The following is a 56,332-nucleotide window of genomic DNA, read 5'->3' as shown; positions in this document are numbered from 1 at the left end:
TCGAACACGATGCCGGCCGAGGCGGGCGGGGTCGGGTAGGCCTTCGCCAGCGCCGCGTAATCCTCGTTCGCGTCCGGCGCCCGCGCCGCCACGTAGACCAGCGCCGAGACCTTCGGGTCGATCCCGGCTTCGGTCACGATCATGCCGGAGAACGAGTGGCCGACGAGGACGGTCGGTCCCTCCTGGCGGGCCAGCACGCGCTGCGCCGAGGCCACCGCTTCCGCGAGGGTGGTCAGCGGGTTCTGCACGGAGTTGACGGAGAGGCCGGCCGCCTGCAGGTGCGGGATCACCTCCGACCAGCACGACCCGTCGGCGAACAGCCCGTGGACCAGCACGACGTTGCGCGCCCGCGGGAGGTCCTGGGCGGTGGCCGGTCCGGGCAGCAGCGCGGCGGCCGCGCCGGCGGCAAGGGTGCGGGTCAGCGTTCTGCGCGTCATCATGGGGGCGCCTCCATCCGGACTCGTCGATGCGGGACGTACCGTCCCTGTTCGCCGTCGGCGCGGGAAGGATACAGCCTCGGGCCGCCCAGGGCGCATCTCGGCGCGCGCCTCGACTCGACCCGGCGGCGGCCGGGACCGCGCGCGGACGGGCACATCCGGGCGCAAGCATCCCGGGATGTTACCCAGATATGCTGCGCGATGCTGGACGAGGGCGGCCTTTCAGCCTCTCATGGCGGCACGAATTGAGTAAAAATCGGGAGAGGAAACCGAGATGCTGCGACGCGTGCTGCGTCGGCTGACGGCTGCGGCCTCGCTGACAGTGCTGACATTCGCCGTTCCGGCCTTCGCCGAGGAGCCGCTGCGCTTCGAGGTCGATCCGGCCTGGCCGCAGCGCCTGCCGAACGACTGGATCATGGGTCAGGCGGCGGGCGTCGCGGTCGACGCGCAGGACAATGTCTGGGTGATCCAGCGGCCGCGCACCCTCACCGACGACGAGAAGGCCGCGAGCCTCGATCCGCCTCGCACCCGCTGCTGCAAGCCGGCGCCGCCGGTCCTCGTCTTCGACCAGGCCGGGCGCCTGGTGAAGTCCTGGGGCGGCCCGGGCGAGGGCTATCAGTGGCCCCAGAACGAGCACGGCATCCACATCGACCACAAGGGCTTCGTCTGGCTCGCCGGCAACGGCGACACCGACGGCCAGATCCTGAAGTTCACCCCGGACGGCAAGTTCGTGCTGCAGATCGGCAAGCAGGGGCCGCAGACCGACAGCCGGGACACGAGCCGCCTCGGCAAGCCGGCCGGCATGATGGTCGACCCGGAGACGAACGAGCTCTACGTGGCCGATGGCTACTACAACCACCGCGTCATCGTGTTCGACGCGGAGACCGGCGCGTTCAAGCGGATGTGGGGCGCCTACGGCAAGCCGCCGACCGACGACAAGCTCGGCCCCTACGATCCGGCGGCGGCCCCGTCCCAGCAATTCGCCAACCCGGTGCACTGCGTGCAGATCGCCCGCGACGGCCTCGTCTACGTGTGTGACCGGACCAACGACCGGATCCAGGTGTTCCGGAAGGACGGCACCTTCGTCAAGGAGATGTTCGTCGAGAAGAACACCCGGGCCAACGGCTCGGTCTGGGAACTCGCCCTGTGGCCGGACGAGCGCCAGACCTACCTGCTCAACGCCGACGGGGCCAACAACGAGGTCCGCACCCTGAGCCGCGACACCGGCGAGGTCCTCGGCCGCTTCGGCCGCAACGGCCGGATGGCCGGCGACTTCCACTGGGTCCACAACCTCGCGATCGACTCCAAGGGCAACGTCTTCACCACCGAGGTCGACACCGGGAAGCGGGCGCAGAAGTTCCTGTTCCGGGGCGACATGGTGCTGCGCAAGCGCGCCGCCCTGCCGGAGGGCGGCGCGCGATGATCGCGGCGGCAGATCCGGCCACGCCGATCACCGGCGCGGGCTGCGCGTGCTGCCTGCCCCGGCGCGGCTTCCTGGGCCGCCTCGCGGGGCTGGGGGCGGCGGCGCTGACGGCCGGCGCCGCGCGGGCCGAGCCGTCGCGCTACACGGGTCTGGTGATCGACTGCCACGGGCACTACACCACCGAGCCGGCCGCCATGCTGGACTGGCGCAAGCGCCAGATCGGCGCGCTCAACGACCCGGGCCAGTCCCCCAAGCCGTCGGACCTGCAAGTCAGCGACGACGCGGTGCGCGCCAGCGTGAGCGGGCGGCAGCTCAAGCTCCAGTCCGAGCGCGGCATCTCCCTGGCGCTGTTCTCGCCGCGGGCCGGCGGGATGGGCCACCATATCGGCACGGCCCGCACCAGCCTCGACTGGTCGATCGTGTCGAACGACATGATCCACCGTGTGACGAGCCTGATGCCGCAGAACTTCGTCGGCGTCTGCCAGCTGCCGCAATCGCCGGGTGTCTCGCCCAAGAACTGCACGGCCGAGCTCGAGCGCTGCGTCAAGGAGCTCGGCTTCGTCGGCTGCAACGTCAACCCGGACCCGTCCGGGGGCTACTGGACCGATCCGCCGCTCTCCGACCGGTTCTGGTACCCGCTCTGGGAGAAGATGGTCGAGCTCGACGTGCCCGGCATGGTGCATGTCAGCGCCTCGGCCAATCCCAACTTCCACGCGACCGGGGCGCACTACATCAACGGCGACACCACCGCCTTCATGCAGTTCGTGACCTCGGACCTGTTCAAGGACTTTCCGACGCTGCGCCTGATCATCCCGCACGGCGGGGGTGCCGTGCCCTATCACTGGGGACGCTACCGGGGGCTGGCCCAGGACATGAAGCGGCCGCCGCTGTCCGAGCTGATGCGCAACGTCTTCTTCGACACCTGCGTCTACCATCAGCCCGGCATCGACCTGCTGCTCAAGGTCGTCCCGCGCGAGAACGTGCTGTTCGCCTCAGAGATGGTCGGCGCGGTGAACGGGGTCGATCCCGAGACCGGCCACGCCTACGACGACACCAAGCGCTACGTCGAGGCCGCGGCGATCCCGGACGCGGACCGGGCCAAGATCTACGCCGGGAACGCGCTGCGCGTGTATCCGCGACTCGCGGCGCGGCTCCGGTCGGCCGGCGTGACGCCGTAGGGCCGCCGAGGGCCCCGGAGGAGTCGCAGAGGCGGGGCTGACCCGATCGCGGATCCGCCGGCGCGCGCCTGCCGGTGACCGGGCGAATGTGTCTTAGATCGACGGCGCCGCCGCGCGAACGATGTTGGTCCCAGGGCCGGACCGGCGGGTGAAGCGGGGATGTCGTTCATGAGGGTCACGATCTGCGCCGTCGCGCTCTGCCTTGTCGCGGGCCTGGGCCACGCTCAGGAGGCCGGACAGACGGTCGCCGGCGAGGGCGATTGGGTGCTCAGGAAATCGGCGGCCCCGTCGAGCGGCGACGTCGCCTGCGTTCTGGCGCCGAAGGCGCGGTCGCGCATCCAGATCGTCGGCGACCGCATCGAGATCACCGGCCTGCCAAAGAATTCCATCTTCAATTATCAGTATCGGATCGACGAGGGACCTGTTTCAAACGCGATGTTTCCCACAACGCAGATGCAGGACGCCGGAGTGATCACGCTGAATGGGGACGTATTGAAAGATATTCTGGCCGGTCGACGCTTCAGCATCCGCCTGCTGGACCGATGGCACGAGGCCATCACGGAGGAGATCAGCCTCTCCGGGCTGCGCGGCCTGATCGACAAGCGGGCCGAGGCCTGCAGGTAGCCGGGGCCTCACGCAGCGCGCCGGAGCCCCCTCCCCCGTGCGGGCGGATCGCGCGCGGCGGATCTCGGGGACCGGCGGCCTCGCGACCGGTCCGCCCCGGCGGCGCGAGGCCCGGGCGGCGCGACCTCAGAGCCCGGATCGCTCCGGGCCGCGCGCCTGCTCGCGCTCGTAGGCCGCGAACAGCTCCGGGAGGCGCGCGACGAGGAAGTCGCCGAAGGCGGGATGGAGCGTCTCGTCGATGATCAGGCCCACGGTCGTCGGGGTCCGCTCGATGCGCGCCAAGCGGCGCCCGTCCTCCGCCAGCCCCGCCTCCGGCCCCGCGCGGACCACCGGTGGCGCCGGGGCTGGGACCGGCGCCACGGCCGCGTACACGCGCACGAACCGCTGGTCGGAGGACAGGGTCGCGAAGGCGTCCGCGGCGACGATCTCATCGACCCGCGCCCGCATCTCCGGGCTGGCGAGGCGATCCGCGAGGCTCATCCACCGGCGGCGTCCCGCCTTCGGGGCGGGACCGATGGCGGCGATCACAGAATCGGGCAGGGCGCGCCGCGCCGCGATCAGGCGCGACAGCTCGGTCTTGTCGACGAGCAGGGCGGCCATGATCACGTCGCGCCCGTGCCCGAGCCGCTCCAGCGTCAGGGCGAAGGCGGCCCGCTCGATGAAGCTGAGATCGGCCCGCGCGTTGTTCTCCTGACCCTGGGCGACGACGAGTTCGGCATCCGTGAGCGTCCGCACCAGCGCGCGGACCGGCCGCCCCAGCGCGGCCGCGGCCCGCAGCCGCCGGTGGCCGAACGCGACCTGATAGCGCCCGCTGACGGTGGGATGGGGCCGCACCAGGATCGGGGTCTGCTGCCCCTGCGCCCGGATGACGGCGACGAAGGCGTCCTCGCCGGGGCCGTCGATCACCGGCAGCCGGTCGGGGGCCGGCGACGGGTCGACGAGGCCCGGATCGAGATCGACCGCGACGCTGCCGGACCTGAGCTGGTCCTCCGCGGCGCGCGCCGAGACGACTTCGGAGGTCAGGCGCTCCAGGGACCGGCTCATCGCGCCGACTGCGCCGCGGCCGGTGAAGCTGGGAACGGCCGGGGCCGGGCCCCGCTCCGATCGCGCGGCCGCCGCGTCGTCGCGGGGCGAGTTGACCGCGGTCAACTCGGTCTGGTCGGCCGGATCGAGCAGGCCGGCGAGGAGGTTCTTGCGGGCCATCGGATCAGCGTCCCCATGCCGTGCGGATCAGCGCCTCGATCTCGCCGTTGACCGCGTCCAGGCTCTCCATCGCGCGGTCGTAGGTCGCGCGCGTGAACTGGTCGCGACTGACCTCGAACAGGGTCTGCTTGGTGATGCCGGCATCCGAGACCGCCGTGCTCTTCAGCATCGCGTTGGTGAGCACGCGCTCCCCGAACAGCGTCCGCATGAACGCGACCATCTGGGTCTGCGGACCGTCGGTCGGCTCGTAGCGCGTGACGAGGTAGCGCATCCAGTCGTAGTTCATGTCGCCGCCGGCCTTGGCGACGACCCCGAGCATCTCGGAGGTCATCAGCAGGAACTGGCACATCGACATCACGTCGAGCATCTGCGGATGCACGGTGACGAGCACGCTGGTCGCCGCGCACAGGGCCGAGAGCGTCAGGTAGCCGAGTTGCGGCGGGCAATCGACCACGACCACGTCGTAGCGGTCGGCGACCGGCGCCAGGGCCTGGGCGAAGCGCGTGAAGAACAGCGAATCGCCGTCGCTGCTCCGCTGGAGGAGGGCGCGCGGTGTCTCGTGCTCGAATTCCATCAGCTCGAGATTGCCCGGCACGAGGTCGAGGCCCGGAAAGTAGGTCTTCTGGATGACGTCGGTCAGGGGACGGCGCGCCGCGTCGTACCGGATCGCGGCGTAGAGGGTCTCGTTGTCCCGCACGTCGAATTCGGGCTGGATCCCGTGCAGGGCCGACAGGCTCGCCTGCGGGTCGAGGTCGACGGCGAGGACGCGGTAGCCCTGCAGCGCCATGTGCTGCGCGAGATGGGCCGCCGTGGTGGTCTTGCCCGAGCCGCCCTTGAAATTCACCACCGCGATGACCTGGAGATGCTCCTCGGCCCGCCGCTCCTTCCGGTACCGCCGGCCAGTCTTGGCCCCTTCGTCCAGCATGCCGCGCAGCGCCTGGATGTCGGCGCTCGAGTAGGATCGCCGCCCGGACGGCCCGATCTCGGGGGCGGGCCCCTTGCCGTCGAGCGAGAGGCGCCGCAGGTAGCCGTCGTCGACCCCGATCAGCTTGGCGGCCTCGCCGGACGAGAATCGCCGCAGCTGCTTGCGCGCCTCGGGCGGGAACAGCCGCTGCCGGTGCGACTGCAGTTTGGCCGACAGCGCCTGCGCGTCGCCGGCGATCAGATCGTGCATCGCCATGGAGGTTGACCCCGAAGAGGGTAGGGCGGCGAGCGCCGCGGGGCTGGCCACGGTTCCGAACTCCTGTCACGGTTTTCTCGGCCGCAAACGCCGCCGCACCGTGACAAGATCACAGTCAACCTTAACAGAATGTTGACGCTCGCGCCGCCCCGCTTCCGAGCGGGCGAGCGTGTTGACCGCGGTCAACTCCCGCGACGCGGACGGGACCGCTTGGGCCGTCGGCTGACGCTCGACGGCGCTGGCGCCACAGGGCGAAGAGCATCGGCCAGGCCGAGAACCGACCGGAGCGGGACTTCCGCGTCAGGTCGCGGAGATAGGCGCCGGGCGCGCCGATCGACTCGGCGCGCTGGAGGATCGCCGACAGCGCCGACAGCGCGTGGTCCCGCCCCATCGCGGCCAGGGCCGCCTCCCAGACGTCCGGACCGATTCCCAGCGCCGGACGAACGACCTCCGCCGCGCCGGCCAGATCGGACCAGCTCCGGATACCGTCGCGGGCGTAGAGCACGACGTCGGGACAGGCCTCGAGCACCATCGGCAGAGGCAGGGGCGAGGGGAGGGAAGAGGGGATCGGCGAGGGGAGGGGACGCGGCTGGCCGGGCGCGGGAGCGACGTCGGATCGCGCGGCTCCGGCCGGGCCTCGCCGGGGGCACCGTTCAGAATCGTCAGCAGGATCTGGATCTGAATTCTGATGGTGGCGCTCACCGTGAGACGCAGTGCCGACCATTTCCGGCGCATTCGCCAAACTTGGCAGCCACTTGTCCACCTCCCGGCGCAGCGCGCGCAGCGGTTCGGCGGCGGCGTGCAGGTGGGGCTCGCCGGCGGTCCGACCCGGCATGCCGCCGCAGGCCGCGAACCGGTCCGCGAGCGCCGCCCAGGGCCCGGACCATCCGGATTCGGCGGCCAGGGCGAGGATCTTCGACAGGTCGCGGCGGTGCAGGGCGATCTCCTCGCGCAGGAGCAGGCGCCGGCGCGCGGCCGCCCGCACCGCCCGGGCAAGAACGGCGAATTCCCCCGCGCGCGCCACGAGCGGCGTCAGGTCGAACCCGAAGGCGCGCGATCGCGCCGGCACCGTCGCGGCGCGCGTAGCGCTTGCCGTTCGGGCTGTCCCGCCGGATCACCAGGCCGGCCGCGACGAGCTGGGCCAGCGCGCGCCGCAGCGTCGCCGGGGACGGCCCGTGCGACCGCAGCGACAATTCGCGGTTCGACGGGAAGACCACGAGCGGCGAGCCGGGCGACAGCGCCGTCTCGGGATGGAACGTGAGCAGCGCGCTCAGCACCGCGAGGGCGCGGTCCGAGACGGCGAGGTGATCCTTCGCCTCGGTCACGTCGCGGAAGATGCGCCATTTGTGCCCGACCGCGTCGTCGGGGCAGGCCTTGGCCGCCGCCTGCGCGGCCATCATGCCGAGCGAGAGCGGTCGCCGCCCGAAGGGCGTCGTGGGTTCGTGTCCGGGAAGCATTGTCCTCGCCCGCGATGAGGCAAGAGAGCAGCGCCCGCCGAGGCGATGGCCGCGTCGCGTGGTTGACAGCGATGTCCGGGAGTGATTCTCTGAGGTTGTCCAGACGACAGAGAGGGCTTCCGGGGCGAACGTCTCGGGGGCCTTTTCTTTTGCCGGGTTGCTCCGTCTAGAGGGGTGGGGGTGGGCCGCCGTCAGGCGCGCGCGGCACCGGCCGGCGTCAGCAGGTCCGCGCTCTCGCAGGGGCCCATCTGATCCGGGACCCGCGCAGCCTTGCGCGCCCGCGGCGCGGCACGGGCGCGACGGGTCGGCCCCCCCGCGACGGCGACGAAGGCGCGCCGCAGCTCCGCCGGGTCCGAGTGCCGCAGCACCAGACCCTCGGCCGTCATCGCGACGTTGGCTTCCGGGTACGCGTCGAGGGTGCGCTTGATCGATTCCGAGAAGGCCTGCTTGAAGCGGGAGGCGAATTCCGAGGATCCGAACTGCGCCATCAGATCGCGCCAGGTCAGCAATTCGCTCTCCCCGCGCGAGAGCAGCGGCAGCCGGTAGCAGAGGTACACGAGGATATCGATCGCCATGGCGTTGTGGGCGACCTGGCGCAGCCTGGCGGTCGGCACCGGGATCGAGTGCCGTGTGAAGCGGTCGTAGGCGTTCTGGCTGAGCATCAGCGCTTCCGGCCAGCGCATGGCGCTGTGTCCCCCGGCGGCCCAGACCTCGAGGTCGTCATCCTTGAACGCGCCCCCCTCGATCAGGCTCTCGCGCTTGAACACGTGGCCGCCCTCGTCGCCGTTCAGGACCATCGTGAAGATGGGGAAGCTCAGCCGGACGAGCTGGTCCTTGGTCGGCCCGATCGAGCCCCGCTCGCCGCCCGTGACCGGCAAACCGACGGCCTTCAACCACTCGGTGATCCGCCCCATCTCCATCCAGCGGTCGCCGGCGCTCCGGCGCGGATCGCGGGCCTCCGTGGCCAGCCACATGGAGAGGAGGCGCGCCTTGGGTCCGAACGGGACGCCCACCTCGATCTGGCGCCCGTTGGGCAGGACGAACCGGGCCGGCTCGACGGTCAGCGAGAAGCGACCGTCGCGCCGGTTCCACGGCTCCATCGTGTTCTTGGGCCGGCGCAGCGGCAGGCCGGCGATGCAGAAGCCCTTGTGGAGGAACGACACATCCATGCGGCCGTCGAGCGCGGGGCCGAGCCTGGTCGTCGGCCGGTCGGCTCCGGCCTCGGGGCGCCGCAGGCTCTGCTCCCACAGGCTCAACTGGCGGGTCTCTGCCGCGTTCATGCCGGTCTCGCTCTCCTCGTGCCGACCACAGGGCAATTTGGAGGCTATCAGTCGCGAGTCGCCGACCGGGCGCAATCATCGGGTTTCCAAATCTCAGCGCGCCGACCGGGATTCTTTACAAAACTCAGCGTCGGCGACCCACGGCCGCCCAGCGGTCGAGCCGCGACGGCGTCCCGGCACGGCTGCGACCGCCGTTGGCGCCGGTCGCGTCGGCGCGAGTGCGAAAAATCAGCGCTCGCCGACCGTCCGCTGGCAAAAGTCAGCGTGGCGCACGCCGTCGATGACGGGTGAGGGCGCTTGGCGACCTTCCAAACCCCGGCAGGCGCGTCCACCTGCGCTGATTTTTGTAAGTCCCGCGCCGTCGGACACCGCAGGGGCCGCGCTGAGTTTTCTCAGGAGCGGACCCGGGGGCGCTGATTTTTGTAAGCGGTCGCGTCGGCAGGCCCGGCACCAGCGCGTTGGGTGGCCACTGACCGGCGACGCGTCTCGGGCGCGCTCGGACGCCACTGGACAGAGACGCGAGGCGGCCGATCAGCCGCACAAAGGGTGGCGACCCGGCCTGCTCGGGACCTCGCCGACGCGCTTCCAGCGGCGGACCGTAACCCGCGCGCCCGTGAGGCGGCGTGGACCGATCGGCAGGGACGACTCAGATGCGAGCCGCGCACCGCAGGATCAGGATGGTGGTGCGGCGACGCGTCGGATGGTGGCGTCGCTGACCGGCAAGGTCCCGTGGTCCGGAGACGGTCGGGCATCCGGTCGCGGCCCGCGACGACGCGGTCGGTGACCGCCCGACACATCGGAGCGCTACGGAGCGGGACCGGGAGGGGAGGGCGCCTTCGGGCCGCTCGCGCGACGGGCGTCGGCACCGGGCCGGTCATGGACGCCCCGTGCGCCCCTGCGCGGGCCGCGCGTCCCGCTCACCTATCGCCTGCGAAGTTCCAGAACGTGCCGCGTCGCGGGCGGCAAGTTGTCGCTCAAGGACAGGACGCGCGCATCCGAGGTGAACCGAATCTTCCTGTCGTTGTTTACGCTCGCCACCGAGGAGCGTTGACGACGTGACACCCCGATACGGTGTGTGACGCGGCGATCCGGGCCGTCTTGCCTTCCCGGAGCGCGGTCGCGCGCCGCGATCTCTGTCGACGACCGAAGATCCGATTTGTCAGGAGGAGATCCATGAAGGGATTCACGAAAATTGTGTCGTACGCGGCGGCCGCGGCGGCGGTCTGCATGCTCGCGGTTGTGGTGGTCCAATCGGCGGGGCTCCTCGCCGGGTGATGGGCCCCACGCGGTGATCCAAGTTCAAAGTTCGTACAGGGTCAGGAGCGATAGTCTAAATCTGTCTCATCGACGATGATGCCGGTATCGGGACCGTGGAGGAACAAGCGGCTTGGCGATTCTTCCCGGCATCGTCCGAGCCGAACACCGACTCAGACCGGGGTCGGAAGACGGGCGATGACCTTGATCTCGAAGTCGAAGCCCGCGAGCCAGGTCACGCCGACGGCAGTCCAGTTCGGATAGGGCGGTTCGCCGATCATTACGTCGCGTACCGCCATCACTGTGTCGAACTGCGTTTCAGGGTCGGTGTGGAAGGTTGTCACGTCCACCACGTCGTCGAAACTGCAGCCGGCCGCCGCGAGAACGGAGTTCAGCCTGTCGAAGGCACGGCGAACCTGCGCACCGAAATCCGGTTCAGGCGAGCCATCCTCGCGGCTGCCGACTTGGCCGGAGACGAAAAGCAGGTCGCCGGACCGGATCGCGGCCGAGTAGCGGTGCTTGTCGTAGAGGGCTTGCCGTCCGGGCGGAAAGACTGCATCGCGCTTCGACATATCGCGTGTCCTCTGCGAAGGGTGCCGACGGCTTCCATCGACCTCGCGGCGCCATTCACATACGCCGCGTATGCGGACCATCATGGCATACGCGGCGTATGTCAACACATGCGGGCCTATGTGAAGGATCGAGGCATCCTGTGGCATCGGGACGGCGCGCGCTGAAGATGGAGGAAACCCGCGCGAGGCTGATCCGCGCGGCGCGTGCAGCCTTTGCCGAGAAGGGCTACGCAGCGGCGTCGATGGATGAGCTGACGGAAGCGGCCGGCCTGACGCGCGGCGCGCTCTATCACAACTTCGGCGACAAGAAGGGCCTGCTTCAGGCCGTCATCGCGCAGCTCGACGCCGAGATGGTCGCTAAGGCGCGGGTCGCGCGCGAGAGGGCGCCAACGCCCTGGCTCGGCTTCCTCGACGAGGGCGTCGCCTACATCGAGTTGGCCCTCGAGCCGGAGATCCAGCGCATCGTGCTCCTCGACGGACCGGCAGTGCTGGGCGATCCGTCGCGATGGCCGGGCCAGACCGCCTGCCTGCGCACGACGACCGAGACGATCCAGGCCCTCGTGGAGGCCGGGACGGTCAAGCCTGTCGATGCCGAGGCCGCGGCGCGCCTGATCAACGGCGCGGCGCTCAACGCCGCGCTCTGGGTCGCCGCGTCCGACGATCCACCGGCCGTCCTCGGCAGGGCCACCGAGGCCTTCCGGTGCTTGGCGAACGGCCTCCTGAAGTAGGCCGTCCCGCCGGTCTGGACGCGTCATCCTCGGGCGCGCGACGCGTTCGTCGGGGGACACCTTGCAGGGTGGCCCGCGCGCGAACAGCGAGAGAGGAGACGACAACGACGTCTGCTCCGGACCCATGTCGCTCGAAAGCCGACCAGCCGGAAGCCATCCGTCTGAGACGTTCAGGCGGGCGTCGCGCGATGACGGAAACTGGCCGTAAGTGGAACAGCCGCTTCTGAGACGGTCGGCCGGAAAAGCAGATGGGGTGGATGGCTCCCGCTCCGACTGACGGCATCTCGGTGCCAAGATGTGGTCGCTGTCGAAGCAGCAGCCACGCTCATGCAGGAGCCATCCCCATGGAGATCACCACCGTCGGCATCGATCTGGCCAAAAGCATCTTTCAGGTTCACGCCGTCGATGCAGCTGGGCACGTCGTCGTTCGGAAGGCGCTGCGGCGGGCGCAGGTCACGCCGTTCTTCGCCAAGCTGCCACGGTGCCTGATCGGCATGGAGGCGTGCGGCACAGCGCACCACTGGGCCCGGGAACTCATAAAGCTCGGCCATGACGTGCGGCTGATGCCGCCGGCTTACGTGAAGCCGTACGTCAAGCGCGGCAAGACCGATGCGAACGATGCCGCTGCCATCTGTGAGGCGGTGACGCGCCCGAGCATGCGCTTCGTGCCCGTGAAGGCGACCGAGCAGCAGGCGGCGCTGGCGCTGCACCGGACGCGCGACCTGCTGGTCAAGCAACGCACGCAGCTGGTGAACATGATCCGAGGCCTGCTCGCCGAGTTTGGGATCGAGATGGCGCGGGGCCTGCGGCACGCGCTCGAACTGGCGGCCCGGCTCTCGGCCGGAGACGCGGCCGAGGTGCCGCCGTTAGCCCAGCGCGTGGTGACCGGGTTGGCCGATCAGATCGGTGCCTTGCAGATCCAACTCACCCGACTGGAGAAGGAGTTGCTCACCTGGCATCGAGACAGCGACCTGTCGCAGCGGCTTGCGACGATCCCGGGTGTCGGCATCGTGTCGGCAACCGCGCTGGCCGCCTCGGTGAGCGAGCCCGAGCGCTTCCGTTCCGGTCGGCAGTTCGCTGCCTCGTTGGGCCTGACACCGCTGCAGAACTGCAGTGGCGGCAAGGAGCGCCTGGGCCGGATCTCACGCATGGGCGACCGCTACCTGCGCCGGCTGCTCGTGGTCGGCATGACGTCTCTGATCCGGCGCGCGAAGACGACACCGACCTCGGTCGACCCGCGGCTGCCGGCGCTGCTGCAGCGTAAGCCAGTGCGCGTGGTGACTGTGGCGGCGGCCAATCGCACGGCGCGGGTCGCCTGGGCGATCATGACCCGCGGCGGCACCTACCGCGCACCGGCGGCCACGGCCGCCTGACAGCACGTAGAGGAGACGTTTCCAGGTTGCGAGGACGATGAGAGTTGATGGCGAACCGGTCAGACCGGGAGCCGGGACACCCCGCCGGCTGTCCAGGGCGTCATAGCCCGCAAAGCAGAGTGGGACCCAGCTCACGGATACCATCAGGGCCAGCAGTCAACATGAACGACTGCATCAACAGGCCGGACACAAGACTGCACCCGACCAACGCGTCAGAAGCTCAATTCGCCACTTGCAATGCGGGAGCCATCCACACAGGACGGCCTCCTACCGACCCAACCCGGTCGGAACGGCATGGGAGAGACACTGCTGCAAAAGCGGGCGCTGCTACCATCGCAAGAAGCTCTTCCGCGCTCAGTCTGCTTGCCGAATATGCTCAAGCGCAGCGACCAATTCGCTCGGCTGAGAAAAGAACGGCGAGTGATCGCTCTCCAACGTGACGGTGTGCGAAACTGGAGTGGCTCGTTGCATGGCTTGCTGCTGAGCAATCGGGATCGCCTGATCTTTCGCGCACGTGATGTAGGCTCGTCGGACCGACCCGAAGTGAGGCTCAGTAACGTGGATCGGCGTCGACCAAATCTTGGTTGTCTCGGGAACAAGGCGTTCGCACGCGAACTGCACTAGAAGTTCAGGCGTTTCGTTGTAGAAAAATGTTTTGACGCCTTCGCGGCTGACTGTACAATTTCCGTCATCATCAAATATTATTGCCTTACTAAACGCCTCGGCATTGGCCGATTTCTCTACGATATCATTCAACGTCTGGCCATCCTTGAGAAGAAAAGCGCATAGATAAACGAGTAAGGCGATTTTATGAGGTATGCGTTCGGCCACTTCACTGATGATGAGGCCGGCGCGGCTGTGCCCGACGAGAATGACCGGTTCGTTCTGGGCGGCGGTAATCGCGGCAACCTGATCCGCCCAAGCTTGGAGCGGCTGTTTTGCCGCCGAGTGCTGATCGGAGATCACGTCGCACAGATCGGGTGTCAGAACGCGATGTCCGGCTCGCTCAAGCAGCGGCACGACCTGCGACCAACACCAACTACCGTGCCACGATCCAGCAACGAGTATGTAGATAGCCATTCGACACCCTTTCTGGCGTACGTCGGTGTCTCTTGGTCATGCCTCGTTACAGTATGATTTCAGGTGGGGTTCGATACGTAGTGCGCGTTTGGGGTCCCATTGGACGTCGGCGTTCAGATCGAGCTTCCTGAACCTCAGACGGCTCATGTGGGTCGAAAGCGGTTCCGGCGGCGATGTCGGCTACAAGACGTTGTCGTCCGAAAATACACCGTCTCGAAACAGCCCATCTGAGATGTTTGAATGAGCGCTTCGTGGTGGCAAATGTGGTCGAAAGCCGCCGGTCTGCTTCTGCGCCGACCTATTAGAAAATCGGACGAGCTGCCAAAATTCAAATCAGACAAATTCATTTATCAGAACTTCGCAATGAAGCAGACGTTCGGGGATAATCATTCTGCAAGGGGTGTTTGACCGCGGGTGGCCAACGCTACGCATTCGCCGTATTCAAATCCCCACGCGCATTACGCCGGATAGCCTGTGGCGGCTGCCCGAACGCTCGAAGGAACGCGCGACGCATCCGATTGCGGTCTGCGAAGCCAGTTTGGTCGGCGACGGCGTCGATGGGATGCCGGCTGCGCTCCATCAAAACGCGCGCGGCCTCGACCCGGAGGTTCTCGACCGCCTTGGCCGGCGACTGGCCGGTCTCGGCATGGAACACACGGCTGAACTGGCGCGGGCTCAGGTGGGCGGCTTGCGCCAACTCCTCGACCGAGAGCGGGCGGTGGAGGTTCTGTTTGGCATAGGTCAGGGCCGCCTGGATGCGGTCCGACTTCGCGTCGAGGTCGAGCAGGGTCGAGAACTGCGACTGGCCACCGGCCCGGCGATGGTAGAGCACGAGCTTCTTAGCGATCTCCTTCGTCACCGCGTGGCCGAGATCCGCCTCGATCAGAGCAAGCGCGAGGTCGATGCCAGCGCTCATGCCCGCCGACGTCCAGATCGGGCCATCGTTGATGAAAATGCGGTCCGTGTCGGCCGAGCAATCCGGAAACTGGGACTGTAGCTCCCGCGCGTGCATCCAGTGCGTCGTGACCCGCCGTCCGTCGAGCAGGCCGGCCTCGCCGAGGACGAAGGCCCCTGTGCAGATGGCGGCAACGCGCCGGGCGTTTTCGGCCGCGCGCTGAACGAGCGCGACGAGCCCGGGCGTCGACGGTTGCACGAAGGTGCCGCCGCCGATGATGAGCGTGTCGAAGGGCGTTTCGCCGAATGCCTCCGTCTCCACGTTCATGCCGGCCGAGGTGCCGACCGGACCGCCATGCTCGGAGATGAAGTGGATGTCGTAGGTTGCCGCGTCCGCCGCGAGATTGGCGACCTCGAAGGCCGGCACGGCCGCCAGCGCCATCATCGAGTACCCCGGATAGACGACGAAGCCGACGCGCTGCATGCCCGCCTCTATGACCTAAATCGACGCAACTATGACATTTGCGCCGCTCAAGGGCAACGGTAGCTTTCTCCCATCGAGCGCCGCCAACCCGTGGCGCGAAGAAAGAGGAGAGCGACGATGACCACTCAATCCACGAAGGGCCTCGCTGTCGTGACCGGTGCATCTGCCGGCATCGGCGCGGTTTACGCCGACCGCCTCACCAGACGGGGGTATGACCTGCTGCTAGTCGCTCGAAACGATGAGCGCCTGCAGGCGCTGGCCGACCGCCTGACCCGCGAGACGGGGCGCAAGGTTGAGCCGTTCAAGGCCGATCTGGGACGCAAAGACGATCTCGCGCGCCTGGAGGCTCGCCTGCGCGAGGACGCGAGCATCACCATGCTCGTGAACAACGCGGGCATCGGCTCCGTCGCCTCGACCCTTCAGGCCGACGTGGAAACGATGGACGCGATGATCCAGCTCAACATCACCGCGCTGACCCGCCTGACCTATGCGGTCGCTCCTGCTTTCGTGGCGCGCGGATCAGGGACAATCATCAATATCTCGTCCGTCGTCGGCATCGCGGTCGAGATGCTGAACGGCGTCTACAGCGCCTCGAAATCCTACGTCCTCAGCTTCGGCCACGCGCTGCAGAAGGACCTCGCGGACAAGGGCGTGCGCGTCCAGACCGTGCTGCCCGGCGCGACGGCTACAGAGTTCTGGGATGTCGCCGGTTACGCGGCACAGAAGACATCGGCGATCACCATGTCGGCGGCCGATCTGGTCGACGCGGCTTTGGCCGGTCTCGATCAGGGCGAGCTTGTCACCATCCCAGGACTGCAGGATGAGTCCGATTGGACGCGCTGGGAGGAGGATCGCCGGGCCATGGCCGCCAAGTTCGGCAACGCCAAGCCGTCGGCGCGCTACGGGCTTGCGACGTCGAACGCGGCCTGAGCCTGGAGGCCATCCATGCCGTACCTCCAGCTCGACGTGACCGGCCCGCATTCCGTGGCCTCCAAGAAGCGCCTCGCGGCGCAGATGAGCCAGACCTATGCGGAGATGATGTCGGTCGACATCAGGCGGATCAGCGTCGCCATCCGCGAACTCGGCGAGGGCGGCGTGTGGCGGATACCGGAGGCCGGCGGCGCGCCGGTGCCGGTGTCCGTGATGATGCTGGACATCCGCAAGGGACGCTCGGCCGAGTTGCGGATGGAAGTCGCCAAGGCGCTGTGCGCCCACTGCATCGAGATCCTCGGGTTGCACAAGGATCGCCTCAACGTGGAGTTCACGCAGCATTCCGGCGACGAGATGTATCACCCGACCCTCGGGGGCTACAGCCCCGAGTGGTCTCCGGACGAGCGATGATCCGTGTCGCAAACGGTTCTGGCCGAGAGCGGCAGGTCCGCTCTCGGATAGCCCGGGTATCGAAGTGGACACTTCGCGGTTCACTCGACGATGCGTCCCTCCGTCGGGGGGCGGTGTAATGCGCATGCTCTCGGCTGCAGCTGCGCGCAATACGGTTGAAGGCCGGTCGGCTCGCCGCGCTGGAGCGCTCGCATTCAACAGTTACGTGAGATCTATCTGCAGACGGAGATTGTGGCCGCCCGCCTCTGCCCACAGCGGTCGCCGGCCGCAACGGATGTATCCTTCCTGCACCGGCGACGAACAGGGACGGCACATCCTGCACCTGTCGAACCGGAACGGAGATGGCCGCCATGATGACTCGGAGACTGTTCAGCCAAACGCTCTTCGCCGGCGCCGCCGCCGCGCTGCTTCCCGGGACGGCGCCGGCCCAGGATCTGCCGCGTGCGCGCAGCGTCGTCCTGGTCCACGGACTGTTCGCCGACGGGTCGTGCTGGTCCGAGGTGATCCCGCGGCTGCAGGAGAAGGGCCTGAACGTCACCTCCGTGCAGAACCCGCTGACCACCTTCGAGGAGGCCGTCGCGTCCGCACGGCGGGTTCTGGCCCGGCAGGAGGGACCGATCGTCCTCGTGGGCCACTCGTTCTCCGGCATGATCGTGACCGAGGCCGGGATCGACCCGAAGGTGTCCGCCCTCGTCTACGTCGCGGCCCGGGCGCCCGATGCCGGCGAGGATTACACTGCGCTGGCCAAGACCTATCCGACGCCGCCGGCCTCGGCCGGAATTGTGTTCGACGGCGACGAGGGGCGCCTGAGCGAGGCGGCCTTCCTGAGAGACTTCGCGGGCGACCTACCGGCGGACCGAGCCAAGGTTCTGTTCGCGGTCCAGCAGCCGTTCCACAAGGCGTTGTTGGCCGGGAGGACAACCCAGGCGGCGTGGCGATCGAAGCCGAGCTTCTACGCCGTGTCGACCGAGGACCGGACCATCAACCCGGACCTCGAACGGTTCATGGCCAAGCGCATGAGCGCGAAGACCGTGGAACTCGCGGCGAGCCACCTGTCCCTAATTTCGCAGGCACCATACGTCGCGGACCTCATCCTTGAGGCTGCCGGCCAACCCCAAGGACGTCGCTGACCGGACAGTCCCACGCATGCTGATCCGAGCCACGGCTGCCCCGGGCTGCAGGCAAGGACCGGCGCATGTCCTATCGCAAGAAGGACATCATCATGGGGAGCGCGCGACCAGACGGTCTGCCGGAACCGTTCACGCGGCCCAAATCCGTCAATCGATCAACCGCAACGAGAGCGCACGGGCCACCGCATGCGTTCTATTGACGACGTTCAGGCGCTTCATGGCCTGGTCGAAATGGAAGTTGACGGTTCGCTCCCGCAGATCGAGGATCAGGGCGATCTCCGCGGACGTCTTCCCGCGGCTGGCCCAGGTCAACACTTCCCGTTCCCGGCCGGTCAGATGGCCGAACGCGTCTTGGCCCTGCCCGCCTCGACCCGCGCGGAGACGATGCTCCACCACGACAGCCAGCATCTCGAAGTCGACCGGCTTGGTGAGGTAGTCATCCGCGCCCTTCCGGCGCGCGGCGATCTCGCTGCCGCGATCGTCGAGCGCCGTGAGGAACACGAAAGGGATCCGCGCGAGGTGCGGGGCAGCCGCAGCCAGTTGCTCGAGCAAGTCCAGGCCGTTCATCCCCGGCATGCGCACGTCGCACAGGACCAGGTCCGGAGGTGACATTTGGATGGCCGACAAACCCGCCTCCCCGTCCGAGGCGCGTTCCACCGTGTAGCCGAGGTCGACCAGGGCTTCCGCGACCAGGCTCGCCGTTTCCTCGTCGTCCTCAACGCAGAGTATCCTAGGCATGCTCCGGCTCCGGGGATGACAGCGCCCCGTCTCGCGGCAGCGCCAGCATAGCACGGGTTCCGCGGCCCTCTTCGCTCTCGATGATGAGGCGGCCGCCATGGCGGCGTGCGATCTCCTCCACGAGGCTCAGCCCGATCCCCGTGCCCGGTATCGTGCCGACGTTGCTCGCCCGGTAGTAGCGCTCCCGGATGCGTCCGATCTCGCCGCGCGGGATGCCCACGCCCTCGTCCTCGACGACGATCTCGACGCCGGCGCCGGACGGGTATGCCCGCAGTCGGACGGGGTCGCTGTCCGACGCATACTTGAACCCGTTCGAGAGAAGATTGCTGACGGCCAGATGCAAAAGGTCGGGATCGCCGACGATCTCCAGCGATGCATCCGACATGTCTTCGACCAACTCACCACTCATCCCGATCTCGCGATAGTACCGGCACAACGACCGCAGCATCGCGGCGAGATCGAAGCGGCGCATGCGCGGGCGGAGGTTTCCGCCGGTATCCTCCAGCGCCCGCGATAGGCCCGACATCAGGCTCGCGATCCGGAACACGGCGGACCGGATGCGGTGTGCCCGATCGGCGATGTCGCCCGGCTTGGCCCGGTCCTTGGTCGCGATCAGCCGCTGCGCGTTCCCGTCGATCGCCATCAGCGGCGTGCGGAATTCATGCGAGACCGTCGTTATGAAGTTGCGCTGCTCAACGGCGAGCGCCCGCTCCTTCTGCAGGGCGGTGCTTAGCGCCCCGGATTGTATGGCTAGGCGCTTGCGCGACTCAAGAAGCTCGGTGGTATTGCTCCGGAACACCGCAAGCGCTCGCGCCATCGCCCCGATCTCGTCTGGCCGCTTCTCGTCGGGGAGCGCGAAGTCGGTCTCGTAATCCGCGAGACGCCGCATGCGATCGGCGAGCCGCAGGAGCGGCTGCGAGATGGCGCGCCAGACGTAGACCGTGATGGCGAAGAACAGGGCCAGGGTCCCGAGCATCAGGTCGGAGACCCAGTCCTGAGCTTCCGCGATGGCCGCGGCTGCTCGGCCGCGGTCGGCCTCCGCGCGCGCCTCTGTAGCGAGCGTTAGCCTGAAGGCGGCGTCGCGGGCCGCGTCGAAGGTGATCTTCGACTCGCCGTTGAACAGCAGGATTCCTTGGTCGGCCTCGCCGTCCCGGCTCAGCGCGGCCACGCGCTCCGCCACGGCTGCGTGCGCGCGCCACAGGTCTTGCAGCCGCACGAGCTCGCTCCGGTCCTCGCCTCGCCGGAGCAGCGCCGCATAGCGTGTCATCACTTCCGCGAGATGGGCGGACACGCGCTGCAGCGACGCCAGGCGATCGGGGCGGTCCGCGAGATCCGGGCCGAGAAGGATTTCGGCCTCCGCGGTGCGCGCGTCCGAGATCCCGTGGTTCAGACTCCCGAGGACCCGGATGCGCTCTAGCCAGCGGTGGTGCATCTCGCGGGAGAGCGCGTCGGCATGTTCGAGCCGATCCAGGCTGAGGAGGCGGGCGCCCTCCGTCGCGGCCATGAAGAGGAGCACCATGAGACCCAGCTTCGCGACCAGGGAGTGGCGCCAAGCCAGGGTCTTGCGCAGCAACGACATGGCGATCCCCCCAGCGGACCCGGTGGCCCGGCTTCGAAGGCTTAGGCCCGCCCCGCCCGACGTAAGCCTGTCAGATTTCACAGGATGACGCCGGGGGCCACGAACTGATCTATGGACCGCGAGCCGGCGGACGGTCTGTCGCTCAGAGGGGTCACATGAGGATCGCCGTGATTTCGGACGCCGTGACGCCGGCGGGCCGCCTGCCCGCGGCTGGACGCCCCTGAAATGGCGCCGCGTCCCGTCGGTGCCGTTCGCTCGCGGATGCCCGATATCCAGCACGCGGCCCGGGCTGCCGTTCCGATCGTCCGCGACGTCGCGGACGCCGCCGATCGACCGGCTCCAACGGACCGGGGTGGGGCCAGTGCGCCTGCGCCGACCGCCGGGCCCCGAACATGGGCCGGCTTCGCCATCCTGTGCGTCGGCATGTTCATCGCCATCCTGGACATCCAGATCGTCGCGACATCCCTTCCGCGGATCCAGACGGGTCTCGGGATCCCGCCGGACCGGGTCAGCTGGGTCCAGACGGCGTATCTTACCGCCGAGGTGCTCGTCATTCCGCTCACGGGTCCCCTCACGCGCCTGGCGAGCATGCGCCGGCTCTTCGTGACATCGGTGACCCTGTTCACGTTCGCGTCGTGCGGTTGTGCCGCGAGCGGCGGCTTTGCCTCGCTCATCGTCTGGCGCGCGCTCCAGGGCGCGTCCGGGGGCGCGTTGATCCCGACCGTGTTTTCAGCCGTCTTCCTGCTGTTCCCGCCGAACCGCCAGGGCATCGCCACGGCCGTCGCGGGAACGCTCGCCGTCCTCGCCCCGACCGCCGGCCCCGTCGTCGGCGGCTGGATCACTGAGACGGCGACCTGGCATTGGCTGTTCCTGATCAACGTGCCCGCCGGTCTCGTCTCGGCCATCGGCGGGTACTGGCTGCTGCCGCGTGACCGGCGGCGCGGACGGCTCGGCGAACTCGATGTGACAGCCCTAGGGCTCCTGGCCGTCGCCCTGTGCAATCTGGAGCTCGGCCTCAAGGCGGCCCCGGAATCCGGCTGGGTGGCGCCTGCAGCCGTCGCACATCTCGGCGCGAGCACGGTGGCCGCGCTCGTGTTCGTCCGCCGTACCCTGGCGGCGGCCCATCCGCTCGTCGAGCTCCGGATGTTCGCGGATCGCCGCTTCGCCGTGGGCTCGGCACTCAGCTTCGCGTGCGGGGTGGGCCTTTACGGTTGCGTCTACCTCATGCCGGTCTTCCTCGGCTACGTGCAGGGACGCAGGCCGCTCGCGATCGGCGAGATCATGCTCGTCACCGGCCTGGCGCAACTCGCCGCGTCTCCACTCGCCGTCGCCCTGGACGAGCGCGTCGACGCGACCGTGCTCGCCGTCCTCGGATTCGGTCTGTTCGCGGTCGGCTCGTTCCTGAGCACGACCCAGACGGCCTCGATGGATCCTGGCGCGCTGGTCGTCCCGCAGATCGTACGCGGGCTCGCCATCATGTTCTGCCTGCTGGCGCCGACACGGTTGGCGCTGGGTCATCTGGCGACCGAGAGCGTTCCGGATGCCAGCGGGCTGTTCAACCTCATGCGAAATCTCGGCGGTGCCGTCGGCCTCTCGCTGATCGACACCGTGATCTACGGGCGGATCCCCGGCCACGTATCCGATCTCGTCGCGCGACTCGCGTCCGGCGATCTCGACGCCGCGAAACTTGTTGGCATCCCGCCGGCCGTTTTCGCGGCCCAGTCGGGCAAGCCGGACAGCGAAGCGACGCGCGCCCTCGTCGCGCCGCTCATCGAGAAGGCGGCCCTGACCGCTTCGATCGGCGATGCCTGGATGCTCGTCGGGACCCTCAACGTGGTCGCGATTGCCGCCCTGCTGCTCGTTCGCAGACGCGCCGAGCCGAGCCTGGAGCCGAAGCCATGACGGAAGCCTACCTCAACCGCATCGAGACGGCCGTCCCGCCCCACGACGTCCACGCGGCCTTCGCGGCCTTCGCCCGATCTCAGCTCGCCGACGACCGGCACAAGCTGCGCATCCTGGACCGCATGGTGGAGCGCAGCGGGATCGAGCATCGGTATTCCTGCCTCGCGCCCGGGCTCGACCCGGGCCACGACGCCGTGGATGCCGACGGCCTCTACCGACCCGGGAGCTTCCCGACGACCGCGGCCCGCATGCGACTCTACGAGGAGCACGCCCCTGCGCTCGCGACGCGTGCGGTCGAGAAACTCCAACTCGGCGATCAGCGGGACCGCATCACTCATCTCGTGGTGTCGAGTTGCACCGGCTTCTCGGCACCGGGGCTGGACATCGACATCATCGAGCGCTGCGGTCTCAGGGGGTCGGTCGAGCGGACGATGGTCGGCTTCATGGGCTGCTACGCCGCGATCAACGCCCTGAAGATCGCGCGGCACATCGTTCGTTCGGAGCCGCAGGCCCGGGTCCTGGTGCTGAGCATCGAGCTCTGCACGCTGCACCTGCAGGAGACCTCTGATCTCGAGCAGATCCTGACATTCCTCCTCTTCGCGGACGGGTGCGCTGCCAGTATCGTCTCCGCCGATCCGACGGGGCTGAGGCTCGACGCGTTCAACGCCCTGCTCACGCCCGACACGCGACAGCTCCTGACCTGGCATATCCGCGAATCCGGGTTCGACATGGTCCTGTCGGGCCGCCTGCCCGCGGCAGTGCAGGAAGGGATCAGCGGTCGCGCGGACGAGTTCCTGGCGGGACATCGGATTCCGGACGTCGGCGCCTGGGCCGTCCATCCGGGCGGCCGAACCGTGCTCGACGCCGTGGAGCGCGCCTTCGCGCTGCCGCCCAGCGCGTTGGCGGTCTCGCGCGATATCTTGCGTCGGTTCGGCAACATGTCGTCGGCGACCGTCATGTTCGTGCTCGCCGCGCTCATGGATCAGGCGAAGGCGGGTGAGGTCGGTTGTGCGATGGCGTTCGGCCCGGGCCTCGTCGCCGAAACGATGATGTTCCAAAAGGCGGCCTAGCTCCGCGCTCCCGGCGCCCGGGTCCGGCATCCCGGGCTCGCCGGCCGTCATTCGAAGACGTTGCAATACCGGGCGGGATGTCGGCGCCCGGATTCCGCCCGTCTCCCGACGCAGGTCGCGGGCGTTCCGGTGCGCGAGGCGTCCTTCGATGTCGACGCGGGAGAGGTGTTCGATGCCAACGACGACTGACACCGGGATCGAGCGATGGCCGGAGCCGCCGACGCGGAGCCCCGACAGAGCACCGGCTCCGCAGGGTTCCGGGCCCTCTGGAACCGCCGGGCGGCACGAGCCCGCGCGCCCTCGCTCGCTGGCCGTCCGGGCTTCGGACCAAGAACAGATGGATGCTCCGGATCTGCCCGAGGCCGCATACGCCGCGCTCCTTGCCGACCTCGCGCGCGTCAACCGATGGACGCTGGCGGCGCGGCCAACCTTGGCTTTCCTGAGGCGGGCGGCCCGGCGCGCCGGGCGCCTCAGGCTCCTCGACGTCGGTTTCGGGCAGGGCGACATGCTGCGTCGGATCGCGCGCTGGGCGGCCAGGGAGGGCGTGCCCGTGGAGTTGTTCGGGATCGACATCAACCCCCGTTCGGCGCCGGTCGCCCGGGCGGCAACCGACCGCGCGCTCCGCATCGAGTACCGGACCGGCGCCTACGCGGACCTCGCCGGACAGGGCTGGGATGTTATCGTGTCGAGCCTCGTCGCGCACCACATGGACCACGCGGAACTGCTGGCGTTCCTTCGCTTCATGGAGCGCGAGGCGCGTGTCGGCTGGCTGATCAACGACCTGCATCGCCACGCCCTGCCCTATGCGGGCTTTCCGATCCTGGCTCGGGCCATGGGATGGCATCGGATCGTCCGCGAGGACGGCACCCTCTCGATCGCGCGCGCATACCGGCCGGCGGAATGGCCGCCGGTCCTGGCCGAGGCCGGAATCGCCGAAGCCTCTGTCACCCGTTGGTTCCCGTTCCGGCTATGCATCGAGCGCCTCCGCTGATCATCGGGGGCGGCCCGGCCGGTGCCGCCGCCGCCATCGGACTTGCCCGGGCGGGCCTGCGGCCATTGCTGATTGAACGTAATCCCGAAGCGCAGGATGCTCTGTGCGGCGGCTTCCTGAGCTGGACGACGACCCGGCGCCTGATCGATCTGGGCGTCGATCCCGTTTCCCTTGGCGCTCATCGTGTCGGGGCGCTGGCGTTGTTCTCGGGGCAGGACGGAGCCGAAGCTCGGCTGCCCGCACCTGCCGTCGCCCTCTCGCGCCGCGTCCTCGACGAGGCCCTGCGCGCGCGCGCACGGGCGGCGGGCGCGGCGATCGAGACCGGGATCGGGGCGCGGGCCCTGGCGGAGGGCCGGGTGCGTCTTGTCGACGGGGGCGAGATCCACCCGCCCTGCACGATCCTCGCGACCGGCAAGCATGATCTGCGCGGTGTCTTGCGCCCGCGTCCGGACGGGGACGCCGCGGTCGGGCTGCGCTGGCGCCTGGGTGCGAGCCGGGCGCTCGCGACGTTGCTCTCCGACCGGGTGGAGCTGCACCTGTTCCGCGGCGGATATGCCGGATTGGTCATCCAGGAGGATGGCAGTGCCAACCTCTGCCTCGCCGTCCGACGAAGCCGCCTCAGCGAGGTCGACGGCGGACCGGATCGGTTCCTCCAGGCTGTCGCGGAGGAATCGCCCGCCCTCGGTCTGCGCTTGGCCGCGGCGACGCTCGGGCGCGCCCAAGCGGTCGCGAACGTACCCTACGGCTGGCGCGCGGGTGCCGGACCGGCGAACCTCTACCGGATCGGGGATCAGGCCGGAGTCATCCCGTCTCTCGCGGGCGAAGGAATCGCCATTGCGCTGTGCAGCGGCTTAGCCGCGGCCACCGCGATCGTGCGCGGCGAGCCGGCCGAACGCTTTCAGCGATCGTTCTCGCGAAGGTCGTCCGTCCCGATCACTCTGGCCGGATGGCTCTGGCGCGCGGCGGAGACCCCCAAAGCCGCCAGGCAGCTGGTGCGCGCAGTCGCCTCCGCGCCGGCGCTCGGGCATCTGGCCTCGCGGCTGACGCGGATCTGACCGCAGCTTGCCTCCCACCCGACACCGGTGGCGCGGATGACCGAGGTGGATCGGGTCACCCGGGCAGGCTGGTTGCGGCTCTCGTCACGCCAGGCGCTCCACCGCTCCGGGGAAGCGCCGCCGATGCGGGACCGGCCTGCTCCGCCTGGCCCGGACTTCGGCCGGTCGAAGTACCGGCGTTACAGGCCGTTCTCCGGCTGCGCATCCCCTTCGACGTGTCGGGTCGCTCTGTAACGGCCAGGTGATAGACCATGATGCCGGTGAAAAAGCTTTGAGAACGCGGCGACGGACTTGTAGCCGACGCCGGTCGCAATGCGTGCAATTCCCAGGTCGCTCGTCTCGAGCAAGAAGGCAGCTTCCGACATCCGTCGCGCGATCAGATAGCGGTACATCGATTGGCCGACGAGCTTGGTGAAGCGAGCCGAGAACGCCGAGCGACCGAGCCCGACCTGCTGTCCCAACTCGTCCAATGTCCAGGACCGATCCAAGTGCTTGTGGATCAATCGAAGCGCCGGTCCGATATGCGGGTCCGTGATCGCCCCGAGCCAGCCGCCTTCGCCGGGACGCAGCGATGTCGACCAGCTTCGCAGCACCTCGACGAAGAGGACCTCCGTCAATCGGGAAAGGACCACGTCCTGACCGGGGCGCGGCTGCGCCGACTCACGCACCATGCGCTGCAGGATCAGTTCGAGCCACGCACCCTCCTCCGTCGACTTGAGGTGGAGGACGGGCGGAAGCAATTCCAACAGGCTGCTCCGCGATGGCTGTGCCACGGTGAACTTGCCGCAAATCATCGTGGAACAGGGCGGGGCGCTGCCGCCATGGCGAACAATGCCGTGATGCGCGGACGACCGATCCAGATCTGTGATCGAGAACGGTTCCGCTCGGCGATCCGAATAGAATTCGTGAGGCTCGCCACGCGAGATTACGACAAGGTCGCCCGCGCTCATGTGGAATTCTCGCTCCTGATCAAGCGCGAGCGTCGCCGAGCCATGGCTGACGTAATGGAACAGCGCGTACGGGCGTTGCGGGAGGGCCAGGTTCCAGGGATGGCCGAGCTCGAAATGGAACAGCAGGGTCCCCCCCAGGCGCACGCGGTCGAGTACTTCGGCGAGGACGTCCATAACAGCGACGATAAGGTCCCGGACGATCGGACACAACACGCGGACGATCAAGCTCTACCGTTCGAGGTGCCGTCATATTAGGTCCTACCGAGGGCGTTGACGCATCGTGCAATCGTCCATCGTTCCTGACGCAAGGTTCAGGACGTGGACAATTCGCAGCGCTTGAACATCCGCGACCTCGCTTTATCCGCCCGTCGGCAGGAGTTGTTATGCAAGGTGTTGTTCTGTCCCTGGCCGCAGCCCTGATGTCTGCAACGACATTGGCCGCTGCCCGCGCCACAGAGCTGCCCAAGGGGGCGACTCACAATATTGTCCTTGTCCATGGCGCGTTTGTCGATGCATCGAGCTGGAAGCCCGTCGCCGATATTCTCACGAAGAAGGGCTACAACGTCACGCGCGTTGACAATCCGCTGACTTCTCTTGCCGCCGACGTCGAGGCCACCGAGCAGGCGCTGGCAAAGCAGAGAGGCAAGACGGTTCTCGTCGGCCATTCCTGGGGTGGCGTCGTCATCACGCAGGCCGGCAACGATCCCAAGGTCTCGGCGCTCGTCTACGTCTCCGCTTTTGCGCCGGACGTGGGCCAATCGCTGGCGGCCCTCGCCAAGGGCGGTCCGGCCACGGAAGGTGCTGCGGCGATACATCCCGACGACAAAGGTAATCTGTACATCGATCCCAAAGTCTTTCCCTCAGCGGTCGCGGCCGACCTTCCCCCGCAGATCGCCCAGTCGTTGGCGGACCATCAATTACCGTTGAGCCACACGGCGTTCGAAGCGCCGGTCGACGCGGCCGCGTGGCACCACAAGCCGACATTCTACGTGATCACCACGAAGGACAAAGTAATCGCACCGGAAGTCCAGAAACTGTTCGCCGCCGCGATGAAGGCCCAGACGACGGAAGTTGCCGGCAGCCATGCCTCGCTCGTCGTTCACGCGAACGAAGTCGCCGCGGCGATCGAGAAGGCCACGCTCGCCAAGTAACAGGGCCGCTCCCGGCCCGTCCGCGTCGGGAGCGGCTGCGGCTGCCGAGAGAGGTGCTGTCTGAATAACACGCTGGCGATTGCGTGATCGTCCTGGCGTTCCGTAACGGTCGCGCGGTCTATCGAGTGTATTTCGTGCGGGAGCGATAATGAATGTGGATAAAATTTCGGTCGAGCGGCTTAGAATTCTGAGCTCCAGACCCTTCGACGCTGTCGTGACGGCGCTCAAATCCGCGGTCGGTCAGCCGGACTGGTACCAATTCGTTCGGGCGTCGCAGGCTGCAACCTCCGCGTCCGATTTCGAGCGTGTCGTGCAGCGTGGATTCGGCCGCACGGGCTTCATGCTCTTTGCCGAATTCGATCTGGGTGCCGTTCTGCGGCGCGAATCCAAATCCGATGCACCCAAGAGCGTGCGTTTTCTGGTGGGCAATCCCCTCATCATGAAAGAGATGGTCAAGCACGTGCCCGACGCGGGATCCTATGCTCCGGTCACGATCCTTATCGATGAGCGGCCCGATGGCGTGCACCTCTCCTATGACAGGATGGAGAGCTATCTGCTGCCCTATGGCAACACCGAAGCTCTCGCCGTTGCCCGGGATCTCGATGCGAAGATTACGGCCTTGCTGCGGGACTGTGCAGGCTAAGACCGTCTGATCACGGTGCTGCTGGCCCTGGCGTCTCGGAGATGCGGGACCGCAATGCAGGAATGGTCGATCGTTCGGCTGTCCTGGCCGACAGGCTCGAAATAGAGAGGAATTTTCGGCATGTCCAAGCGCTGTCTTGCCAGCTTCACCGCCGCAGTTCTTTTCAGCGCGGCTGTCTCGGGAGCTTCTGAGGCCAAGGCGGAGCCTCTGGATTCTGCGAGCCTCGGTGCAATCAGGGCGCAGTTCAGTCGTCTGATGGAACTGGCCAACAAGCACGATTTCAAATCGTTGCATGATATGTTCTGGCAATCGCCGACAACGCTGTTGGTGGCGAAGAGCGCGAACCCGGCCGAGGGAAACTGGGCTGGCTATTGGGGCAACGAGGCGATCGATCAGAAGCTGCATGACATCGGCAGCTCCGGTCCGGTGGTGCTCGAGCCAGACTATTCGAAGCTCAAGGTGGTCGGACTGACGTACGATGTCGCGGAGTCTTACGTGCCGATGAACATCACCGTTTCGTACGCGGGACAGGACGGAACGCCCAGACCGTTTCTCATGATCATCAATTGGCTGCGCATCGGGACGGACTGGAAGGTCGCCGCTGAGATCATTCTCCCCGTACCGCCGGCACCCGCGTCGAAGGGCTAGAGCTGTTCCCGGCGGTGTTGCGACGGGATAGTAGCCGGTGCGTTGACCGGCGTGGTCGCGCCCCGGAGTCCCAGCACGGCCTCCCTGCATTCGACCATCGCGCGGGCCTCCCGCACGATCTGCTTCACGTTCGTTGCGGGGAGGTCCGCCATGCCTCCGTGCCGTTAGATCTCGCTTCGCGGAACGCCTAATCCCAGATGCATGAGCTGAGCTACAATCACGTCTGCTTCGAGGCGGCCGTCTCAAGCTGATGAATGACCGGGTTGGGCGCATTGCTGCTGGGCTGGTCTCGGAGCCCCTCGACGCAGAAGCCGAGGGGCCGAACGCTCAAATCTCAGTTCCTTCGGCCAGTGTCAGAGCATCCTCGACGTCGACGCCGAGGTACCTGACTGTGCTCTCGATCTTGGTATGGCCGAGCAGGATCTGAACCGCCCGCAGGTTGCCGGTCCGCTTGTAGATCAACGACGCCTTCGTGCGGCGAGGGAGTGGGTGCCATAGTCCTCGCTGCGCAGCCCGATGCCTGTGACCCACTCATCGACGAGGCGTGCATACTGCCGGGTGCTGATGTGCGTGACACCTTCGAGCCTGCTGGGGAAGGCAAAGTCGTCGAGTGTTCCGCCTCTGGCCTCAAGCCATGCCAGGATGCTGGTGTGAATCGCCCCGGGATTTTCGGAGGCTCCAACTCTTGAGAGACTGGAGCCATGACGAAGCATACCCCACCCTTTTCCCCTGAGGTTCGCGAGCGGGCAGTCCGGCTGGCCCGGGAGCATGAGAGCGAGCACGGTTCGCAATGGGCCGCGATCCAGTCGATCGCGGCCAAAATCGGTTGCTCTGGCGAAACGCTGCGCAAGTGGGTCCGTCAGGCCGAGCGCGACCGGGGCGTGCGGGCCGGACCGACGACGGATGAGCGCGAGCGGATCAAGGCGCTGGAGCGGGAGAACCGCGAGCTCCGGCAGGCCAACGAGATCCTCAGGAAGGCGAGCGCGTATTTTGCCCAGGCGGAGCTCGACCGCCGGTTCCGGTCATGATCGCCTTCATCGACGATCATCGTGCGCTCTACGGGGTCGAGCCGATCTGCAAGGTTCTGCCGATCGCCCCGTCGACGTACCACGCCCATGCCGCGCGACGAGCCGATCCCGGGAGGCTGTCGGCTCGAGCCAAGCGGGACGCGGCACTCATGGTCGAGATCCGGCGCGTGTACGAGGCAAACTTCCGGGTCTACGGCGTGCGCAAGGTCTGGCGGCAGCTCGCCCGCGAAGGGATCATTGTGGCGCGCTGCACGGTGGTCCGGCTGATGCGAACGATGGGCTTGGCTGGCGTCGTCCGGGGGCGGAGGGTTCGCACCACCGTTCCCGATCCGGCGGCGGCCTGCCCGCTCGACCGGGTCAATCGACAGTTCAGGGCCGAATGCCCGAACCGGCTATGGGTGGCGGATTTTACCTACATCGCCACCTGGGGCGGCTTCGTCTATGCGGCCTTCGTGATCGACGTCTTCGCCCGCCGGATCGTGGGCTGGCGTGTGTCGCGCTCGGCCCGGGCCGACTTCGTGCTCGATGCCTTGGAGCAGGCCCTGCACGAGCGCCGCCCCTTCGCCGGCAGCGGCCTCGTCTGTCACTCGGATCGCGGATCGCAATATGTGAGCATCCGCTACACCGAGCGCTTGGCCGAGGCGGGCGTCGAACCCTCCGTCGGCAGTGTTGGCGACTCGTACGATAACGCTCTCGCCGAGACGGTGATCGGCCTGTTCAAGGCGGAGGTCATCCATCGACGCGGGCCGTGGCGGTCCTTTGAGGCGGTCGAGTACGCCACGCTGGAATGGGTGGACTGGTTCAACCACCGTCGGCTGCTCGAACCAATCGGCCACATCCCTCCCGCCGAGGCGGAGGCACGCTATTATGCCCAGGCCGAGGTCCAAGCCTTGGCCGCCTGAGCCAAACCAAACGGCCTCCGGAAAACCCGGGGCGATTCACGCAGAGCAGTCGGGTAGGCGTCGTTGGTCGACTGCGCCATGTTGACGTCGTCGTTGGGGTGAAGCGCGGCGTAGTCGCCGGGCTTCCTGCCCATCAGACCGAGGGCGACGTTGGCGATGACCTCGTTGGCGTTCATGTTCGTCGAGGTGCCGGCCCCGCCCTGGATGGCGTCGACGACGAAGGATTCGGCGTAGCGGGCCTCGGTCGCGACCTTGATGCAGGCGCGATCGATGGCGTCGGCCTTCGTCGCATCGAGATACCCGAGGCGCTTGTTGGCTCGGGCCGCCGCTTGCTTGACCAGCGCGAGGCCCCGGACGAACTCCGGAAAGTGACCGACCGGGACGCCGGTGATCGGGAAGTTCGTCACCGCGCGCTTGGTGTGGATGCCCCAGAGGGCGTCGGCCGGGACATCGCCGTCACCGAGCAGGTCGTGCTCGGAGCGCGTCTTGGCGGTGTCGAGATCCACGGTGCGGACGGTGGCGACCGCGAGCTCGGTGGGCGGATTTCGCTCCATCGGGACTTCCGCGACCGGAGCACTTCCGTCCTGGCTCACGTCAGTCTGTGTCTTGGACATGTGGGTGGCCCCCTGTCGGAAATGCTCGGCCCGCAATCGCCGCGTCGAACCCATCGTCGTCTGCCGCCGGTCAGAAATCGACCGAGTCGCTCGGGTGCGCGACGCGCTCCTTCAGAGCGTCGGACATCGGGAAGTTCAGGTTCTCGTTGTGGGGCGGGATCGGGCTTTCGAACCACTTGGCGTAGAGCTTGGTGAAGGCACCCGACGCCATCATGCCCTTGAGGACGTCGTCGGCGAGCGCCTTGAACTCGGGGTCGTCCTTTGGCAGCATCAGCCCGTAGGGCACCAGCGTGTACGTCTCGGGCAGGAAGGCGTACGCGGCGGGATCGGGCGCGCGAGCCTTCAGGCTGGCGAGTAGAATGTCGTCCTCCATGAAGGCGGCGGCGCGCCCGCTCTGGAGCGTCAGCATGGACTCTGCATGGTCCTTGCCCTGGATGATGTTGAACGTGCCGCCCTTGGCCTTGATGCCGAACGCGAAGCCGGTGGCGTTCGAGCCCTGCGTGACGACCACGGTCTTGCCGTCGAGCCCCTTCACGTCGTGGATGCCGGAGGAGACCTTGGTCAGCCACCGCGCCGACGAGACGAAGATCGCGACCGTGAAGGAGACCTGCTTCAGCCGGGCGGGGCTGCTCGACGTCGCCCCGCATTCCATGTCGATGGTCCCGTTCTGGATGAGCGGGATGCGGTTGGACGAGTCGACCGGCTGAAGCTTGACTGCGAGCTTGTCGAGCTTGAGGTCGGTTTTGATCCTGTCGACGACCTGCGCGCACAGGTCGAGGGAGAAGCCTACGGGCTTCTGGCCGTTGTCGAGATAGGAGAACGGGATCGAGGACTCCCGGTAGCCGAGCGTCACGCTGCCGGTTCGCTTGATCTTGGCCAGCATCGGGCTCTCGGCCGATGCCGCCGTGGCGGCGAGGCCGAGTGCGAGCGCGCAAGACAGCCGTACGAAGTTCTTGCCCTGAAACATCGATCATCTCCTCTGGATAGATACGGACCTCGGTCGGGTCTCGGGGGGCCTGACCACACGGCGCGCCGCGGGACGGGTTTGGTCGGCTAGGCTGAAGCACTTTGAGCCGCGCCGGTCGGCGTCACGACGCCGACCGGGGACAGGAACTCGGCATCGTCCTCGACCGGGGCGCCGAGCTCGTTCTCCCACTTGGCGACGACGGCGGTCGCGACACCGTTGCCGATGACGTTCGTCATGGTGCGGCCCATGTCGAGGAAGGCGTCGATGCCGACCAGCAGGACGAGACCGGCGGTGGGGAGGTTGAACGAGGGGATCGTCGCCGCCACCACGACTAGGGAGGCCCGGGGCACGCCGGCGATGCCCTTGCTGGTCACCATCAGGACCAGCAGCATGGTGATCTGCGTCGAGAGGTCCATCTCGATGCCGAAGGCCTGCGCGACGAACAGGGCCGCGAAGGTCTGGTACATCATCGAGCCGTCTAGATTGAACGAGTAGCCCAGCGGCAGCACGAAGCCGGTGATGCGCTCCGAGACGCCGAACTTCATCAACTGCTCGACCATCTTCGGGAAGGCGGCCTCGCTGCTCGACGTGGAGAAGGCGATCATCATCGGTTGCCGCAGCAGGCGCAGCAGGGTCTTGATCGCCCCGCCGAGCACCACGGTTCCGGCCGCGATGATGACGACCCAGAGAACCGCGAGGCCGAAGTAGAAGGCGCTGACGAACTTCCCGTAGGTCACCAGCACGCCGACGCCCTGCGTGGTGATGACGGCCGCCATCGCGGCGAACACGCCGACCGGCGCGAAGCGCATCACGTAGTCGGTGAACTTGAGCATGATCGGGACGATCTCGTCGATCGACTTGGCGACGGTCGGGGCGAGCGAGGTCTTCACGGAGCTCAGGGCGAAGCCGAAGAAGACGGAGAAGACGAGGATCTGAAGCACCTCGTTGGTCGCCATCGCCTGGACGATGCTGACGGGCACGACGTGCGCCACGAAATCCTTGAGGTTCAGGGCACCGGTCTGCAGGTTCATGGTGGCGCTGGCTTCAGGGAGCGGCAGGTTCAGGCCGTGACCGGGATGCAGGAGGTTGGCGAGCAGGAGGCCGATGGACAGGGACACCACGGAGGCGGTGATGAACCAGCCCAGCGCCTTGAAGGCTACCCGGCCAACGGCGCCGCCACTCGCGCCGAGGCTGGAGATGCCGGAGACGATGGTGGCGAACACCAGCGGTGCGATGATCATCTTGATCATGCGCAGGAAGACGTCCGACACGATGGTAAAGTACCCGGCAATTGCCTTGGCCTCGGCCGGCGTCGCGAAAGTGTTGCACAGGTAACCGGTCGATATTCCGAGGAACAAGCTGACCATGATGTATGTGGTCAGCCTGTTCGAGGCGTGAGGTTTGCTGCTCACCTGCATGACGTCGTCCTCCGCGCCACCGAGTGGAGCGGCAATCGAGCGTGGCGCTTGTTTTTATTGCGTCTCGGCTGCCGGAAACGATCAGGATTGGAGAGGCCCGTCGGCCTATCCGAGCTTGGACAGCACAGCCGTGCGCGCCTGCGTCGAGGGCACGTTGCGGGCGCGGACCGCCTCGATCAGCCGATCGATGTCCGCCGTGGTGTTGAACATCCCGAGCGACACCCGGATGCCGTCGCGCTCGGGCGAGACGCGGATGCCGTTCTGCGTGAAGTAGTCGAGCCACTCTGCCGCCGGCAGGGCGATGACGTAGATATGCGGCGCGCGGTGCTGGCGGTCGCGCGGGCCGACCAGGCCGACATCGAGTTCGTCGAGGCGCTCGATGAGGTAGTCGCCGAGGTCGAAGCAGTGGCCCTCGATGTTCTCGATGCCGACCGTGTTGATGAGGTCGATGGCGGCACCCAGGCCCTGGATGGCCGGGAGGTTGTAGTTGCCGAGCTCGAACCGGCCCGCCGTCGCCGGCAGGGCCATGTTGTCCTCGCGGGCGATGAAGTCGGTCGGCGGCTCGGCGAGGCTGGCCGCGGCGAGGTAGGCCGGCTCCATCTCGATCTTGGAGGAGTCCCAGTAGAGCAGGCCCAACCCCTGGGGCACCAGCAGGCCCTTGTGGGTGCCCGAGCCGATGAAGGTCGCCTTCATCGTCTTGGCGTCGATGGGCGTCACGCCGATGCCCTGCATCACATCGACGACGAAGTAGAGGCCGTGCCGCTCGCAAAGCTCGCCGACGCTCTCGACATCGAACCGATGGCCGGCGTGGAAGGTGACGTGCGACATGGAGATCGCCCGCGTCCTGTCGTCGATGTGCGAGCGGAAGCTGTCGGCGTTCACCACCTGGGTCATCGGGATGAACACGACCTCGACGCCCTTCTTCTTCAGGTTGAGGAAGGCGTAGGCGTTGTTCGGATGGTCGCCGTGGATCATCAGCACCTTGTCGCCGGCCTTCAGCGGCAGCGCGTTGGCGGCGATGTTCATGCTCTCCGAGGTGTTCTTGGTGAATGCGATCTCGTGGGGCTGCGCGCCGAGCAGCGTCGCGACCTTGGCGCGGGTCTCTTCGAGGCGGCTGAGCCAGACTTGCTTGGGGCCGGCGGTCTCGAACCCTTCGCGCAGGAAGCGCTCGTACGCCTCCTTCACGGGGCGGGAGAGCGGGGTCTGGAAGCCGCTGTCGAGATAGACCACGTGCTCGGCGGCCGGAAACGCCTGACGAACGGCGGCGACGTCGTAGTGCTGGGTCATGATACCCTCCGGTAGCGCAGACGCGACGAGGCGTTGCGCCGGAAGTCCCGGCGAGCCTTCGACCCATCTCAAGCTTTGAATGGCGGCAGTGCTAATTTATCTGCCAATCCGTGCCCAAAAGCCGGGCATGTCAGTGGCATGACAAGAAAATACACTACATCCGCTACGCGTCGAGCCGGATCATCATCCAGCGGTATTTTTCATTCCGAAAATTGAGAATTATCGAAATCTTCGTTGTCTTGCAGGATGGTGCTGGACAGGAGGGCGGCCGCTTCCTGCAGGGGCTCGATGAACGCGTCGAGGTCCTCGAAGCCGACGCGGGCGGAGGGCACCGACACGCCCAGGCAAGCGATCAGGTCCCCCTTCGGCGAGACGATGGGCACGGCGCAGCCGACGACGCCGAGTACGTATTCCTCGTTGGTTTTCGCCCAGCCCCTGCGCCGGATCACGTCGAGCTGAGCGAGAAGCGTCTTCGGGTCCGCGATGGTCGTCGGAGTGTACTGCGCGAGCGGAAGGGAGTGGGCGAGTCGTTGCCGGACCTTGGTAGGCAGCCGGCTCATGTAGATCTTGCCCGTCGAGGTGCAGTGGAGCGGTGCGGCTGATCCGGGATTGAACTGCAGGCCCTGCTGTTGCTTCGTCTGCACGCTGTCGACGTATGCCACCGCGTTGTCGCGGACGATGCCGATCTCGCACTGCTCGCCGATCCGGTCGGCCACCGCGCTCAGGACCGCGTGCCGCCGCACGGTGCGGAAGGCTGCCCCGATGGTCTTGGCCGAGAGGGTGACCAGCGTGCTCCCGACGACATAGCGCTTCGTGCCGAGGGCCTTCTGGATTAGACCGCGGTCCTCAAGGTTGCCGATAAGTCGATGCGCGGTGGGAAGCGGCAGGGCGAGGGCCGAGGCGATCTCGGCCGCCGACAGTGCCTTCCGCTGCTCGGCCACGAAGGTCAGGATGGCCAGGGCCCGATCCAGTGGCGCGTCGCGCGACCTGTCAAGTTCATCGGCCACGTTGGCTTCCTCGTACGGCTTACGCTCGGCTGTGCCCTAGTTGCACGAACATGCAAGGGCTACCGACCGGCGATGCCTCATCGAGACCTGAGCTCAAAGCGCACACTTTCGCCCTACCGCCTCCGGGAAGGCTGCGTCCGCCTCGGTGTCTTTCTGCCCGAAAGCGGACCGGCGGAAATCCACCCCGAGCAGCCCTTCCGCACCCGACCCATGTAGGTCGTCAATCTACCTGCTCGGCCCGCTTGGAAGCGGACGTAGATGCTCTCGGCTGGAAGATGATCCGCTTTGTGAGAGAAGGCGGCATCGCATGTCACAACCGTGCAGATCGGTTCGTCATAGCTTCGAACGTCGATCGCCGGCGCTCCGAGCACAAGGACGAGACATGAGCGAGATTAAGCGATTGGTCTGGAACGAGGTGGCCCCGAAGGGGGCCAAAGCGCTCTATGGCATTCATCACTACATCACCACTGACACCGATCTACCCAATGAGCTGATCCATCTCGTCTTTCTGCGAGTGTCGCAGATTAATGGCTGCGCGCACTGCATCGACTTGCACACCCGGGATCTTCTTAAGACGATGCCGTTCGAGAAGGTCGCTCTGGTTCCGGTCTGGGCCGAGGTACCTCACCTGTTTCCTGACCAATACCGCGCCGCGCTCGCGTGGGCGGAGGAAGTCACGCTGGTCGGCGATACGCACGCTTCCGATGAGGCCTATGCGGCGGCAAGCACAGCATTCGCGTCCAAGGATCTCGTGGACCTCACGATCACCATCGCGGCGATGAACGCGTTCAACCGCCTCGGCGCACCCTTCCGCCTCCCGGTCCAGGCACAAATTTAGTCGGTTCTGCGCTCCGTCAGGGGCGGCGCCAGCGCCGTCCCATTCCCGCGGATGTCAATCGATCTCCGGCGGCAGTTCCACGTCTCACGTCGCTGATTTTTTCCGGGGCATGTCACATTGGGACGGACCCGCCTCGTCATTTGTTCGACGGACGCCTGAATGCGGCAAGGAGCCGCCCCGTCCGTTCTCGAACAAGGAGACAGGAACCATGAAGATCGTGGTGATTGGCGGAAGCGGCCTCATCGGCAGGCATCTGACGGCCGAACTGTCGCGACAAGGACATGAGGCCATTGCGGCTTCGCCGAGCAGCGGGGTGAATGCGCTGACGGGCGAAGGCTTGGCCAAAGTTCTTGCCGGAGCCGACGTCGTCGTTGACGTGTCGAACTCTCCGTCCTTTGAGGACGCGGCGGTGCTCGACTTCTTCGAGCGCTCTGGCCGCAACCTCCTCGCCGCGGAGCGCGAAGCGGGTGTGAAACATCACGTCGCCCTATCCATCGTCGGCACGGACCGCCTGGAGGGGAACGGATACTTTCTCGCGAAGGTCGCGCAGGAGCGACTGATCGCAGCTTCTGACCTTCCCTACACCGTCGTCCGGGCCACGCAATTCTTCGAGTTCGTCGCGACGATTGCCCAGGCTTCCGTCGCAGGCGACCGCATCGTTGTTCCCGATGCCGACTTCCAGCCGATCGCCGCCGCCGATGTAGCCGCAGCGCTCGCCGAAGTCGCGCTTGCTCCCCCGTGCAACGCGACGATCGAGATCGCCGGGCCGGACCGCCTGCCGTTCCGCGACTTCGTCGCCCACTCGGTCGCATCCACCGGCGACCGTCGGGAGGTGCTAGCCGACAGGGCGGCGCGCTACTTCGGCGCTGCGCTCGATAAGGGTTCGCTTGTTCCCGAGCATGCGGAAGCGGCACGGCTCGGGCCGACGCGGTTCGAGAGTTGGCTCGCTGCTGCCTGAACCGCTGCGCTTCTCCTCATCCACGAAGAAAGGCCCTTCCATGTTCAGAGCATTTCTGCTGGGCGCCCTCGTTGCCGTCTCCGTCGTTCCCGCGATTGCGGCCGATGTTGCGAGGGGCGAGGCCCGGGTCACGACGATCTTTGACCATCCACTACCTTCAGTTCCCGGCAAGAGCCTGCGCGGCGTCCTCGTCGAGTACGGTCCGGGCGGGTCCTCACCGTCCCACACCCACGCCGCATCTGCCTTCATCACGGCAACTGTGATCGAGGGCGAGGTGCGCAGCCGGATCAACGACGGCCCGGAGAAAGTCTTCCGCGTCGGGGAGAGCTTTGTCGAAATGCCCGGTGATCACCACGGTGTCAGCGCTAATGCCAGCGACATCGAGCCCTCCAAGCTCCTCGCCGTCTTCGTCGTGGACACGGCTGACCGGGTGTTGACGACGCCGGACCGACCCTAACAGCGGCGGCGCGGGAACTCAGCTGTTCAAGGCGGCGAGGATAGCCGATGGTCATCCACATTCGCTCAACCGGCTTCGTTTACGAGGAACGGGCCATGTCGCAGGCCGAAATTGCCACGGCGACCTTCGAGGTCCATCGCGCGCGGCTGTTGCGCATCGCCTACCGCATGCTTGGCTCGCGCAGCGAAGCGGAGGATGTCGTGCAGAATGCCTGGCTGCGCTGGGTGGCGGTGGACCAGACGAAGGTCTCTGCTCCCTATCCGTTCCTCGCGCGCATCGTTACGCGCCTCTGCCTCGACGAGATGAAGTCGGCCCGCGCCCGCCGGGAGACCTACGTCGGCGCTTGGCTGCCCGATCCACTCGTCGAGAACCAGGAGGATGGGCTGGACAAAGATGACCTAACGCTGACGCTGATGATGGCGCTGGAGCGTCTGTCGCCGCTCGAGCGGGCGGCATTTCTCCTCCACGACGTCTTCGGCGTGCCGCTCGGCGAGGTGGCAGACACGCTTGACCGGGAGGCGGCGGCCGTGCGCCAACTCGCCGTCCGGGCACGGCGGAACGTGGAGGCTGCGCGTCCGCGCTTCCCCGTAGAGCGCGAAGAGGGCGAGCGGATTGCACAGGCCTTCTTCGCGGCATCCACCAGCGGCGACACCGCAGCGCTGCGTACACTTCTCGCCGAGAATGCGGTGCTGCGCTCCGATGGCGGCGGCAAGGTTTTGGCCTTCATCAACCCCATCACTGGATTGGACCGCCTCCTGCGCATGTTCGAGGGTGTGCGGCGCAAATGGGGGCAAGGCTGGGCGCAGATACTCGAACCCGTCTGGATCGACGGCTTGCCCGGCTATATCAGCCGCGAACGCGGCGACGTTCTCCAAACAACTGCGCTCGCCATCGAGGACGGCCAAATCACCGCGATCTACATTACCCGCAATCCCGACAAGCTCCGCCACGTCGCGCAGGCGCTCGCGGTGGCACCGGTCCCTACCTCGCGGACACAGTGATCAGGCAGCGGGCGCCCCCGGGTCGGCTTGCCTGACATTCAGCCTCTCAAGATGTGCCCCGGTCGTTGGAGGCTGAAGGCAATAACCGCCGAGGTCGCGGCCGACTGCCCCTTGGTCTTCGGTTGACAGTAGGAAGCAGGCGCGGCGCGATGTCCGCTCTCCCCTGCTGCCGATCAATAGCAGACCGACGGAAAACCACCCTACCCGGCCGCCCGGACCGCCGTCGGCGCTTCTCCAAAGTCCTCCGCCCCACGGTTGCTTGAGACACCCCGTTAGCGGACGGTCTCCGCCTCAGGGGTGAGAACGATGACGACGACTACAGGAGCGGTTGCCGGTGCGGTCGGACTTGGCCGGGGTGGGCGCATGTCCAGGCAGCGCAAGCGGGACGCGGTGTTGCGGCTTCTGCGTGGTGAGGACCTGGAGAGCGTCTCGCGCGGCCTGGGCGTGACGGCGGCGACCTTGTCGGGCTGGCGCGATGCTTTCCTGGCGGCGGGCGAGGCCAGCCTGTCCACCCGGCCCCTCGATGCGGACGCGCTGGAGAGCGGGCGTCTCAAGGCCAAGCTCGGCGAGATGCTGCTTGAGCGCGAGCTGCTGGAGGCCAAGGTCGCCGCCCTGGAGGCGCGTGGCGCCGGCCCTTTGGCCCGCAGGCGGTCGCGGCCATGAGCCGGACCGTCTCGCCGGCCAGCGGCAGCGTCTACGGGCTGGCTCGGGTGTGCCGGATCTGGCGCGTGTCGCGCGCCACCGTCCACCGGCATCTCTCACCGCCCCGCTCAGGGCTCGGATCGGAGGCCGGGTCCGATCCCGCGCGGCGGCCCGGCCCGGTCGGGGCGATGCCGGATGCCGCACTGCTCATGCGGATCCGCGCCATCCTGGCCGACAGCCCCTTCCACGGCGAAGGCCATCGCAAGGTCTGGGCACGGCTGCGCATGAAGGGCGTGCGCACCTCCAAGCGCCGGGTGCTGCGCCTGATGCGCGCCCACGACCTGTTGGCCCCCACGCGGGTCGGTACGCCGCGCGGTCCGCGCAACCACGACGGCACCATCATCCCGGACAGGGTCGACACGATGTGGGGCACCGACCTGACCACCACCTGGACGGCCGAGGGGCAGGTCGCGGTGTTCGTGGCCATCGATCACTGCTCGGCCGAGTGCGTGGGCATCCATGCGGCCCGCCGGGCCACGCGCTTCGAGGCGCTGGAGCCGATCCGCCAAGGGGTGCGGCAGCGCTTCGGCGGCTTCGCGGCCGAGATCGCTTCCGGCCTGAGCGTCCGGCACGATCACGGAAGCCAGTACATGGCGGACGCCTTCCAGGCGGAGCTCGCGTTCCTAGGCATCGCGAGTTCGCCCGCCTTCGTGCGCGCCCCGGAGGGGAATGGCTGCGCCGAGCGCTTCATCCGCACCCTCAAGGAGAACCTGTTGTGGGTCGAGCACTTCGATACGGTCGAGGATCTGCGCCACGGCCTGCTGGCGTTCCGGGATCTCTACAATGAGACTTGGCTGATCGAGCGACACGGGTTCCGGCCACCGGCCGATATCCGCGCTGCGCAGCTACCACCCGCGGCCATTGCCGCGTAGGCTTCAGATCGGTGTCTCACAATCCGCAGGCGGTACAAAAGCGGCCGTTCGTCAGCCTTCCGGCAACTTCGGCTCGGGATGACATTCGGACCGTGATCCTTGAACCAAAGACAGATGCTGAAAATCGCCGTCTGTGGCGATGTCAGGTTCGTCCAGACGGAATGGGAGCAGAGGCGATCGCCTCCCAGCCGTTTGCCTTCATCCCGCGAAACTTTCTCTCCGATGGCCTCGTATGGGCCCACACTGCCCCGTTCATCGGGGTTCGGACTGAAGGAAAGACGATGCTCACTCAGAACACCGGCCGCCGCACGGCCCAGGCGCTCGCCCTGACCCTCGCGCTCAGCCTCGGAGCCAGCGGCGCGGCCTACGCCAAGAACCCGATGGTCGGCGGGGCGCCGATGTACGCCCAGAAGACCATCGTCGAGAACGCGGTCAATTCGAAGGATCACACCACCCTCGTCGCTGCCGTGAAGGCCGCGGGCCTCGTCGATACGCTGAACGGCCTGGGCCCGTTCACGGTGTTCGCCCCGACCAACGCCGCCTTCGCCAAGCTGCCGCCGGGCACGGTGGAAAGCCTCGTGCAGCCGCAGAACAAGGCGACGCTGACGAAGATCCTGACCAATCACGTGGTCCCGGGTGTCTACACCGCCAAGGACCTGATGGCGCTGGCCAAGAAGGGTGGTGGACAGGGCGTGCTGACCACCGTCGAGGGCGAACCACTCGCCGTCGAGGTGCAGGGCAAGAAGGTTCTCGTCACCGACCAGAAGGGCAACACCGCCACGGTGACCATCCCGAACGTCATGCAGTCGAACGGCGTCATCCACGTCATCAACGCCGTGCTGATGCCGTAACGCGCAGTGCCCGCGGCCCGTGAGGGCTGCGGGCTTCGACAGCGCGTGGCCTTTCAGATCACGCGAGCGCCGGCAGGCGTGCCCGCCGCGCCCGGTCATTCGGCGATGAGCTTGCCGGTGTAGATCACCGGACCCGTGGGTTGGCCGCTCGGTGAGCCTCCGGGCGGCTCGACCGAGACCGCGATTACCCCGTCCGGTGCGGTGTCCTGCGGGAGCCTCACCTGACTCGGCGCCGTTCCGACGAGGCCGAGTGGCTTTGCCCCTCCTGCGCCGACGTACCACAATTCCAGACTCCGCCCGGCGGGCGCGTCGGCACCGACGGGCCTGACTTCTGCGAGGCCGGTCTGCGTGTCGACACGCACGATCAGCGCCGGCAGCGCCCCGCCTCCCTGCACGACAGCCAGATAGCGCCCTCCCGCCGGGGTTCGTGACGGGCCGACTGCCACGAACAGCGCGAGGCCCGCGGCGAGCAGGCCTGACCCTGCCGCGGCGATCCGCCAGCGCCTCACCTGCCGCCACAGGCGGCGAAGTTCACCTCGCGCTACGTCGGTCGCGTCTGGCAGCGCGCGCAGCAGCGCTTCGCGGACCCGCGGCGGCGACGCCACGGGTGGCACGGCCTCCATCAGCGGCGCCAGGCGCCGCTCCCACTCGCGGATGCGGCTGGCTGTGCCGGGGTCTTGGCTCGCCTCGCGCTCCAGCGCCGCCCGCTCCCGCGCGTCGAGTGTCCCGAGGGCGTACTCGGCCGCGCGCATGTCATGCTCGGACGTCGGGTCCATGCCGGGCTGGCCGCTGCCGGTCACGAGACAGCCTCCAGGCAGGACTTGAGGCCTGCGAGTGACCGGTGCAGCCAAGTCTTGATGGTGTTGACCGGCCGGTCGAAGTGCCGCGCCAACTCCTCCCGAGATTGCCCTTCGCAATAGGCCAGCACGACGCAGTCCCGGTGCTTGGGGTCGAGACGGCCGAGGCAGGCCAGGAGGGCGTTCCGGTCCATGAAATCTGCCGCCCCATCGTGCGGATCGATCAGCCGCGCCACCCAATCCTCGCCGGTATCCAATTCCGGGCCCTGATGCTCGACCTTCCGCCGTACGCTGTCGATGGCGCGATTGCGGGCGACGGTGCAGAGCCACGGTAGCGGCGGGCCGGCCTCGGGCTTGTAGCTGCCCGCGGCCTGCCAGATGCGCATGTAGACGTCCTGAAGCACGTCCTCGGCCAAGCCACGGTCACGCTGGATACGCAGGATCAGGCCGTAAAGTTTCGGGCTCGTGAGATCGTAGAGTTCGGCCAGCCGATTTGCCTCGCCCCGGGCGATACCAGCGAGCAGTCGGCGCAGCGTGGCGTCGTCGGCCAAGTTGGCTCCCTACAAACTCCCAGGCGCCTTCTGTCGGACGCCCAACCGGATGCTGCTTTAACCCAAACTGCCTAGCCGTGACGATCCCTCACGCGCGCTAGCCTCGCTGAGTGGGCCTCGAGGTGGCCGCTTTCAAAATCCTCGGAGCGGCGGCTGCGGAGATGTCGCTGAGGGCGGGATGCGGAGGTTGACCGATCCCTCGCAAAGGGACTTTCCGCGGTCGACCCATGCCAGTTGTTACGATGACCGTCGGCGCTTCCCAAAAGCGGTCATCAACCGGCGGCCCTGCAGTTGAGGACCGAGGTGATATTGGAAGTCGTTACCACGGCTGACCATCACCGAACGACCATTCCTCCTTGTCGACAAAGACCATGTTGATCATGATGTCGTCTGGTCTGACGCTCAGCTTCAGTTTCAGCTCGTCGGCGACGAAACGATAGAAAGCAAACTTAGTATCCTTCTTTTTGCCGACGGTGCTAGTTACCTGGATTAAGATGAAGTCTGGGGACCGATTGAAGCCAAGAAATTGCGGATCATAGATGAGGTTGTCAGCTGTGTGCTCGCCAACCACCACAAAGCGGTCGCCATCGGGTGCTTTGAGGACGTCGACGATGCCTCGATAGACGATGTCCGCCAAAGCAGTGCGGTACTCGGGGCTTTTCCCCTGGATCAGATCGATACGTGCAAAAGGCATGATGACCTCCTCGGGCAGGATTGCGGTCGGCCCGCAGCCGGGACCGACCGCCGGACGCTCAGGTACGATTGTCGATCTCCGGCACACCGCTGCTCCGGTCGGCATAGGCGGCCAGGAAGGTCGGCCGGGTCTGCCAGCGCTGCCAGAAAGCATCGAGATGCTCGAAGCGCTCATCGAGCGGAGTGGCGTTCACCGGGAACTTGGAGAACGCAATGGCCGTCGCCAGCGTGATGTCCGAGAACGTCGGCTGATCGCCTCCCAGCAACCACTCGCGGCCGTCGGCGAGATGCCGGTCGACGAGACCAGCATGCGTCAATGCCACCTTGCGGGAATGCTCGCCCCAGGCGGGGTTGCTGGTCAGTTCGAGCTTCGGGCCCAGACCCTGGTGCAGGACATGGAAGGCGGTGACGATGGGATAGAGGATGTGCACCCACACCCGGTTGTCCCACATCTGATCAAGGCCGCGCTCGTGCGCAGTCCCGCCCATGATCTTGCGGCCTTCGAACGTGTCGTCGAGGTAGCGAGCGATTGCGGAGGTCTCGCTGAGATAGGAGCCATCCGCGAGCGCGAGGGTCGGCGTCTCGCCCCAGGCGTTCATCTTCAGGTGCTTCCAGCCCCGCTGCTCGCCCACCGGTGACATGTCGTAGATCGTCGCGTCGAAGCGGTCGGCGATGCCCTTCTCGTGCATGAAGATCCGCAGTCGCTGCGGGTTCGGGAAGGCCGAGGGTGAGGTGTAGAGCTTGAGCTTGTCGGACATCGTCCTCTCGCTTTCCTGAGAAATTGCCTGTCTGTCAGATGACAGGTAGAAAGCTATGACCCCAATCTTGCGCTGTCAACCCCTGTCTGCCATATGACAGATGGAGGTTGGAAATGGCAGCGACGTTGAAGAGGGATGTGCGAGAGGCGATCCTCGTGGCCGCAAGGGAAGCGGCGATGGCTTATGGCTACGGCGGCATCAATTTTCGCGACCTTGCGGAAGCGGTCGGCATCAAGGCTGCAAGCATCAACTACTACTTCGCAAACAAGGCTATCCTCGGCGAGGCGGTTGCACGGCGCTACTGGGAAGATATTGCACGCGATCTTGAAGCTATTTCGACGAATGCGCAGAGCCCGATAGAAGCGCTGCGGCAATACCCTGGCATTTTTCGCCTCTCTCTGGAGCGCAACAATCGCATGTGCCTCAGCAGCTTCATGGCGACAGAATATGACGTGTTGCCTGATGGGGTCTTGAGGGAGGTTCAGACCTTCGCTGACGTGAACACCGCTTGGCTACGCGAGCAGTTAGTTGCTGCAAAGCTCGCGAAGCCGAAGGACAGCGAGACGAGAGCTCGCGCGATCTATGCTGCTGTAGCCGGAGCTCAGATCATTGCTCGAAGCCGCGCGGACCTAAATCTGTTCGACACTTTGGTCCGGAGTTATCAGGAGGCGGGACTGCTCCCGAGCTGATTAAAAGCGCGCGTGGACAAGGTCCGCTTCCATGCATTGCCGACCATAAGCGGACAGGCAGAAATCCACCCACCCCAGTTATCCCGACGAGCCTACTGGCGAGACAGAAGCTGGCCGAAAGCTGCCGGTCCGCTTCTGAGAGGGGCCGCCGCAAAACCGGACGGCCTCCTATCGACCCAACTCAGCCATCGGGAACGCCATTTGCGTTTCTCCAAAGCGGTCGTTCGTCGGCCGCTCCGCAAGTTCGGCTCGGGGTGGGCTGCAGACCTTAGCCCCTCTCCCGAGAGCGGCCATTCCGCTTCCAATGGGTGAGGCCTCTTCTTGCCCTTACCACTAGCGACCAGTTCGCTTCGCGATATCGAGGAGACGCTGGGTCTCTGTCAGCGTCACATTCAACTTCGCGTGCGCTTCGCGAAGCTCTACAATCAGTCCTGCCGTGCGCCTCATCTCCGCTCGACATTTGTGGAGCTGTAGCTTGGCCGGTTGTTTTGTGCGCTTTTGCCCGCGATCGAGTACCTCAGCGAAAGGCACCGCCATCAGAACGGTGCCACGCGCATCGGCGATCTCGAAGCCATACCGGATTGGGTTCTTCGAAGTGGAGGCCAGATCGGAGCCCATTCCCGGCACGGCCTTGATAGCCTCAAGATATGCCGCCTCAACGCTGGCGAAATCCAAGCCTTCGTCGTCGTTGTCCAGACCGTCGGGACCACGGAGGTGGAAGTAGTATTTAGGCATCTACCGTTCGCGATGAAGGTGCCCTCTTAATGCTAGCGTGCTCTATTCGATCTGGATCGTCAAGGTTCAGGGCGTACAGCGGAAATCTTGGTCGATCAGTCGCGCCCTTGGAGAACAGAACTTCGAATCTTTGTGCTGCCTGAAAGCTGACGTGTCACGTTCGGCCCAGGCCGGCGTTACGATCTGCCCCCTGAGACCAAACGCGGCCGGGCTCTGCCAAACCGTGCCGCTCCCCCGCCGCGCTGACGCTGTCGAGCATCTCCGATCGCACCAGCGCGTGCTGGCCGCCCACATCCCACGCGAGGTGGGCAGATCCGTCGGTCATTCCTGCCCCAGCAGGTTCGTGAAGTTGGCGACGATCCCGGGCCTCCGGCCGCCCTTGCGGGACGAGGCCATCAACCGGACCCGGTAGCGGGCGCCGTCCGCCCCCTCGATCGTCCACTCGGAGGGCCGGTTCGCCGCCAGCACCGTCGGGATCTCGTCCACCAGCCATGCCAGGGGGATCGGCGCCGAAAAGTTACGCAAGGACCGGCCGACGTCGCTCGGCTGCAAGCCGAAGATCTGCGCCGCTGCGTTGGTGAACATGCGGATGTGGAGATCCGGTGTCAGGAGCACGCTCGCGATGTTCATGCCCTCGAACAGCGTGGCCTGATCGTCGGTCAACTGATCGACGGCCTCGATCTTGGACGCAAGCTCGGAATTCATTGTCTGAAGCTCCTCATTCAGAGACTGTGTCTCCTCCTTCGAAGCCTCAAGCTCCTCGTTGGCGGCCTGCATCTCTTCGTTGACGGAGTAAAGTTCCTCGTTCGAAGATTTTAGCTCCTCAAGGGACGTCTCATACTCCTCGATCACGGCCTGGAGCCGTTCGCGCGTCACGCTCAATTCGCGCTCCAGGCCCTGGAGCGCCGTGTCCCGCTCATTCGCTTTCAGGGCCTGCTGCCGCTCCCTCTCGACCGGCGCGGCCGCCTCGTTGAAAACGACCAGGAACAGCGGTTCGACCGCGCCGGGCGTGTTCAGCGGCTTGACCACAAGGGAGATCGACTGGAAACCGCCGTCCGGCAGTTCGACGCCGATGCCTTCGCGCACGACCTGGGTGTTGCCCTCGATCGCCTCGCGCAAGGCTGTCCGGAGATCCAGCCGTAGGCCTTTACGCGCCATCGCAGCCAGCTCCCGGGTCGGCTGGCCGGGCACGACCTCCAGGTGATCGCCGATCCGCGATGAGTAGTGCACGGCCTCGCCCGTCCGCGTCACGACCGCGTGGGGCGGCGTGAATTCGGACAGCATCTGCGTCTCGACCGCGTGCCGCAGGGCGGCGTGCGTCGTCGCGTTGCGCCGCTGCGGCTGGCCCGCACTTGCAAAGATCGGCGTGTCCGTCCCGGACATCGGCCGCAACCGGGCCGGCGGGATCGCGTCGCGAGCCTGGAAGATGCGGTGCTGCTTGTCGATCGTCTCGAACAGGTCCTCGAACCGCGTCACGTTCTCGGCCATGCCGATAAACAAATAGCCGCGCGGGCGCAGGGCGTAGTGCAGAACCGGCATCAGCTGTTGCTGGGCCTCGACGCCGAGGTAGATCATCAGGTTGCGGCAGGACACGAGATCGAGGCGCGAGAACGGCGGATCGCGCAGCACATTGTGAGGGGCGAAGGTGCAAAGGTCGCGCACGGCCTTCTCGACCACCGCGCTGTCGCCCTCGACGACGAAGTGCTGCCCGATCCGCTCAGGCGAGACGGCGGACAGGTAGGCCATCGGGTAGCGGCCAGTCCGGGCGACCGTGAGCGCGCGCTCGTCGATGTCAGTGGCGAAGACCTGCACGCGCGGCGGAACCGCCAGGGTGACCATGTGCTCGCGCAGGAGGATGGCCAGAGAGTAGACCTCCTCACCGGTTGAGCAGGCCGGCACCCAAATCCGTATGACATCGGTCGCCGCGCGTGCGTCGAACAGCTTTGGGATGACCTGGGCGGTCAGGGCCTCGAAGGCAGCGGTATCGCGGAAGAAGTTTGTCACACCGATCAGCAAGTCCCGGAAGAGCACCCCAACCTCGGCCGGGTCAGCCCGCAGCAGCTTGAGATAGCCGTCCAGTCCGGACGCGCCGACGACGGCGATGCGCCGCTGCAGGCGGCGCCCGAAGGTACTTGGTTTGTAGCCCGAGAAGTCGTGGCCGACCTGCCGGCGGAGGATGGCGAAGATCTCGGTGAGGAGCTCGGCCTCGAACTCCCGCGCGACCCCGTCGGCCTGCGCATCCGGTGCGTTCGGCGCGGCGGCGACGTGCGCGGCGATCAGGTCGCCCATCCGTTCGGCCGTCTCGCCGAAATCAACGAAGCCGGTCCGCAGCGAGCTGAGCGGCATGTCGGCGGTCTCGGGGCCGTAGCTATCCGCGGTCTGGGCCAGGGTCAGGCCACCGTGCTCCTTGATCGCCTTGATGCCGATGGCGCCGTCGCCGTCGCCGCCGGACAGTATCACACCGACCGCACGCTCGCCCTGGTCGAGGGCCAGGGTGGTCAGGAAGATGTCGATCGGCTTGGTCTCGCGGCTCGCCGGGCCGAGCGGCGTCAATGTCAGCCGCCCGCCCGCGATGCCCATGACGAAACCGGACGGCATGACGTAGACGGTGCCCGGCGCGACCAGGACGCCGTCGGCGGCGGCCTCGACCTTGAGCGGCGTGAACCGGGCCAGCACGTCCGGGAGCAGGCTCTTGTGCTCCCGGCCGAGATGCGTGACGACGACGAAGGCGGCTCTCAGCGTCTCCGGCACCCCGCGGAAAAAGCCCCGCATCGCCTCGATGCCGCCCGCGGACGCGCCGATGCCGACGATCGGAAAGTGGTCCTGGTCTATCACCGCGTTCTTAGCCCTCGGATCAATGCCGCGCCGTGCAACAGGTCCCAGCATCACGCGTTCTGGCCCGATGTCGAGGACGGACGCACGGATCAGCTGTCGTGCGTGGCTTCCTGCACGACGTAGGCGAGGCAGCGCGCCCGGGCCTCGGGGCTCTTCAGCCGCACGAACAGACGCAGCAGGGCCACGAATTCTGCGAGATGATCAGGGCCCTCAACGACCGTTTCGATATCCGGAGTATCAGTAGGATCGGCCGTCAGGAAGGTCGCAACCGGGACGCCCAGCGTACGGGCGATGCGAACCAGCGCACCGCGCTCGTCGTCCTGCGGATCGTCACCGTTCATCGTGGTTTCTCCGCTGATCCTTACGCCAAGGCGATCATTGCAAAGCGATACCGGCTGCCCGCGGCCCCATCACGCCGGCGACGCGACGGCCGACATGATGGAGCACGCGGCCGAGGAGCAGACGGGTCTGAGGGTCAGGATCGTCGTCCGCGGCCTCGTAGGCCTCGATGAGAGACGTCACCAAATGTTTCGATGGACCAGGGTCGTCGCCGGCTGCCGACGGCCCGGTGACGGCTTGCTCGCGGGAGCGCCGCACCAAATCGCGTGAGGCTTGAAGCGTCCGACGCGTCTCCTCGGCCGCCGCGCGCAACTCACGGGCAACTTCGAGGCATCGATCTGCACGGGGGCGATCCATCAGAAGCACTCCGAGTTGCACGGCATGCCCGCATCAAGATCACTGCTGCGTAGCCTCTGGCACCGTGCGCTCAATTTCCAGATGTAGCAATCCGAATATCGATTTCGATGGCGATTGCAAGGATCAAACGCCAGCATCTATCGTAGGTATGTTATCAACGTTTTCGCATATGCGAGGGACTGCGAGGACACGCGTCAAATTTCGAGGTCAGTATACGCCAACCGACCGCAAAGCGGACCTTCCGAGGTTCCGAGAAGGGTCGTGAGCGGTCCCCGCGGCTAGGTCCGCTTGATGCGACCGCTATCCGGAAGCAGATGGGGTGGATGGCTCCCGCTCCGACTGACGGCATCTCGATGCCAAGATGTGGTCGCTGTCGAAGCAGCAGCCACGCTCATGCAGGAGCCATCCCCATGGAGATCACCACCGTCGGCATCGATCTGGCCAAAAGCATCTTTCAGGTTCACGCCGTCGATGCAGCTGGGCACGTCGTCGTGCGCAAGGCCTTGAGGCGGGCGCAGGTCGTGCCGTTCTTCGCCAGGCTGCCGCGCTGCCTGGTCGGCATGGAGGCGTGCGGCACGGCGCATCACTGGGCCCGGGAACTCATGAAGCTCGGCCACGACGTGCGGCTGATGCCGCCGGCTTACGTGAAGCCGTACGTGAAGCGCGGTAAGACCAATGCGAACGATGCCGCAGCCATCTGTGAGGCGGTGACGCGCCCGAGCATGCGCTTCGTGCCGGTGAAGTCGACCGAGCAGCAGGCGGCGCTGGCGCTGCACCGGACGCGCGACCTGCTGGTCAAGCAACGCACGCAGCTGGTGAACATGATCCGCGGCCTGCTCGCTGAGTTTGGGATCGAGATGGCGCGGGGCCTGCGGCACGCGCTCGAACTGGCGGCCCGGCTCTCGGCCGGAGACGCGGCCGAGGTGCCGCCGTTAGCCCAGCGCAAGGTGACCGGGTTGGCCGATCAGATCGGTGCCTTGCAGATCCAACTCACCCGACTGGAGAAGGAGTTGCTGGCCTGGTACCGGGAAAGCGACCTGTCGCAGCGCCTTGCGACGATCCCGGGTGTCGGCATCGTCTCGGCAACCGCGTTGGCCGCCTCGGTGAGCGAGCCCGAACGCTTCCGCTCCGGTCGGCAGTTCGCGGCCTCGTTGGGCCTGACACCGCTGCAGAACTGCAGTGGTGGCAAGGAGCGCCTGGGCCGGATCTCGCGCATGGGCGACCGCTATTTGCGCCGGCTGCTCGTAGTCGGCATGACCTCTCTGATCCGGCGTGCGAAGACGACACCGACCTCGGTCGACCCGCGGCTGCCGGCGCTGCTGCAGCGTAAGCCGGTGCGCGTGGTGACCGTGGCGGCGGCCAATCGCACGGCGCGGGTCGCCTGGGCGATCATGACCCGCGGCGGCACCTACCGCGCACCGGCGGCCAGGGCTGCCTGACAGCACGCAAAGGAGACGTTTCCAGGTTGCGAGGACGATGAGAGTTGATGGCGAACCGGTCAGACCGGGAGCCGGGACACCCCGCCGGCTGTCCAGGGCGTCATAGCCCGCAAAGCAGAGTGGGACCCAGCTCGCGGATACCATCAGGGCCAGCGGTCAACATGAACGACTGCATCGACAGGCCGGACACAAGACTGCACCCGACCAACGCGTCAGAAGCTCAATTCGCCACTTGCAATGCGGGAGCCATCCACACAGGACGGGCAGGAAACCACCCTGAGCGGCCATCCTCCTATCGACCCATGTCGGATGCTGAGGTCGTTTTCAGGGTTTTCCGAAAGCCGCCGTTAAGACAACCTCATCGTCAAAAATCGATTGATGCCGAGAGCAGGAACGTCCGCGGCGTGCCCTGGCTCAGGATGCCTCGACCTGTCGACGCCCAGTAGTTGTTGCCGGTTGCGTTGACGACGTTCGCCCGAAGCGTCAGCGGGCGGTCCTGGAATGTGGTAGCGTAGCGTAGGCCGACATCGAGAGTCGCCCAATCCGGGATCTTCTGGCTGTTGGCTAGGTCGTAGTACTGGGCCGACGTGTAGATCACCCGGCCGGTGACCGTCAGGCCTGGGATGAAGCCCGGCGGCAGGTCGTACTCGCCGTAGAGGTTGAGCTGCACGTCCGGCACGCCCACTGCGACGCGACCGATGTTGCGAGGATCCTGGGCACGCACCTGCACGCCGTCGAGCAGGCTGACGCCGCCCAGGACGCGGATGCCCGGCGCCGGTTCGCCGAACACGGTGAGCTCGACTCCGCTGTTGCGCTGGCGCCCGTCGACCGAGAAAACGAGGGTCCGGGCATCGAGGAAGCCGGACGGCTGCTCAATCTCAAAGGCGGCGAAGCCGACCCCGACGGCACCGAAATCGTACTTGGCGCCGACCTCAGTCTGGCGGGAGACGAAGGCCGGGAAGGCGGCGGTGGCGTTGACGGCGTTCACGGGCGGAGCCGGGGATGTCAGGCCCTCGATGTAGTTGGCGTAGAGCGAGAGGCGCTCCCACGGCTTCACCACGAGGCCGATCCCCGGTGAGAATGCACCGCTCTCGCTCGAACCGGTCCGGAACCCCGTGACTGGGTTGTACGAGTTCACGTCGAGGCTCTGCCAGCGACCGCCGAGGGTGAGCAGCACGCGGTCGTCCAAGACCGACAGAGTGTCGGCGATGGCGATGCTGCGGTTGATCCGGCTCGAGGTGCGCGGCGTCGCATCCGACAGGCCGAGGGTCGAGCGTGGGGGGAGATAGACCGGAGCGTAGAGGTTCGAGACGATCGGCGCGCCGGCATTCTGCGCCGGCGGCTGGGCGAGGTCCTGCCAGAACCCGACCGCGGCTAGGCCGAAGCTGTGCTTGATCGGTCCAGTCTCGACGGTGCCGCGCAGTCCCGCCTCCGCCGTCTGGTTGACGATGTGGAACGGCAGGTAGCTGACCGGGTCGCGATAGTCGCCGCGGGCGTTGAAGATGGTCAGGACGCCGCCGAAGTACTCCTGCCGGAAGTTCGAGGCGCCGTAGGCACCGTAGACGGTGAGATCGGGCGTGAGGTCGTACTCGATCCGCGTGGCGAGCTGCTGGTTGGCGCTGTCGCGATACTCCCACGGCTGCTGCTGGTTCAGGGTCAGGTCCGGCGCGCGGGGGATGCGTACGCCTGCCGCCACGTTGCGGTTGCGCAGCGGCGAAGTGAAGTCGAGTTCCTGATATCCGAGATCGAGGCTCGCCCGCAGGCGCTCGCCGCGATAGTCGAGGGCGAGGGCCGCGAGGCCGAAATGTACGCTCTGATTGTCGATCGGGGTGTTGCCGTTGTTGAAGGCACCGTTGAAGCGGATGCCCCACTCCTTCGCGTCGCCGAAGCGGCGGCTCACATCGACGGCCTTGTAGACCTGGGCGTCCGAGCTGTAGCCGAGGGTGACGCGGTTGAGCGGCTCCTCACCGGCGCGCTTCGGGATCAGGTTGATGATGCCGCCGATATTGCCGAAGGGCGGGACGCCGGAGAGCAGCGTGGACGGCCCGCGCAGCACCTCGACGCGCTCGATCGGCTCGATCGCCGGGTTGAACGCATCGGCCACGCCGAACAGCCCGTTGAAGGCAATGTCCTGGGCGAAGACCGGAAATCCGCGGATGAAGAAGCCGAGGATGCCGGAGAAGGCCGGTACATTGGTGCGGATGGACGGATCGTTGTTGACCACGTCCTGAACGTTGCGAGCCTGCTGATCGCGGATGAGCTTGTCCGTGTAGCTGGTCGAGCTGAAGGGCTGATCGAAGACGTTGCGGTTGCCGAGTAGCCCGAGCCGCGAGCCTGAGCCGACTACGCCGCCGGGGTATGCGGATGGCGGGAGTCCAACGATCGCGGTCGAAGGGAGCGGAACGTTCCGTCCCTGCCCTCGCGCTTCTACCGAGAGTTCATCGAGCTGCACCTCCTGTGCGATGGCGCCGGACATGCCATTAATCGAGCCAAGAAGCGCAAGCCAAACGCCGAGTTCTCGCCCAGTCTTAAGTCTGGTGGCACGGATTTCTAGACGCTGCATTTCAACTCAACTCAGGATAGATATAAATTAAGAGGGGGCTCGTCTCTGACACTTTCCTCGCGTTCGTTACTTGCGCGCCCTGCCTAGCTAAGCAATCCGGGAAGCGTCTACGAAAGGGCAAATTCTGACTCTGTTGCTCAGATGTTTCATTGTTATAATGGAATAATTACAATCATAAAATTCATATGCCATCGACCGTTGAGTCGTCATAGATTCAATGCTCGAGATGTAAAGTCTTTCAAGATGGATCCATTTTTTGTTTTGTATGGAGTATATATAGACAGAAAAGGGTGCGATATTGTCTGCACCGAGGCTAGGTGCCATCCAAGGGGGATGTCCGTTTCTCTGCCTTCCCGCTTGGAAGCGGTCCGGCGGAAATCCACCCATTTGAGACGCTCTGAGGGCCGTTGGCCCCGGCAGGACATGGCCGAAAGATGCCAGTCTGCGTCGGGGAAGGGCCGTTAGCAAAGCGGACGGATTTCCGCTGCTCCGCGCACGGCTTCAGTCCGTCACGCGGCCGATGGCTGTGGCTCGGTTCTAAAAGGAACTGGCCGGCTGACGATGCGCTCGGCTGGCGGCTCATGGCGCGCGCGGGCGCGACTATGAGAGCTTGCCACCAGCCGCCTCGATTCCGGCTCGGATGCCGAGGAGGAACCGCGTCGTACCGGCGACCGCATCGGGCTCAGCTGGCGCCGCCGGAGGGGCAACAGCTGTCCCCTGGATAAGTTGGAAGCCGACTGCGAAACCTTCCCGAAAATCGCCGTGCGGCACCCTGCTGATAGGCATCTGCAACTCCGATGGTTCAGGTGTCAGACCCTCAAATGGGAGTCCCCATCATCTATGGTTGTGCCCAAGAAATCGTAACGGCAAGGCCTGGAATACCGGCAACGACAACCAATTTCTTGCAAATCGGATTTACGGTTGTGATTATCCCGCGAATGGCGTACAGATCATAAATCGACTTTTGGCCAGACATTCGGCCGTATCGCCTCAACAGGGCGAGCGCTCTGCATCTCTCCCATTTTCGACGACTATCGACCGAGCGCGTGTGACCCATGCGTTCGACCTATTTGTTTGCCTATAATGATACGGAATACCTATGACCATCGGCACCGTTAAGTGGTTCAACGACACCAAGGGCTTCGGCTTCATTCAGCCGGATGACGGCGGCAAGGACGTGTTCGTCCACATCTCCGCCGTCGAGCGCGCCGGCATGAACAACCTCGTCGAGGGCCAGAAGGTCTCCTACGAGATGGAATCCGACCGCCGCACGGGTAAGCAGTCCGCCGGCAGCCTTCAGGCCGCTTGAGCCTCACTCGTCTAGCTATGACGAGCTTCGAAGCCGTTCCCTCGGGAGCGGCTTCATCTGTTTCTCGCTACCCGGCTGAGCCGTGGTGCGCACAAGGAATGTTCGTGGGACAATTCAAAACAGACCAGCTTGTTGATCGTCTTGAGGCAATTGCCAAAGCACGGCAGGCCACACTCGCCCGGTTCCGGGCACGCCCTGCACTGGATGATCCGGCCGTTCTCGCACGGCAGGCCGCGCGGCAAGCCATCGTTCAGGCACGAGAGGTGCGGATCAACGAGCGGGACATAGCCCGCTTGGCAGGGGAAGCTGAGCGCGAGGCTGAAGCCCTGGCCGCAAAGGAGCGTGCCGCGGCGGAACTCGTCCGCTAGGCCGCCGAAAAAGCAGAACGGCAAGCTGCACTCGCTGCTCAGCAGAAGATCGCGCGCGATGCACGCTTCGCAGCTCGCAAGGCAAGAGCACGCCGGTAGCCCGGACTTGTCGACACGGCACTAAACGACGGAGAAGCTCAATGTCTCACAAGTTCAAGATTGGACAGCACGTCCGCCAGCTTGGGATTGAATCGCCCCGGGATTTTCGGAGGCTCCAACTCTTGAGAGACTGGAGCCATGACGAAGCATACCCCACCCTTTTCCCCTGAGGTTCGCGAGCGGGCAGTCCGGCTGGCCCGGGAGCATGAGAGCGAGCACGGTTCGCAATGGGCCGCGATCCAGTCGATCGCGGCCAAAATCGGTTGCTCTGGCGAAACGCTGCGCAAGTGGGTCCGTCAGGCCGAGCGCGACCGGGGCGTGCGGGCCGGACCGACGACGGATGAGCGCGAGCGGATCAAGGCGCTGGAGCGGGAGAACCGCGAGCTCCGGCAGGCCAACGAGATCCTCAGGAAGGCGAGCGCGTATTTTGCCCAGGCGGAGCTCGACCGCCGGTTCCGGTCATGATCGCCTTCATCGACGATCATCGTGCGCTCTACGGGGTCGAGCCGATCTGCAAGGTTCTGCCGATCGCCCCGTCGACGTACCACGCCCATGCCGCGCGACGAGCCGATCCCGGGAGGCTGTCGGCTCGAGCCAAGCGGGACGCGGCACTCATGGTCGAGATCCGGCGCGTGTACGAGGCAAACTTCCGGGTCTACGGCGTGCGCAAGGTCTGGCGGCAGCTCGCCCGCGAAGGGATCATTGTGGCGCGCTGCACGGTGGTCCGGCTGATGCGAACGATGGGCTTGGCTGGCGTCGTCCGGGGGCGGAGGGTTCGCACCACCGTTCCCGATCCGGCGGCGGCCTGCCCGCTCGACCGGGTCAATCGACAGTTCAGGGCCGAATGCCCGAACCGGCTATGGGTGGCGGATTTTACCTACATCGCCACCTGGGGCGGCTTCGTCTATGCGGCCTTCGTGATCGACGTCTTCGCCCGCCGGATCGTGGGCTGGCGTGTGTCGCGCTCGGCCCGGGCCGACTTCGTGCTCGATGCCTTGGAGCAGGCCCTGCACGAGCGCCGCCCCTTCGCCGGCAGCGGCCTCGTCTGTCACTCGGATCGCGGATCGCAATATGTGAGCATCCGCTACACCGAGCGCTTGGCCGAGGCGGGCGTCGAACCCTCCGTCGGCAGTGTTGGCGACTCGTACGATAACGCTCTCGCCGAGACGGTGATCGGCCTGTTCAAGGCGGAGGTCATCCATCGACGCGGGCCGTGGCGGTCCTTTGAGGCGGTCGAGTACGCCACGCTGGAATGGGTGGACTGGTTCAACCACCGTCGGCTGCTCGAACCAATCGGCCACATCCCTCCCGCCGAGGCGGAGGCACGCTATTATGCCCAGGCCGAGGTCCAAGCCTTGGCCGCCTGAGCCAAACCAAACGGCCTCCGGAAAACCCGGGGCGATTCAGCTCGGCGACGCTGATGACCTCTGCCGGAAGAGCGGCATGCAGGCTGGCGCCGCAGCACGCACACGCCTGGGAACGACGCGGGACGATTGTATCGGGATCATCGCTCAGCACCCGGCTGTGACCCTC

The 56,332-nt window shown here is 66.5% G+C and carries 49 protein-coding genes, 5 pseudogenes and 2 other annotated features (2 of these 56 cut by a window edge); of the genes and pseudogenes, 27 read left to right on the top strand and 27 right to left on the bottom strand.

Going from position 1 to position 56,332, the window contains the following annotated elements; translation table 11 throughout:
- Window positions 1-440, bottom strand: partial view of an alpha/beta fold hydrolase gene (locus tag LXM90_RS30470; RefSeq protein WP_234083248.1) — the 5' portion only. The gene continues 340 nt to the left of window position 1, outside the view; 440 of the gene's 780 nt are visible here — the first part of the coding sequence; the start codon lies at window positions 438-440; its stop codon lies beyond the left edge, outside the window.
- Window positions 441-711: 271 nt separating this feature from the next.
- On the opposite strand from LXM90_RS30470, the gene LXM90_RS30465 reads away from it, so the two are divergent.
- The 3 genes from LXM90_RS30465 to LXM90_RS30455 all read left to right on the top strand — a co-directional run bounded on the left by LXM90_RS30465 (window position 712) and on the right by LXM90_RS30455 (window position 3,662).
- On the top strand, window positions 712-1,860 hold the full coding sequence (locus LXM90_RS30465; RefSeq protein ID WP_234083245.1) for a hypothetical protein: 1,149 nt from the start codon (window positions 712-714) through the stop codon (window positions 1,858-1,860).
- 149 nt (window positions 1,861-2,009) lie between these two features.
- Entirely contained in the window at window positions 2,010-3,038 is a 1,029-nt protein-coding gene (locus LXM90_RS30460) for an amidohydrolase family protein (protein ID WP_056524304.1), read from the top strand.
- A gap of 168 nt (window positions 3,039-3,206) precedes the next feature.
- Window positions 3,207-3,662, top strand: coding sequence for a hypothetical protein (locus LXM90_RS30455; RefSeq protein ID WP_132368204.1), 456 nt, complete (start codon window positions 3,207-3,209; stop codon window positions 3,660-3,662).
- 126 nt (window positions 3,663-3,788) lie between these two features.
- Here LXM90_RS30455 and repB read toward each other — a convergent pair whose 3' ends face one another.
- From repB to LXM90_RS30430, 5 genes and pseudogenes are all read right to left on the bottom strand, one after another.
- Entirely contained in the window at window positions 3,789-4,865 is a 1,077-nt protein-coding gene (gene repB / locus LXM90_RS30450; RefSeq protein WP_234083242.1) for a plasmid partitioning protein RepB, read from the bottom strand.
- Window positions 4,866-4,869: 4 nt separating this feature from the next.
- Complete coding sequence (repA, locus tag LXM90_RS30445) at window positions 4,870-6,045, bottom strand: plasmid partitioning protein RepA (RefSeq protein WP_234083240.1); 1,176 nt, start codon at window positions 6,043-6,045, stop codon at window positions 4,870-4,872.
- Window positions 6,046-6,166: 121 nt separating this feature from the next.
- Window positions 6,167-7,442, bottom strand: a pseudogene (repC, locus tag LXM90_RS30440) (plasmid replication protein RepC).
- A 251-nt stretch (window positions 7,443-7,693) separates the two neighbouring features.
- On the bottom strand, window positions 7,694-8,782 hold the full coding sequence (locus LXM90_RS30435; protein ID WP_020096191.1) for a replication protein RepA: 1,089 nt from the start codon (window positions 8,780-8,782) through the stop codon (window positions 7,694-7,696).
- Between the two features lie 1,427 nt (window positions 8,783-10,209).
- Window positions 10,210-10,608, bottom strand: coding sequence for a RidA family protein (locus LXM90_RS30430; RefSeq protein WP_020096193.1), 399 nt, complete (start codon window positions 10,606-10,608; stop codon window positions 10,210-10,212).
- A 140-nt stretch (window positions 10,609-10,748) separates the two neighbouring features.
- On the opposite strand from LXM90_RS30430, the gene LXM90_RS30425 reads away from it, so the two are divergent.
- The gene (locus LXM90_RS30425) at window positions 10,749-11,336 is read left to right on the top strand and encodes a TetR/AcrR family transcriptional regulator (protein WP_020096194.1); all 588 of its coding nucleotides are present in this window, start codon (window positions 10,749-10,751) and stop codon (window positions 11,334-11,336) included.
- Window positions 11,337-11,680: 344 nt separating this feature from the next.
- Window positions 11,681-12,709, top strand: a complete 1,029-nt coding sequence (locus LXM90_RS30420; protein ID WP_091980604.1) for an IS110 family transposase — start codon at window positions 11,681-11,683, stop codon at window positions 12,707-12,709.
- 354 nt (window positions 12,710-13,063) lie between these two features.
- Here LXM90_RS30420 and LXM90_RS30415 read toward each other — a convergent pair whose 3' ends face one another.
- Both LXM90_RS30415 and LXM90_RS30410 read right to left on the bottom strand, forming a co-directional pair.
- Window positions 13,064-13,789, bottom strand: coding sequence for an alpha/beta fold hydrolase (locus tag LXM90_RS30415; RefSeq protein ID WP_234083238.1), 726 nt, complete (start codon window positions 13,787-13,789; stop codon window positions 13,064-13,066).
- Between the two features lie 424 nt (window positions 13,790-14,213).
- On the bottom strand, window positions 14,214-15,167 hold the full coding sequence (locus LXM90_RS30410) for a GlxA family transcriptional regulator (RefSeq protein WP_103986500.1): 954 nt from the start codon (window positions 15,165-15,167) through the stop codon (window positions 14,214-14,216).
- A 117-nt stretch (window positions 15,168-15,284) separates the two neighbouring features.
- On the opposite strand from LXM90_RS30410, the gene LXM90_RS30405 reads away from it, so the two are divergent.
- The 3 genes from LXM90_RS30405 (at window position 15,285) to LXM90_RS30395 (ending at window position 17,638) form a co-directional block, all read left to right on the top strand.
- Window positions 15,285-16,097, top strand: a complete 813-nt coding sequence (locus LXM90_RS30405; RefSeq protein WP_103986501.1) for an SDR family NAD(P)-dependent oxidoreductase — start codon at window positions 15,285-15,287, stop codon at window positions 16,095-16,097.
- Between the two features lie 15 nt (window positions 16,098-16,112).
- Window positions 16,113-16,508 carry a tautomerase family protein gene (locus LXM90_RS30400; protein WP_103986502.1) on the top strand — a complete coding sequence of 132 codons (396 nt, stop codon included), beginning with the start codon at window positions 16,113-16,115 and terminating at the stop codon, window positions 16,506-16,508.
- Window positions 16,509-16,858: 350 nt separating this feature from the next.
- Window positions 16,859-17,638 (top strand): alpha/beta fold hydrolase, encoded by a 780-nt coding sequence (locus LXM90_RS30395; RefSeq protein WP_103986512.1) that lies wholly within the window; start codon window positions 16,859-16,861, stop codon window positions 17,636-17,638.
- A gap of 147 nt (window positions 17,639-17,785) precedes the next feature.
- Here the strand turns inward: LXM90_RS30395 and LXM90_RS30390 are convergent, their stop codons facing one another.
- The gene (locus LXM90_RS30390; RefSeq protein ID WP_234083235.1) at window positions 17,786-18,376 is read right to left on the bottom strand and encodes a response regulator transcription factor; all 591 of its coding nucleotides are present in this window, start codon (window positions 18,374-18,376) and stop codon (window positions 17,786-17,788) included.
- A complete protein-coding gene (locus LXM90_RS30385) occupies window positions 18,369-19,949 on the bottom strand; it encodes a sensor histidine kinase (RefSeq protein WP_181049263.1) in 1,581 nt (526 codons plus the stop codon). Before LXM90_RS30385 ends, LXM90_RS30390 begins: the two co-directional genes overlap by 8 nt.
- 267 nt (window positions 19,950-20,216) lie before the next feature.
- Here LXM90_RS30385 and LXM90_RS30380 point away from each other — a divergent pair, with 267 nt between their 5' ends.
- The 4 genes from LXM90_RS30380 (at window position 20,217) to LXM90_RS30365 (ending at window position 24,973) form a co-directional block, all read left to right on the top strand.
- On the top strand, window positions 20,217-21,857 hold the full coding sequence (locus LXM90_RS30380; RefSeq protein ID WP_234083232.1) for a DHA2 family efflux MFS transporter permease subunit: 1,641 nt from the start codon (window positions 20,217-20,219) through the stop codon (window positions 21,855-21,857).
- Window positions 21,854-22,927 (top strand): type III polyketide synthase, encoded by a 1,074-nt coding sequence (locus LXM90_RS30375; RefSeq protein ID WP_103986506.1) that lies wholly within the window; start codon window positions 21,854-21,856, stop codon window positions 22,925-22,927. The genes LXM90_RS30380 and LXM90_RS30375 overlap by 4 nt, the downstream gene beginning before the upstream one ends.
- 337 nt (window positions 22,928-23,264) lie before the next feature.
- Window positions 23,265-23,918: a methyltransferase domain-containing protein gene (locus LXM90_RS30370; RefSeq protein WP_103986507.1), complete on the top strand. Its 654-nt coding sequence runs from the start codon at window positions 23,265-23,267 to the stop codon at window positions 23,916-23,918.
- Entirely contained in the window at window positions 23,897-24,973 is a 1,077-nt protein-coding gene (locus LXM90_RS30365; protein ID WP_234083230.1) for an NAD(P)/FAD-dependent oxidoreductase, read from the top strand. Before LXM90_RS30370 ends, LXM90_RS30365 begins: the two co-directional genes overlap by 22 nt.
- A gap of 179 nt (window positions 24,974-25,152) precedes the next feature.
- On the opposite strand, the gene LXM90_RS30360 is transcribed toward LXM90_RS30365, so the two are convergent.
- Complete coding sequence (locus tag LXM90_RS30360) at window positions 25,153-26,097, bottom strand: AraC family transcriptional regulator (protein WP_103986513.1); 945 nt, start codon at window positions 26,095-26,097, stop codon at window positions 25,153-25,155.
- 209 nt (window positions 26,098-26,306) lie between these two features.
- Between LXM90_RS30360 and LXM90_RS30355 the strand changes: the two genes are divergently transcribed.
- The 3 genes from LXM90_RS30355 (at window position 26,307) to LXM90_RS30345 (ending at window position 28,365) form a co-directional block, all read left to right on the top strand.
- Entirely contained in the window at window positions 26,307-27,074 is a 768-nt protein-coding gene (locus LXM90_RS30355) for an alpha/beta fold hydrolase (RefSeq protein WP_103986509.1), read from the top strand.
- Window positions 27,075-27,222: 148 nt separating this feature from the next.
- A complete protein-coding gene (locus tag LXM90_RS30350) occupies window positions 27,223-27,717 on the top strand; it encodes a DUF302 domain-containing protein (RefSeq protein ID WP_103986510.1) in 495 nt (164 codons plus the stop codon).
- A 120-nt stretch (window positions 27,718-27,837) separates the two neighbouring features.
- A complete protein-coding gene (locus LXM90_RS30345) occupies window positions 27,838-28,365 on the top strand; it encodes a hypothetical protein (protein ID WP_103986511.1) in 528 nt (175 codons plus the stop codon).
- Between the two features lie 327 nt (window positions 28,366-28,692).
- On the opposite strand, the pseudogene LXM90_RS30340 reads toward LXM90_RS30345, so the two are convergent.
- Window positions 28,693-29,012: pseudogene (locus LXM90_RS30340) on the bottom strand (tyrosine-type recombinase/integrase); the annotation flags it as partial.
- A 54-nt stretch (window positions 29,013-29,066) separates the two neighbouring features.
- On the opposite strand from LXM90_RS30340, the gene LXM90_RS30335 reads away from it, so the two are divergent.
- Window positions 29,067-30,295, top strand: a protein-coding gene (locus LXM90_RS30335) for an IS3 family transposase (RefSeq protein ID WP_091713013.1) whose coding sequence is annotated in 2 segments (ribosomal slippage) — window positions 29,067-29,355 and window positions 29,355-30,295 — 1,230 coding nt in all. Because the reading frame shifts where the segments join, the coding sequence is not laid out codon by codon here.
- Window positions 29,348-29,464 (top strand) — a sequence feature (AL1L pseudoknot). Its footprint overlaps the gene before it by 117 nt.
- Before the next feature lie 38 nt (window positions 30,296-30,333).
- Here LXM90_RS30335 and LXM90_RS30330 read toward each other — a convergent pair.
- The 5 genes and pseudogenes from LXM90_RS30330 to LXM90_RS30310 all read right to left on the bottom strand — a co-directional run.
- A pseudogene (locus LXM90_RS30330) lies at window positions 30,334-30,849 on the bottom strand (lyase family protein); the annotation flags it as partial.
- Window positions 30,850-30,979: 130 nt separating this feature from the next.
- A complete protein-coding gene (locus LXM90_RS30325; protein ID WP_103986526.1) occupies window positions 30,980-31,876 on the bottom strand; it encodes an amino acid ABC transporter substrate-binding protein in 897 nt (298 codons plus the stop codon).
- 86 nt (window positions 31,877-31,962) lie between these two features.
- Window positions 31,963-33,294, bottom strand: coding sequence for a dicarboxylate/amino acid:cation symporter (locus LXM90_RS30320; RefSeq protein WP_234083228.1), 1,332 nt, complete (start codon window positions 33,292-33,294; stop codon window positions 31,963-31,965).
- Between the two features lie 105 nt (window positions 33,295-33,399).
- Window positions 33,400-34,581, bottom strand: coding sequence for an aminotransferase class V-fold PLP-dependent enzyme (locus LXM90_RS30315; protein ID WP_083916306.1), 1,182 nt, complete (start codon window positions 34,579-34,581; stop codon window positions 33,400-33,402).
- 200 nt (window positions 34,582-34,781) lie between these two features.
- Window positions 34,782-35,588 (bottom strand): IclR family transcriptional regulator, encoded by an 807-nt coding sequence (locus tag LXM90_RS30310; RefSeq protein ID WP_042675017.1) that lies wholly within the window; start codon window positions 35,586-35,588, stop codon window positions 34,782-34,784.
- A gap of 382 nt (window positions 35,589-35,970) precedes the next feature.
- Here LXM90_RS30310 and LXM90_RS30305 point away from each other — a divergent pair, with 382 nt between their 5' ends.
- From LXM90_RS30305 to LXM90_RS30280, 6 genes are all read left to right on the top strand, one after another.
- Window positions 35,971-36,426: a carboxymuconolactone decarboxylase family protein gene (locus LXM90_RS30305; protein WP_020095489.1), complete on the top strand. Its 456-nt coding sequence runs from the start codon at window positions 35,971-35,973 to the stop codon at window positions 36,424-36,426.
- Window positions 36,427-36,634: 208 nt separating this feature from the next.
- Complete coding sequence (locus tag LXM90_RS30300; RefSeq protein WP_020095490.1) at window positions 36,635-37,384, top strand: SDR family oxidoreductase; 750 nt, start codon at window positions 36,635-36,637, stop codon at window positions 37,382-37,384.
- Between the two features lie 40 nt (window positions 37,385-37,424).
- Window positions 37,425-37,841, top strand: a complete 417-nt coding sequence (locus LXM90_RS30295) for a cupin domain-containing protein (RefSeq protein ID WP_020095491.1) — start codon at window positions 37,425-37,427, stop codon at window positions 37,839-37,841.
- A gap of 95 nt (window positions 37,842-37,936) precedes the next feature.
- On the top strand, window positions 37,937-38,842 hold the full coding sequence (locus tag LXM90_RS30290) for a sigma-70 family RNA polymerase sigma factor (protein WP_042675012.1): 906 nt from the start codon (window positions 37,937-37,939) through the stop codon (window positions 38,840-38,842).
- A gap of 306 nt (window positions 38,843-39,148) precedes the next feature.
- Window positions 39,149-40,416 (top strand): IS3 family transposase gene (locus LXM90_RS30285; protein WP_234083226.1). Its coding sequence is split into 2 segments (ribosomal slippage): window positions 39,149-39,473 and window positions 39,473-40,416, totalling 1,269 coding nucleotides; the frame shifts between segments, so codons are not numbered across the junction.
- Between the two features lie 281 nt (window positions 40,417-40,697).
- Window positions 40,698-41,267, top strand: coding sequence for a fasciclin domain-containing protein (locus LXM90_RS30280; RefSeq protein ID WP_234083224.1), 570 nt, complete (start codon window positions 40,698-40,700; stop codon window positions 41,265-41,267).
- 95 nt (window positions 41,268-41,362) lie between these two features.
- On the opposite strand, the gene LXM90_RS30275 is transcribed toward LXM90_RS30280, so the two are convergent.
- The 4 genes from LXM90_RS30275 to LXM90_RS30260 all read right to left on the bottom strand — a co-directional run bounded on the left by LXM90_RS30275 (window position 41,363) and on the right by LXM90_RS30260 (window position 44,066).
- The gene (locus LXM90_RS30275) at window positions 41,363-42,067 is read right to left on the bottom strand and encodes an anti-sigma factor (protein ID WP_020096571.1); all 705 of its coding nucleotides are present in this window, start codon (window positions 42,065-42,067) and stop codon (window positions 41,363-41,365) included.
- Window positions 42,064-42,615: an RNA polymerase sigma factor gene (locus LXM90_RS30270; protein WP_020096570.1), complete on the bottom strand. Its 552-nt coding sequence runs from the start codon at window positions 42,613-42,615 to the stop codon at window positions 42,064-42,066. Before LXM90_RS30270 ends, LXM90_RS30275 begins: the two co-directional genes overlap by 4 nt.
- Window positions 42,616-42,934: 319 nt before the next feature.
- Window positions 42,935-43,309 carry a tautomerase family protein gene (locus LXM90_RS30265; protein WP_020096569.1) on the bottom strand — a complete coding sequence of 125 codons (375 nt, stop codon included), beginning with the start codon at window positions 43,307-43,309 and terminating at the stop codon, window positions 42,935-42,937.
- A 58-nt stretch (window positions 43,310-43,367) separates the two neighbouring features.
- Window positions 43,368-44,066: a glutathione S-transferase family protein gene (locus LXM90_RS30260; RefSeq protein WP_020096568.1), complete on the bottom strand. Its 699-nt coding sequence runs from the start codon at window positions 44,064-44,066 to the stop codon at window positions 43,368-43,370.
- A 113-nt stretch (window positions 44,067-44,179) separates the two neighbouring features.
- Here LXM90_RS30260 and LXM90_RS30255 point away from each other — a divergent pair, with 113 nt between their 5' ends.
- Entirely contained in the window at window positions 44,180-44,755 is a 576-nt protein-coding gene (locus LXM90_RS30255; protein ID WP_234083221.1) for a TetR/AcrR family transcriptional regulator, read from the top strand.
- A gap of 333 nt (window positions 44,756-45,088) precedes the next feature.
- Here LXM90_RS30255 and LXM90_RS30250 read toward each other — a convergent pair whose 3' ends face one another.
- From LXM90_RS30250 to LXM90_RS30235, 4 genes are all read right to left on the bottom strand, one after another.
- Window positions 45,089-45,490, bottom strand: a complete 402-nt coding sequence (locus tag LXM90_RS30250) for a DUF6894 family protein (RefSeq protein WP_234083218.1) — start codon at window positions 45,488-45,490, stop codon at window positions 45,089-45,091.
- Between the two features lie 321 nt (window positions 45,491-45,811).
- On the bottom strand, window positions 45,812-48,376 hold the full coding sequence (locus LXM90_RS30245; protein ID WP_234083215.1) for a CheR family methyltransferase: 2,565 nt from the start codon (window positions 48,374-48,376) through the stop codon (window positions 45,812-45,814).
- Window positions 48,377-48,414: 38 nt separating this feature from the next.
- Entirely contained in the window at window positions 48,415-48,666 is a 252-nt protein-coding gene (locus LXM90_RS30240; RefSeq protein ID WP_020096575.1) for a hypothetical protein, read from the bottom strand.
- A 34-nt stretch (window positions 48,667-48,700) separates the two neighbouring features.
- A complete protein-coding gene (locus tag LXM90_RS30235) occupies window positions 48,701-49,021 on the bottom strand; it encodes a hypothetical protein (protein ID WP_128083415.1) in 321 nt (106 codons plus the stop codon).
- Between the two features lie 410 nt (window positions 49,022-49,431).
- On the opposite strand from LXM90_RS30235, the gene LXM90_RS30230 reads away from it, so the two are divergent.
- On the top strand, window positions 49,432-50,460 hold the full coding sequence (locus LXM90_RS30230) for an IS110 family transposase (protein ID WP_042675006.1): 1,029 nt from the start codon (window positions 49,432-49,434) through the stop codon (window positions 50,458-50,460).
- Window positions 50,461-50,824: 364 nt separating this feature from the next.
- Here LXM90_RS30230 and LXM90_RS30225 read toward each other — a convergent pair whose 3' ends face one another.
- The gene (locus LXM90_RS30225) at window positions 50,825-52,936 is read right to left on the bottom strand and encodes a TonB-dependent receptor (RefSeq protein WP_020096550.1); all 2,112 of its coding nucleotides are present in this window, start codon (window positions 52,934-52,936) and stop codon (window positions 50,825-50,827) included.
- 1,186 nt (window positions 52,937-54,122) lie between these two features.
- Between LXM90_RS30225 and LXM90_RS30220 the strand changes: the two genes are divergently transcribed.
- From LXM90_RS30220 to LXM90_RS30210, 3 genes and pseudogenes are all read left to right on the top strand, one after another.
- Window positions 54,123-54,332, top strand: a complete 210-nt coding sequence (locus LXM90_RS30220; protein WP_020096551.1) for a cold-shock protein — start codon at window positions 54,123-54,125, stop codon at window positions 54,330-54,332.
- A gap of 104 nt (window positions 54,333-54,436) precedes the next feature.
- A pseudogene (locus LXM90_RS30215) lies at window positions 54,437-54,799 on the top strand (DUF6481 family protein).
- A 138-nt stretch (window positions 54,800-54,937) separates the two neighbouring features.
- A protein-coding gene (locus LXM90_RS30210; RefSeq protein ID WP_091713013.1) for an IS3 family transposase occupies window positions 54,938-56,166 on the top strand; the annotation gives its coding sequence in 2 pieces (ribosomal slippage) (window positions 54,938-55,226 and window positions 55,226-56,166; 1,230 coding nt in all).
- Window positions 55,219-55,335, top strand: a sequence feature (AL1L pseudoknot). Its footprint overlaps the gene before it by 117 nt.
- 40 nt (window positions 56,167-56,206) lie before the next feature.
- Here the strand turns inward: LXM90_RS30210 and LXM90_RS30205 are convergent.
- Window positions 56,207-56,332: pseudogene (locus LXM90_RS30205) on the bottom strand (IS66 family transposase) (its annotated part continues 186 nt past the right edge of the window); the annotation flags it as partial.

Source organism: Methylobacterium oryzae, assembly GCF_021398735.1.
Taxonomy (GTDB): Bacteria; Pseudomonadota; Alphaproteobacteria; order Rhizobiales; family Beijerinckiaceae; genus Methylobacterium.
The sequence above is the reverse complement of the archived record's forward strand: the minus strand, read 5'-3'. Positions and strand labels throughout refer to the sequence as shown.

Bases quoted from the DNA above. Each gene is read 5' to 3' on its own strand.
- LXM90_RS30465 (WP_234083245.1), top strand. From the start codon at position 712: ATGCTGCGACGCGTGCTGCGTCGGCTGACGGCTGCGGCCTCGCTGACA.
- LXM90_RS30455 (WP_132368204.1), top strand. From the start codon at position 3,207: ATGAGGGTCACGATCTGCGCCGTCGCGCTCTGCCTTGTCGCGGGCCTG.
- repB (WP_234083242.1), bottom strand. From the start codon at position 4,865: ATGGCCCGCAAGAACCTCCTCGCCGGCCTGCTCGATCCGGCCGACCAG.
- repA (WP_234083240.1), bottom strand. From the start codon at position 6,045: ATGGCGATGCACGATCTGATCGCCGGCGACGCGCAGGCGCTGTCGGCC.
- LXM90_RS30435 (WP_020096191.1), bottom strand. From the start codon at position 8,782: ATGAACGCGGCAGAGACCCGCCAGTTGAGCCTGTGGGAGCAGAGCCTG.
- LXM90_RS30430 (WP_020096193.1), bottom strand. From the start codon at position 10,608: ATGTCGAAGCGCGATGCAGTCTTTCCGCCCGGACGGCAAGCCCTCTAC.
- LXM90_RS30420 (WP_091980604.1), top strand. From the start codon at position 11,681: ATGGAGATCACCACCGTCGGCATCGATCTGGCCAAAAGCATCTTTCAG.
- LXM90_RS30415 (WP_234083238.1), bottom strand. From the start codon at position 13,789: ATGGCTATCTACATACTCGTTGCTGGATCGTGGCACGGTAGTTGGTGT.
- LXM90_RS30410 (WP_103986500.1), bottom strand. From the start codon at position 15,167: ATGCAGCGCGTCGGCTTCGTCGTCTATCCGGGGTACTCGATGATGGCG.
- LXM90_RS30405 (WP_103986501.1), top strand. From the start codon at position 15,285: ATGACCACTCAATCCACGAAGGGCCTCGCTGTCGTGACCGGTGCATCT.
- LXM90_RS30400 (WP_103986502.1), top strand. From the start codon at position 16,113: ATGCCGTACCTCCAGCTCGACGTGACCGGCCCGCATTCCGTGGCCTCC.
- LXM90_RS30395 (WP_103986512.1), top strand. From the start codon at position 16,859: ATGATGACTCGGAGACTGTTCAGCCAAACGCTCTTCGCCGGCGCCGCC.
- LXM90_RS30390 (WP_234083235.1), bottom strand. From the start codon at position 18,376: ATGCCTAGGATACTCTGCGTTGAGGACGACGAGGAAACGGCGAGCCTG.
- LXM90_RS30380 (WP_234083232.1), top strand. From the start codon at position 20,217: ATGCCCGATATCCAGCACGCGGCCCGGGCTGCCGTTCCGATCGTCCGC.
- LXM90_RS30375 (WP_103986506.1), top strand. From the start codon at position 21,854: ATGACGGAAGCCTACCTCAACCGCATCGAGACGGCCGTCCCGCCCCAC.
- LXM90_RS30370 (WP_103986507.1), top strand. From the start codon at position 23,265: ATGGATGCTCCGGATCTGCCCGAGGCCGCATACGCCGCGCTCCTTGCC.
- LXM90_RS30365 (WP_234083230.1), top strand. From the start codon at position 23,897: ATGCATCGAGCGCCTCCGCTGATCATCGGGGGCGGCCCGGCCGGTGCC.
- LXM90_RS30360 (WP_103986513.1), bottom strand. From the start codon at position 26,097: ATGGACGTCCTCGCCGAAGTACTCGACCGCGTGCGCCTGGGGGGGACC.
- LXM90_RS30355 (WP_103986509.1), top strand. From the start codon at position 26,307: ATGCAAGGTGTTGTTCTGTCCCTGGCCGCAGCCCTGATGTCTGCAACG.
- LXM90_RS30350 (WP_103986510.1), top strand. From the start codon at position 27,223: ATGAATGTGGATAAAATTTCGGTCGAGCGGCTTAGAATTCTGAGCTCC.
- LXM90_RS30345 (WP_103986511.1), top strand. From the start codon at position 27,838: ATGTCCAAGCGCTGTCTTGCCAGCTTCACCGCCGCAGTTCTTTTCAGC.
- LXM90_RS30325 (WP_103986526.1), bottom strand. From the start codon at position 31,876: ATGTTTCAGGGCAAGAACTTCGTACGGCTGTCTTGCGCGCTCGCACTC.
- LXM90_RS30320 (WP_234083228.1), bottom strand. From the start codon at position 33,294: ATGCAGGTGAGCAGCAAACCTCACGCCTCGAACAGGCTGACCACATAC.
- LXM90_RS30315 (WP_083916306.1), bottom strand. From the start codon at position 34,581: ATGACCCAGCACTACGACGTCGCCGCCGTTCGTCAGGCGTTTCCGGCC.
- LXM90_RS30305 (WP_020095489.1), top strand. From the start codon at position 35,971: ATGAGCGAGATTAAGCGATTGGTCTGGAACGAGGTGGCCCCGAAGGGG.
- LXM90_RS30300 (WP_020095490.1), top strand. From the start codon at position 36,635: ATGAAGATCGTGGTGATTGGCGGAAGCGGCCTCATCGGCAGGCATCTG.
- LXM90_RS30295 (WP_020095491.1), top strand. From the start codon at position 37,425: ATGTTCAGAGCATTTCTGCTGGGCGCCCTCGTTGCCGTCTCCGTCGTT.
- LXM90_RS30290 (WP_042675012.1), top strand. From the start codon at position 37,937: ATGTCGCAGGCCGAAATTGCCACGGCGACCTTCGAGGTCCATCGCGCG.
- LXM90_RS30280 (WP_234083224.1), top strand. From the start codon at position 40,698: ATGCTCACTCAGAACACCGGCCGCCGCACGGCCCAGGCGCTCGCCCTG.
- LXM90_RS30265 (WP_020096569.1), bottom strand. From the start codon at position 43,309: ATGCCTTTTGCACGTATCGATCTGATCCAGGGGAAAAGCCCCGAGTAC.
- LXM90_RS30260 (WP_020096568.1), bottom strand. From the start codon at position 44,066: ATGTCCGACAAGCTCAAGCTCTACACCTCACCCTCGGCCTTCCCGAAC.
- LXM90_RS30255 (WP_234083221.1), top strand. From the start codon at position 44,180: ATGGCAGCGACGTTGAAGAGGGATGTGCGAGAGGCGATCCTCGTGGCC.
- LXM90_RS30250 (WP_234083218.1), bottom strand. From the start codon at position 45,490: ATGCCTAAATACTACTTCCACCTCCGTGGTCCCGACGGTCTGGACAAC.
- LXM90_RS30245 (WP_234083215.1), bottom strand. From the start codon at position 48,376: ATGCTGGGACCTGTTGCACGGCGCGGCATTGATCCGAGGGCTAAGAAC.
- LXM90_RS30240 (WP_020096575.1), bottom strand. From the start codon at position 48,666: ATGAACGGTGACGATCCGCAGGACGACGAGCGCGGTGCGCTGGTTCGC.
- LXM90_RS30235 (WP_128083415.1), bottom strand. From the start codon at position 49,021: ATGGATCGCCCCCGTGCAGATCGATGCCTCGAAGTTGCCCGTGAGTTG.
- LXM90_RS30230 (WP_042675006.1), top strand. From the start codon at position 49,432: ATGGAGATCACCACCGTCGGCATCGATCTGGCCAAAAGCATCTTTCAG.
- LXM90_RS30225 (WP_020096550.1), bottom strand. From the start codon at position 52,936: ATGTCCGGCGCCATCGCACAGGAGGTGCAGCTCGATGAACTCTCGGTA.
- LXM90_RS30220 (WP_020096551.1), top strand. From the start codon at position 54,123: ATGACCATCGGCACCGTTAAGTGGTTCAACGACACCAAGGGCTTCGGC.